Annotated in this window: 54 protein-coding genes (1 of these 54 running past the window's edge); 39 read left to right on the plus strand and 15 right to left on the minus strand. The window is 69.1% G+C overall.

What is annotated here, in order from left to right:
- Window positions 1-83: 83 nt before the first annotated feature.
- The 5 genes from AC2YHJ_RS22395 to AC2YHJ_RS22415 all read right to left on the minus strand — a co-directional run bounded on the left by AC2YHJ_RS22395 (window position 84) and on the right by AC2YHJ_RS22415 (window position 5772).
- Window positions 84-995 (minus strand): glycosyltransferase family 2 protein, encoded by a 912-nt coding sequence (locus AC2YHJ_RS22395; protein ID WP_487398399.1) that lies wholly within the window; start codon window positions 993-995, stop codon window positions 84-86.
- Complete coding sequence (locus tag AC2YHJ_RS22400; protein ID WP_487398400.1) at window positions 992-2602, minus strand: glycosyltransferase; 1611 nt, start codon at window positions 2600-2602, stop codon at window positions 992-994. Before AC2YHJ_RS22400 ends, AC2YHJ_RS22395 begins: the two co-directional genes overlap by 4 nt.
- An 83-nt stretch (window positions 2603-2685) precedes the next feature.
- Window positions 2686-3660: a GDP-L-fucose synthase family protein gene (locus AC2YHJ_RS22405; RefSeq protein WP_487398401.1), complete on the minus strand. Its 975-nt coding sequence runs from the start codon at window positions 3658-3660 to the stop codon at window positions 2686-2688.
- Window positions 3653-4708, minus strand: coding sequence for a GDP-mannose 4,6-dehydratase (gene gmd, locus AC2YHJ_RS22410; RefSeq protein WP_487398402.1), 1056 nt, complete (start codon window positions 4706-4708; stop codon window positions 3653-3655). Before gmd ends, AC2YHJ_RS22405 begins: the two co-directional genes overlap by 8 nt.
- Before the next feature lie 143 nt (window positions 4709-4851).
- Window positions 4852-5772: a glycosyltransferase family 2 protein gene (locus AC2YHJ_RS22415; RefSeq protein WP_487398403.1), complete on the minus strand. Its 921-nt coding sequence runs from the start codon at window positions 5770-5772 to the stop codon at window positions 4852-4854.
- Between the two features lie 294 nt (window positions 5773-6066).
- On the opposite strand from AC2YHJ_RS22415, the gene AC2YHJ_RS22420 reads away from it, so the two are divergent.
- Both AC2YHJ_RS22420 and AC2YHJ_RS22425 read left to right on the plus strand, forming a co-directional pair.
- Window positions 6067-8427: a glycosyltransferase family 4 protein gene (locus tag AC2YHJ_RS22420; RefSeq protein WP_487398404.1), complete on the plus strand. Its 2361-nt coding sequence runs from the start codon at window positions 6067-6069 to the stop codon at window positions 8425-8427.
- 68 nt (window positions 8428-8495) lie between these two features.
- Window positions 8496-9590, plus strand: coding sequence for a glycosyltransferase family 4 protein (locus AC2YHJ_RS22425; RefSeq protein WP_487398405.1), 1095 nt, complete (start codon window positions 8496-8498; stop codon window positions 9588-9590).
- A gap of 100 nt (window positions 9591-9690) precedes the next feature.
- Here AC2YHJ_RS22425 and AC2YHJ_RS22430 read toward each other — a convergent pair whose 3' ends face one another.
- Genes AC2YHJ_RS22430 through AC2YHJ_RS22440 form a run of 3 tightly spaced genes read right to left on the minus strand, consistent with a single transcriptional unit; the run spans window position 9691 to window position 11889 of the window.
- Window positions 9691-10428 carry an ABC transporter ATP-binding protein gene (locus tag AC2YHJ_RS22430; protein ID WP_487398406.1) on the minus strand — a complete coding sequence of 246 codons (738 nt, stop codon included), beginning with the start codon at window positions 10426-10428 and terminating at the stop codon, window positions 9691-9693.
- 4 nt (window positions 10429-10432) lie between these two features.
- Window positions 10433-11266: an ABC transporter permease gene (locus tag AC2YHJ_RS22435; protein ID WP_487398407.1), complete on the minus strand. Its 834-nt coding sequence runs from the start codon at window positions 11264-11266 to the stop codon at window positions 10433-10435.
- A gap of 47 nt (window positions 11267-11313) precedes the next feature.
- Window positions 11314-11889, minus strand: a complete 576-nt coding sequence (locus tag AC2YHJ_RS22440) for a glycine zipper 2TM domain-containing protein (protein WP_487398408.1) — start codon at window positions 11887-11889, stop codon at window positions 11314-11316.
- 296 nt (window positions 11890-12185) lie between these two features.
- Here AC2YHJ_RS22440 and AC2YHJ_RS22445 point away from each other — a divergent pair, with 296 nt between their 5' ends.
- The 9 genes from AC2YHJ_RS22445 to AC2YHJ_RS22485 all read left to right on the plus strand — a co-directional run bounded on the left by AC2YHJ_RS22445 (window position 12186) and on the right by AC2YHJ_RS22485 (window position 22075).
- A complete protein-coding gene (locus tag AC2YHJ_RS22445) occupies window positions 12186-13529 on the plus strand; it encodes a transglycosylase SLT domain-containing protein (RefSeq protein WP_487398409.1) in 1344 nt (447 codons plus the stop codon).
- Between the two features lie 328 nt (window positions 13530-13857).
- Window positions 13858-15930, plus strand: a complete 2073-nt coding sequence (locus AC2YHJ_RS22450; RefSeq protein WP_487398410.1) for an acetate--CoA ligase family protein — start codon at window positions 13858-13860, stop codon at window positions 15928-15930.
- Window positions 15930-16799, plus strand: a complete 870-nt coding sequence (locus tag AC2YHJ_RS22455; RefSeq protein WP_487398411.1) for a MaoC family dehydratase — start codon at window positions 15930-15932, stop codon at window positions 16797-16799. The genes AC2YHJ_RS22450 and AC2YHJ_RS22455 overlap by 1 nt, the downstream gene beginning before the upstream one ends.
- Window positions 16796-17620 (plus strand): isocitrate lyase/PEP mutase family protein, encoded by an 825-nt coding sequence (locus AC2YHJ_RS22460; RefSeq protein ID WP_487398412.1) that lies wholly within the window; start codon window positions 16796-16798, stop codon window positions 17618-17620. The genes AC2YHJ_RS22455 and AC2YHJ_RS22460 overlap by 4 nt, the downstream gene beginning before the upstream one ends.
- Window positions 17621-17625: 5 nt before the next feature.
- Entirely contained in the window at window positions 17626-18306 is a 681-nt protein-coding gene (locus AC2YHJ_RS22465; protein WP_487398413.1) for a 3-oxoacid CoA-transferase subunit A, read from the plus strand.
- 23 nt (window positions 18307-18329) lie between these two features.
- On the plus strand, window positions 18330-18971 hold the full coding sequence (locus AC2YHJ_RS22470; RefSeq protein ID WP_487398414.1) for a 3-oxoacid CoA-transferase subunit B: 642 nt from the start codon (window positions 18330-18332) through the stop codon (window positions 18969-18971).
- A gap of 93 nt (window positions 18972-19064) precedes the next feature.
- Entirely contained in the window at window positions 19065-20135 is a 1071-nt protein-coding gene (locus AC2YHJ_RS22475) for an acyl-CoA dehydrogenase family protein (protein WP_487398415.1), read from the plus strand.
- A complete protein-coding gene (locus tag AC2YHJ_RS22480; protein WP_487398416.1) occupies window positions 20132-20899 on the plus strand; it encodes an enoyl-CoA hydratase/isomerase family protein in 768 nt (255 codons plus the stop codon). The genes AC2YHJ_RS22475 and AC2YHJ_RS22480 overlap by 4 nt, the downstream gene beginning before the upstream one ends.
- A 3-nt stretch (window positions 20900-20902) precedes the next feature.
- Window positions 20903-22075 carry an acyl-CoA dehydrogenase family protein gene (locus AC2YHJ_RS22485; RefSeq protein ID WP_487398417.1) on the plus strand — a complete coding sequence of 391 codons (1173 nt, stop codon included), beginning with the start codon at window positions 20903-20905 and terminating at the stop codon, window positions 22073-22075.
- 30 nt (window positions 22076-22105) lie between these two features.
- On the opposite strand, the gene AC2YHJ_RS22490 is transcribed toward AC2YHJ_RS22485, so the two are convergent.
- Entirely contained in the window at window positions 22106-22690 is a 585-nt protein-coding gene (locus AC2YHJ_RS22490; protein WP_487398418.1) for a putative adhesin, read from the minus strand.
- 244 nt (window positions 22691-22934) lie between these two features.
- Here AC2YHJ_RS22490 and AC2YHJ_RS22495 point away from each other — a divergent pair, with 244 nt between their 5' ends.
- From AC2YHJ_RS22495 to AC2YHJ_RS22505, 3 genes are all read left to right on the plus strand, one after another.
- A complete protein-coding gene (locus AC2YHJ_RS22495) occupies window positions 22935-24791 on the plus strand; it encodes an ABC transporter ATP-binding protein (RefSeq protein ID WP_487398419.1) in 1857 nt (618 codons plus the stop codon).
- A gap of 134 nt (window positions 24792-24925) precedes the next feature.
- Window positions 24926-25885 (plus strand): amidase, encoded by a 960-nt coding sequence (locus AC2YHJ_RS22500; RefSeq protein WP_487398420.1) that lies wholly within the window; start codon window positions 24926-24928, stop codon window positions 25883-25885.
- Window positions 25801-26319 carry an amidase gene (locus AC2YHJ_RS22505; protein ID WP_487398463.1) on the plus strand — a complete coding sequence of 173 codons (519 nt, stop codon included), beginning with the start codon at window positions 25801-25803 and terminating at the stop codon, window positions 26317-26319. The genes AC2YHJ_RS22500 and AC2YHJ_RS22505 overlap by 85 nt, the downstream gene beginning before the upstream one ends.
- Before the next feature lie 9 nt (window positions 26320-26328).
- Here AC2YHJ_RS22505 and AC2YHJ_RS22510 read toward each other — a convergent pair whose 3' ends face one another.
- On the minus strand, window positions 26329-27138 hold the full coding sequence (locus AC2YHJ_RS22510; protein ID WP_487398421.1) for a DUF805 domain-containing protein: 810 nt from the start codon (window positions 27136-27138) through the stop codon (window positions 26329-26331).
- A gap of 160 nt (window positions 27139-27298) precedes the next feature.
- On the opposite strand from AC2YHJ_RS22510, the gene AC2YHJ_RS22515 reads away from it, so the two are divergent.
- From AC2YHJ_RS22515 to AC2YHJ_RS22525, 3 genes are all read left to right on the plus strand, one after another.
- Window positions 27299-27694, plus strand: coding sequence for a hypothetical protein (locus AC2YHJ_RS22515; RefSeq protein WP_487398422.1), 396 nt, complete (start codon window positions 27299-27301; stop codon window positions 27692-27694).
- 93 nt (window positions 27695-27787) lie between these two features.
- A complete protein-coding gene (locus tag AC2YHJ_RS22520) occupies window positions 27788-28261 on the plus strand; it encodes an L-2-amino-thiazoline-4-carboxylic acid hydrolase (RefSeq protein WP_487398423.1) in 474 nt (157 codons plus the stop codon).
- 123 nt (window positions 28262-28384) lie between these two features.
- Complete coding sequence (locus AC2YHJ_RS22525) at window positions 28385-29365, plus strand: Bug family tripartite tricarboxylate transporter substrate binding protein (protein WP_487398424.1); 981 nt, start codon at window positions 28385-28387, stop codon at window positions 29363-29365.
- A 29-nt stretch (window positions 29366-29394) separates the two neighbouring features.
- Here AC2YHJ_RS22525 and AC2YHJ_RS22530 read toward each other — a convergent pair whose 3' ends face one another.
- Window positions 29395-29997 carry a MarR family winged helix-turn-helix transcriptional regulator gene (locus AC2YHJ_RS22530; RefSeq protein ID WP_487398425.1) on the minus strand — a complete coding sequence of 201 codons (603 nt, stop codon included), beginning with the start codon at window positions 29995-29997 and terminating at the stop codon, window positions 29395-29397.
- Between AC2YHJ_RS22530 and AC2YHJ_RS22535 the strand changes: the two genes are divergently transcribed.
- The 12 genes from AC2YHJ_RS22535 (at window position 29966) to pqqE (ending at window position 40310) form a co-directional block, all read left to right on the plus strand.
- Window positions 29966-31735, plus strand: a complete 1770-nt coding sequence (locus tag AC2YHJ_RS22535) for a thiamine pyrophosphate-requiring protein (RefSeq protein ID WP_487398426.1) — start codon at window positions 29966-29968, stop codon at window positions 31733-31735. The two genes, AC2YHJ_RS22530 and AC2YHJ_RS22535, sit on opposite strands and share 32 nt — an antisense overlap.
- Before the next feature lie 21 nt (window positions 31736-31756).
- Window positions 31757-32713 (plus strand): Bug family tripartite tricarboxylate transporter substrate binding protein, encoded by a 957-nt coding sequence (locus AC2YHJ_RS22540; RefSeq protein WP_487398427.1) that lies wholly within the window; start codon window positions 31757-31759, stop codon window positions 32711-32713.
- A 16-nt stretch (window positions 32714-32729) separates the two neighbouring features.
- A complete protein-coding gene (locus tag AC2YHJ_RS22545; protein WP_487398428.1) occupies window positions 32730-33932 on the plus strand; it encodes an amino acid ABC transporter substrate-binding protein in 1203 nt (400 codons plus the stop codon).
- A gap of 3 nt (window positions 33933-33935) precedes the next feature.
- Complete coding sequence (locus AC2YHJ_RS22550; RefSeq protein ID WP_487398429.1) at window positions 33936-34811, plus strand: branched-chain amino acid ABC transporter permease; 876 nt, start codon at window positions 33936-33938, stop codon at window positions 34809-34811.
- The gene (locus tag AC2YHJ_RS22555) at window positions 34808-35707 is read left to right on the plus strand and encodes a branched-chain amino acid ABC transporter permease (RefSeq protein ID WP_487398430.1); all 900 of its coding nucleotides are present in this window, start codon (window positions 34808-34810) and stop codon (window positions 35705-35707) included. Before AC2YHJ_RS22550 ends, AC2YHJ_RS22555 begins: the two co-directional genes overlap by 4 nt.
- Window positions 35704-36435 carry an ABC transporter ATP-binding protein gene (locus AC2YHJ_RS22560; RefSeq protein ID WP_487398431.1) on the plus strand — a complete coding sequence of 244 codons (732 nt, stop codon included), beginning with the start codon at window positions 35704-35706 and terminating at the stop codon, window positions 36433-36435. The genes AC2YHJ_RS22555 and AC2YHJ_RS22560 overlap by 4 nt, the downstream gene beginning before the upstream one ends.
- Entirely contained in the window at window positions 36428-37147 is a 720-nt protein-coding gene (locus tag AC2YHJ_RS22565; protein ID WP_487398432.1) for an ABC transporter ATP-binding protein, read from the plus strand. Before AC2YHJ_RS22560 ends, AC2YHJ_RS22565 begins: the two co-directional genes overlap by 8 nt.
- Window positions 37148-37258: 111 nt before the next feature.
- Entirely contained in the window at window positions 37259-37339 is an 81-nt protein-coding gene (gene pqqA / locus AC2YHJ_RS22570; protein ID WP_487398464.1) for a pyrroloquinoline quinone precursor peptide PqqA, read from the plus strand.
- 28 nt (window positions 37340-37367) lie between these two features.
- Window positions 37368-38273 (plus strand): pyrroloquinoline quinone biosynthesis protein PqqB, encoded by a 906-nt coding sequence (pqqB, locus tag AC2YHJ_RS22575; protein WP_487398433.1) that lies wholly within the window; start codon window positions 37368-37370, stop codon window positions 38271-38273.
- Window positions 38270-38992, plus strand: a complete 723-nt coding sequence (gene pqqC / locus AC2YHJ_RS22580) for a pyrroloquinoline-quinone synthase PqqC (protein ID WP_487398434.1) — start codon at window positions 38270-38272, stop codon at window positions 38990-38992. The genes pqqB and pqqC overlap by 4 nt, the downstream gene beginning before the upstream one ends.
- Window positions 38989-39246: a pyrroloquinoline quinone biosynthesis peptide chaperone PqqD gene (pqqD, locus tag AC2YHJ_RS22585; protein ID WP_487398435.1), complete on the plus strand. Its 258-nt coding sequence runs from the start codon at window positions 38989-38991 to the stop codon at window positions 39244-39246. The genes pqqC and pqqD overlap by 4 nt, the downstream gene beginning before the upstream one ends.
- A complete protein-coding gene (gene pqqE, locus AC2YHJ_RS22590; RefSeq protein ID WP_487398436.1) occupies window positions 39243-40310 on the plus strand; it encodes a pyrroloquinoline quinone biosynthesis protein PqqE in 1068 nt (355 codons plus the stop codon). The genes pqqD and pqqE overlap by 4 nt, the downstream gene beginning before the upstream one ends.
- A gap of 7 nt (window positions 40311-40317) precedes the next feature.
- On the opposite strand, the gene AC2YHJ_RS22595 is transcribed toward pqqE, so the two are convergent.
- Together AC2YHJ_RS22595 and AC2YHJ_RS22600 are read right to left on the minus strand one after the other, a co-directional pair.
- Complete coding sequence (locus AC2YHJ_RS22595) at window positions 40318-40875, minus strand: c-type cytochrome (RefSeq protein WP_487398437.1); 558 nt, start codon at window positions 40873-40875, stop codon at window positions 40318-40320.
- 29 nt (window positions 40876-40904) lie between these two features.
- Window positions 40905-42119, minus strand: a complete 1215-nt coding sequence (locus tag AC2YHJ_RS22600) for a PQQ-dependent sugar dehydrogenase (RefSeq protein WP_487398438.1) — start codon at window positions 42117-42119, stop codon at window positions 40905-40907.
- 285 nt (window positions 42120-42404) lie between these two features.
- On the opposite strand from AC2YHJ_RS22600, the gene AC2YHJ_RS22605 reads away from it, so the two are divergent.
- The 7 genes from AC2YHJ_RS22605 to AC2YHJ_RS22635 all read left to right on the plus strand — a co-directional run bounded on the left by AC2YHJ_RS22605 (window position 42405) and on the right by AC2YHJ_RS22635 (window position 51170).
- Entirely contained in the window at window positions 42405-43388 is a 984-nt protein-coding gene (locus AC2YHJ_RS22605) for a Bug family tripartite tricarboxylate transporter substrate binding protein (RefSeq protein ID WP_487398439.1), read from the plus strand.
- Between the two features lie 68 nt (window positions 43389-43456).
- Window positions 43457-45031 carry an ABC transporter substrate-binding protein gene (locus tag AC2YHJ_RS22610; protein ID WP_487398440.1) on the plus strand — a complete coding sequence of 525 codons (1575 nt, stop codon included), beginning with the start codon at window positions 43457-43459 and terminating at the stop codon, window positions 45029-45031.
- Window positions 45032-46444: an amidohydrolase family protein gene (locus tag AC2YHJ_RS22615; protein WP_487398441.1), complete on the plus strand. Its 1413-nt coding sequence runs from the start codon at window positions 45032-45034 to the stop codon at window positions 46442-46444.
- A 50-nt stretch (window positions 46445-46494) separates the two neighbouring features.
- On the plus strand, window positions 46495-47472 hold the full coding sequence (locus tag AC2YHJ_RS22620) for a Bug family tripartite tricarboxylate transporter substrate binding protein (RefSeq protein WP_487398442.1): 978 nt from the start codon (window positions 46495-46497) through the stop codon (window positions 47470-47472).
- 1 nt (window position 47473) lies between these two features.
- Window positions 47474-48625: a mandelate racemase/muconate lactonizing enzyme family protein gene (locus AC2YHJ_RS22625; protein WP_487398443.1), complete on the plus strand. Its 1152-nt coding sequence runs from the start codon at window positions 47474-47476 to the stop codon at window positions 48623-48625.
- Window positions 48625-49530 carry an EamA family transporter gene (locus AC2YHJ_RS22630; protein ID WP_487398444.1) on the plus strand — a complete coding sequence of 302 codons (906 nt, stop codon included), beginning with the start codon at window positions 48625-48627 and terminating at the stop codon, window positions 49528-49530. The genes AC2YHJ_RS22625 and AC2YHJ_RS22630 overlap by 1 nt, the downstream gene beginning before the upstream one ends.
- A 74-nt stretch (window positions 49531-49604) precedes the next feature.
- Window positions 49605-51170, plus strand: coding sequence for a rhodanese-like domain-containing protein (locus tag AC2YHJ_RS22635; protein WP_487398445.1), 1566 nt, complete (start codon window positions 49605-49607; stop codon window positions 51168-51170).
- A 6-nt stretch (window positions 51171-51176) separates the two neighbouring features.
- On the opposite strand, the gene AC2YHJ_RS22640 is transcribed toward AC2YHJ_RS22635, so the two are convergent.
- Entirely contained in the window at window positions 51177-51503 is a 327-nt protein-coding gene (locus AC2YHJ_RS22640) for an NIPSNAP family protein (protein WP_487398446.1), read from the minus strand.
- 208 nt (window positions 51504-51711) lie between these two features.
- Window positions 51712-53331, minus strand: coding sequence for an ABC transporter substrate-binding protein (locus tag AC2YHJ_RS22645; protein ID WP_487398447.1), 1620 nt, complete (start codon window positions 53329-53331; stop codon window positions 51712-51714).
- A gap of 209 nt (window positions 53332-53540) precedes the next feature.
- On the opposite strand from AC2YHJ_RS22645, the gene phnC reads away from it, so the two are divergent.
- The 3 genes in view from phnC to phnE are tightly spaced (at most 22 nt apart) and all read left to right on the plus strand, a layout consistent with a single transcriptional unit that may run on beyond the window.
- On the plus strand, window positions 53541-54338 hold the full coding sequence (gene phnC, locus AC2YHJ_RS22650) for a phosphonate ABC transporter ATP-binding protein (RefSeq protein ID WP_487398448.1): 798 nt from the start codon (window positions 53541-53543) through the stop codon (window positions 54336-54338).
- Between the two features lie 22 nt (window positions 54339-54360).
- Window positions 54361-55356 (plus strand): phosphate/phosphite/phosphonate ABC transporter substrate-binding protein, encoded by a 996-nt coding sequence (gene phnD, locus AC2YHJ_RS22655; RefSeq protein WP_487398449.1) that lies wholly within the window; start codon window positions 54361-54363, stop codon window positions 55354-55356.
- Window positions 55353-55388: the 5' end (the start) of a phosphonate ABC transporter, permease protein PhnE gene (phnE, locus tag AC2YHJ_RS22660; protein WP_487398450.1), read on the plus strand. The gene runs 867 nt beyond the window's last position; 36 of the gene's 903 nt are visible here — the first part of the coding sequence; it begins with the start codon at window positions 55353-55355; its stop codon lies beyond the right edge, outside the window. Before phnD ends, phnE begins: the two co-directional genes overlap by 4 nt.

Here is a 55388-nt window from a genome sequence, read left to right on the forward strand (position 1 = left end):
GATCAGGAGGGTCATGCTGGGTCGGATCCGCCCGTCGGGGACATCATTGTCATTGCGGATTTACGCAAGGAAAAGGGCAGCATCTAGACACTTCCTCGTCGGGCGGCGCGGCCGAGCCAATGCCCCGGCAGCAGGCCAAGGAAGCGCGCCGGCCACAGCGCATCGGCCGCGAAGCCGCCTCGCACCGTACCGAAAGCGGCGCCCAGCGCCCCCTGCCGGAGTTGTACCAGCACCCGATACCCGGTCGCCCAGCCATGCCAGCGGCGATAGGCAGCCCGCGCCGCCGAGCCCCGCGGCAGTTCCGCCAGGCGCGTTCGCGCAGTGTCGAGCAGGTGGCGCGACAGTTTGTCCCGCAGGTCGCCGGCCGCGAAGGTCAGCGACCCGGCATGGGATCGGTAGCGGATCACCGTCGCTTCGATCGTGGCGAGGCGAGGGGCCAGCAGCACCAGGCGCAGCCAGAAATCCTTGTCGGCCGACAGCGGGAAACGGTCATCGAAGGGGCCGAGCCGCTCGATCAGCGTGTGGCGGTAGAAGGCGGCGTTCATGGTGGTGATGCCGCCGATGACATTCGCCTCCGTCAGGCCGTTGGCCGCACCCGACAGGCGCTGCTGCACCACGTCCCGTCCGGCCGATTCGGCGAAGAACTCGGCGGCGCCGAGCACCATCTCGGTGGTGGGGGCAGCGAGCGCGGCCTCGGCCGCTGCGAAGGCACCGGGAGCATAGAGATCATCGCTGTTCAGCAAGCCGATCGCATCACCGCGCGCTGCCCGCAGCCCCTTGTTGATGGCGTCGTAGAGATTGCGGTCCTTCTCGCGGATCACGACCAGATGCGGGTAGCGCGCCAGCACTGCCGCGGTCCCGTCGGTCGATCCGCCATCGACGATGATGTGCTCGAAAGATGGATGACCCTGCGCCAGCACGCTGTCGATCGCAGCGCCGATCGTCGCAGCGCGGTTGAGGCAGGGCGTGACGATGGACAGGCGCGGCGTGGTCATCGCCGCATCAGCCCACGCAGGCGGCGCAGCGCGCTGCCGAGGATGAGGGCTTCCGCCGCTCGCCCCAATGCCGGGGAGAGGCGATCGCACAGCCCGATCAGCCGGATCGCCGCCCGCGCCGGGGCAGCGGCGCGGCCCGCGTCGTCGGCTGCCGCGGCCGCATCGCCCAGCGCCGACAGCACGCGCGCCGCGGCGGCGGCACCGGCTTCGGCGGCGACCAGGCGGCGCCAGGCGTCCCGCTGCACTGGCCCATCCTCGGGCAGGTTGCAGATGGCCAGGACGTCGTCCGCATCGTGTATCGCCATGCCGGCGACCCGGCTGCGCAGCAGCAAGGCAACCAGATCCTGCGCTGTCTGCGGCGGCGCGGTGTCGAGGTCGCGCAGCGTGCTGTCACGGATCAGCGTCGCTTCGGGCACGCCGAGCCCGCGAGGCCCCGCTGGCCCCACATCCCCGGCCAGGAGCCGCACCCAGGCGGCATCGAAGGCGCCGATGCGATGAAGCGTCTCGCCACCCCCGGCGTCGCGGGTGAGGTGGTGTCCGCGGATGAACTGCGCGTCCGGTGGTGCCTCGGCGATGGCGCGGCGCAGCGCGGCGGCATCGTGGCGGACGCCCGGTCCGCCAAGCAGCCGCCACCCCTCAGGTACTGGCGCCGCGACGGCGACGGCGGCACTGCGCGCGGCGATCGCTGCCTTGGGCGTGGCGATGAAGTCGAGCAGCGCGGGGATGCCGGCCTCCCAGCCGGCGCGACCGCGCAGCATGCTCTCCCGCGCCCGCGCGCCGATCTCCCGCGCATGGGTGAAGTCGAGCGGCGTCCGATGCCCCGGCGCGTGCAGCAGGCCGTTCGTGCCGTGGGAGATGTATTCGTTCATCGTCGGCGCATCGGGTGCTACGACGCACAACCCGCGCGCCATGGCTTCGAGGAAGGCCATGCCGATGCCCTCCAGCGGCCGCGGGGCGAAGAAGACATTGGCCGAGGCGATGGCGCCGGCGAAGGCCGACCCGTCGGCCGACCAGGCGGTGCGGACAAGGCGCGCGACATGGGCCGGCGCGGCGCCGGGAAACGGCGCCTCATGGCCCGGATCGGGCGCGTCGTGGATGGCGAATGAGGCGAAGGGCGTGCCGGCGGTCAGGGCGAAGGCGGCCTCGGGCGGGATGTCGCGGCGGCGATACCACAGGAAGCCGCGCAGCGTTTCGAAATCCGTCACCGGCGGCACCGCCGCCGGATCGGGGAAATACTGCACGCGGGCGTGGACCGGCGCCCGGCGCATCACCTCGGCGCGCAGCGCCCAGGAGAAGCAGAGGATCTTCGCCGCATTGAAGGACGGCTTCCAGGTGAAGGCGCCGCCGCGCCACATCGCGTCATGCATCGGCGCGAAGGTGACGCTGGGGTGGCGCCCCGACAGCAGCGCGAAGGCCTCGTGCAACTGCCAGATCACGATGGCGTCGTAGCGGTCCTCGTCGAAATCCGGGGCGGCGCGACGCACCGCCGCCACATCGGCCTCGGCGAAGAAGGCATCGACGCTGGCGTGGCGTTCCAGGAGGTCGAGCAGGAAGCGGCTGGACCCGGTCTTGGCGTGATAGCCAAGGCCGAAGAAGGCGATGCGCACCGCGTGCCCGTCAGCGGACGCTGCGGCATTCGCCGGGTGGCGAATGTCGCGATGTGGGCCGGTGTCGGGCTCTCAGCACGAACTCAGGTGCGCAGCGCGGACTGCTCGAGGAACCAGCGATAGGTCGCTTCGAGCCCCTCGCGGAAGCCGATGCGCGCCTGCCAGCCCAGCGCCCCGATGCGCGAGACATCCATCCGCTTCAGCATGGTGCCGTCGGGCTTCGAGGTGTCCCAGGCGATGCGTCCCTTGAAGCCGGTGACGCGGGCGACCTCGGAGGCCAGCTCGGCGATGGTGATGTCCGTGCCGGTGCCGATGTTGAGGTGGCCTTCGCCGGAATAGGTCCGCAGCAGGAAGGCGCAGGCTTCCGCCACATCGTCCACATGCATGAATTCGCGCCGCGGCGTGCCGCTGCCCCAGCAGGTGACGGTCGGCACGCCATTCTGCGCCGCGTCGTGGAAACGCTGCAGCAGGGCGGGGATGACGTGGCTGCGCGTGGGGTGGAAATAGTCCCCGGGGCCGTACAGGTTGCACGGCATGGCCGAGATGTAGTCGCGCCCGTATTGCCGGCGATAGGCCTGGCACAGCTTGATGCCGGTGATCTTGGCGATCGCGTACCACTCGTTGGTCTTCTCGAGCGGGCCGGTCAGCAGCGCGTCCTCGTTGATCGGGTTCGGCGCCTCGCGCGGGTAGATGCAGGAGGAACCGAGGAACAGCGCACGGTTCACATCGTTGCGGTGCGCCGCCTCGATGAGGTTCGCCTCGATCATCAGGTTGTCGTAGAGAAACTCAGCCGGGTAGGTGTCGTTGGCGAGGATGCCGCCGACCTTCGCCGCGGCGACCACCAGTGCGTCCGGCCTGGTCCTGGCCATGAAGGCCTCGACCTGGTCCTGGCGGCGCAGGTCCACCGTGGCGCGGTCGGAGGTGATGACCTCGGCACCCTGCGCCGCGAGGTGGCGGGCGCAGGCCGCGCCCACCATGCCGCGATGCCCCGCGACATAGACGCGCGCCCCCTTCAGCGGGAAGACCTCGCGTGCGGTCGCGGGCGCGCCGTCAGGCATTGGCCTTCAGCTCCGCGACATCGGCGGCGACCATCTCGGCGGCGAGTTCCGGCAGCTTCACCGTGTGCGACCAGCCAAGCACCCGCTTCGCCTTGGCGGGGTTGCCGATCAGCAGATCGACCTCGGTCGGGCGGAAATAGGTGGGATCGACGCGCACCACGGTGCGCCCGGTCGCCGTGTCGATGCCGACCTCATCCACCCCGCTGCCGCGCCATTCGAGCGTCATGCCCACCTCGGCGAAGGACAGGTCGCAGAAATGGCGGACAGTGTAGGTCTCACCGGTCGCCAGCACATAGTCATCCGGCGTGTCATGCTGGACGATCCGCCACATGCCCTCGACGTAATCGCGCGCATGGCCCCAGTCGCGCCGCGCATCGAGATTGCCGAGCCACAGCGTTTCCTGCTGGCCGAAATGGATCGCCGCGACCGCGCGGGTGATCTTGCGCGTGACGAAGGTCTCCCCGCGGCGCGGGCTTTCGTGGTTGAACAGCACGCCGTTCGAGGCATGCAGGCCATAGGCCTCGCGGTAGTTCACCACGATCCAGTAGCCGTACAGCTTGGCGGCGGCGTAGGGGCTGCGCGGGTAGAACGGCGTGTTTTCGTCCTGCGGCACGGCCTGGACCTTGCCGTACAGCTCCGAGGTCGAGGCCTGGTAGAAGCGCGCGGTCTTTTCCATGCCGAGGATGCGGATCGCTTCCAGCAGGCGCAGCGTGCCGAGCGCGTCGGAATTGGCGGTGTATTCCGGCGTCTCGAAGGACACGGCGACGTGGGACTGGGCGCCGAGGTTATAGATCTCGCCCGGCTGGACCTGCGACAGCACGCGGATCAGGTTGGTGGCATCCGTCAGGTCGCCATAGTGCAGCTTGAAGCTCGCGCCCGGCACATGGCGGTCATGGTATAGATGATCGACGCGGCCCGTGTTGAAGGAGGAGGAACGGCGCTTGATGCCGTGCACCTCATACCCCTTCGCGAGCAGCAGTTCCGCGAGGTAGGAGCCGTCCTGCCCGGTGATGCCGGTGATGAGGGCGACCTTGCGACGATCCGACATCCTGTTCCTTCCGAGGTAGGCCGGCCCGTCCGGCGCTGGCGGCGGGGCCCGAAGCGGGGCTGTCTAGCAGCCGGGGGCGCGCTTCGGAAGGCCCGGCCGTCCGGACCCGGCCGGCCGCGCCATACGGCGGCCGGCAGGGCCGCTCAGGCCCCGGACAGCCGGCGCTTCAGGCCGCGGATCGCCTGCACCAAGCGGGGCGGCACCACCGCCGCGACGCGGGACTTCCAGGACGCGGCGGGCGGGGCACCAACCGGTCCCGCAGCCTCGCGCAGGCTGGCCGCCTCCATCCGGGCACTCAGCCAGGCCTTCTGGAACATCTCGATCCGCCGGCGGTCCCATTCCGGGCTGCCATAGAGCGGGGAGGCGTTCTGGATCGCGAAGACCTCCGGCTGGCCCTTGGCGAGGTCCGAGGACGCGCCGCCGAGGGCGAAGCAGGCCACCGGGGTGCGGATCTGTCGGACCCGCAGCGCCGGGTCGGCCAGGACCTTGAGCCACCAGTCGTAATCGGCATGGCGCCGCCAGCGGAGGTCGAAGGGGCCGGTCCGCTCGAAGACGGCGCGGCGCGCCAGCGTCGCCTGGTGCGGCAGGCAACCGAGCACCATTTCCTCCGCCGCCTGGTCGGGTGGCGGCGGGACGTGGCGATGCTTCACTGGCCCCATCTGCACGTCGAGCGAGCCGTAATAGACGTCGCCATCCGGCTGGCGGGCGATCTCGCGCATCGCGTCCCGCAGCGCGTCAGGGCCGACGAAGGTGTCGTCGGCGTTGAGGAAGATGATGAAGTCGCCGCTGGCGCGCGCCACGCCCTTGTTCATCGCGTCGTAGAGGCCGCGGTCGGGTTCGGACACGACCACCGCCAGCCGGTCCCGGTGGCGATCGAGGATCGCGGCCGTGCCGTCGGTCGAGGCGCCATCGATGATGATGTGCTCGATGGGCGCGTAGCGCTGGCCGGCGACGCTCAGAAGGCAGGCCTCAAGCGTTGCGGCAGCGTTGCGACAGACCGTGATGACGCTGACGAGACCCTTGTTCGGCTCAGATCCTGCCGCCTCGTCCGGTTCCGCCGCCATCACGCCTCCACAGGGCCGACCCGATCCCCGGGGCGGCGCGGTGGGCTTCATAGACCCTCCTCCCGTCATTCCAAGTCCAAAAGAGGCGGCTGGATACCAGGGGGCGGTCATGCGAAGGGCTCGCAGTCACGGATCGGTGATGACCCGCCTTGAGGGCGTGGCCCCGGCTGCAGCGCACGCGTCGCGCTGCTTTTGCTTGACCTACCGCACTGCGTCATTTAGCGCGCCGTCCACGTGATGGTCAGGCGGCGCGTGCCATTCCCGCGCCCCGGCCACGCACCTCCGGAGTTCCTGATGACCGAAACCACGCCGGCGGCGCCCTCCAGCCTTGAACGCTGCGTCGCCCCGCACGCCGACGACCTGCCGGTGCACTTCTTCACCATCGTGCTGAACGGCGAACCCTTCATCCGCTACCACGAGACGATGCTCGCGAAGCTGCCCTTCCGCTGGCACTGGCATGTGGTCGAAGGCGTGGCGGCGCTGCGGCACGATACCGCCTGGAGCACCGCAACCGGCGGCCGCGTCAGCGACGACATCCACCGCGAGGGCCGCAGCAACGACGGCACGAGTGAGTACCTGGACGACCTCGCGCGCCGCTTCCCCGGCCAGGTCACCATCTACCGCAAGCCGCCCGGCGAGTTCTGGGATGGCAAGAAGGAGATGGTGAACGCGCCGCTGCCGAACATCCGGGAATCCTGCCTGCTGTGGCAGATGGATGCGGACGAGCTGTGGACGGTCGATCAGGTGGCGGACATGCGCCGGCTGTTCATTGCCGAGCCCGAGCGTGGCGCGGCCTATTACTGGTGCTGGTACTTCGTCGGCCCCGGCCAGGTGATCAGCACGCGCTTCAACTACGCGCAGAACCCGGGACAGGAATGGCTGCGCACCTGGCGCTTCCAGCCTGGGGATCATTGGGCGGCGCATGAACCGCCCACCCTGGTGCGCCAGGGTCCCGAAGGCGAGGAGCCGGTGAACATCGCCGACCTGTCGCCCTTCACGCATGACGAGACGGAAGCCCATGGCGCCGTCTTCCAGCACTTCGCCTACGTCGCCGCGCCGCAGCTCGGCTTCAAGGAATCCTACTACGGCTACGCCGGGGCGACGGCGCGATGGCGTGAATTGCTGGCGTGGAAGGGGCCGGGCTTCCTCGCCGACTACTTCCCCTGGGTCACCGACAAGACGATGTTCGACGATGCGGCCGCGCATCGCGTCGAACCGATCGCCCGGCCGGATGCCAGCGGCGGCTGGTCCTTCGCCGCGCCGACCGGCGTGAAGGACCGCGGGCCGATTCCCACGACGCCGCGTATCGTCGTCGATGGCGTCTACTGGCAATACCTGTCCTCCGGCATCGGCCGGGTCTGGCAGAGCATGCTCGAGGAGTGGGTGAAGGACGGGCTCGCCGACCATTTCATCGTGCTCGACCGCGCCGGCTCCGCACCCCGCATCCCGGGCGTGCACTACCGGACCATCGCCGCGCATGACTACGGGCGTTGCGGTGCGGATTGCCTCTATCTGGAGCGAATCTGCCGCGACCTCGGGGCGGATCTCTTCGTCTCGACCTACTATTCGACGCCGACCACGACGCCTTCCTTCTTCTTCGGCTACGACATGATCCCCGAGGTCACCGGCCTCGACCTGTCGGACGAGGGCTGGCAGGAAAAGGCGCGCTCCATCCGCCATGCGGCCGGGCATGCGATGATCTCGCGGTCGTCCGCGCGCGACCTCGCGCGGTTCTTCCCCGAGGTCGCCGAGGAAAGCATCGCGCTCACCTATTGCGGCCTCCCGCCAATCTTCACGCCCGCCACCGAGGCGGAGGTGGCGCAGATGCGCACCGGGCTTGGCCTGTCGCGCCCCTATCTCCTGATGGTCGGGGACCGCAGCGGGGCGGGCGGGTACAAGAATGGCATCCTCGCCTTCCGCGCCGCGGAGATCGCCGCGAAGCGCGGCCAGGTCTTCGAGATCGTGTGCATCGGTGGCCTGGCGGATATCGAGCCCGACTATCGCGCCGCCGCCCCCTCGGTGCCGATGCGCCGGATCAAGACGGATGATGCGACGCTGCGGCTGCTCTATGCCGGCGCGCATGCGCTGGTTTATCCGTCCCGCTACGAAGGCTTCGGCATGCCGGTGCTGGAGGCGATGGCCTGCGGTTGCCCTGTCGTGACCTGCGCCAATTCGTCGCTGATCGAGGTGGGCGGGGATGCGGCGATCTTCGTCGATCCCGATGATGCGCCCGGCGCGGCGACCGCGATCCTGTCGCTGACCGACCGGGCGATCCGTGCCGCGCGCGCGTCAGCCAGCATCGCCCAGGCGGCGACCTTCACCACCGCCGCGCAGGCGCGCGACGCGCTGGCCGCCTTCCGCGCCACCATCGACGATTTGGCTGCCGGGCGGCGACCGATGCCCGGGCATGGCTGGCGCGAGTTCCGCAGCTACCAGTCCGGCATCCAGGACTGGCTGCAGCGGCGGCCGGACCTCGCCGCCGAGGCCCTGTCGGGTGTCGGCACCACGGCCCGCGCCGCCGCGCCGGCGAAGCCGTCCGGCGCCTTGCTCCGTGCGCTGGCCGAGATCGACGCGATGAAGAAAAGCCCGTTCTGGCGGCTGCGCGGCCTTGTCATCCGGGCGCTGCGCGGCGCCGGGATGCGGCATCGCGACTGAGCCGGCCGATGCCGCCCCGCGACCGCGATCCGCGCCGCGGCCCACGCCGCCGGCGGGGCTGCTGAGCCATGCGGCTGCTGCTCTGGTACTGGGGCCGGCGAGGCGGTGGCGGGCAGCAGGCGCTGGCACTGGCGAGGGCGCTGGCGCGGCGCCAGGACGTCGCGGTGGCCCTGTCGCTATCCGCGCAATCCGACCTGATCGAGGAGATCCGCGCGACCGGCCTGCCGCTCGATGCGGTGTCGACCTATCGCAGCGCGGCGGGCTTCGCGACGGGCTTCCTGCGCGTGCCCTGGCTCGCCCGGCGGCTGCGGCGCCAGGCGCAGGATTTCCGCGCGGATGCCATCGTCTCGGTGATGACGCATCTGTGGACGCCGCTGATCACCCCGGGGCTGAAGCGGGCCGGGTTGCGTTACGTGCCGATGGTCCATGACGCCGATCCGCATCCCGGCGACCCGGGCCTGCTGTGGGAATGGCGCCTGACGCGGGAACTGGATGCGGCGGAATCGGCGATCGCCTTTTCCGACAGCGTGGCGGCGGGGATCCACCGGCGGCGGCCGGGGCTTCGGGTGCATCGCCTGGCGCTTGGCGCGTTGCTGACCGCCAAGCCGACCGCGCCACGCGCGCCGGGCGACGGGCCGCGCTTCGTCAATTTGGGGCGGCTGCGGGCCTATAAGGGGCTCGACCTGTTGCGCGACGCGTGGCGGCTGGTCCAGCCGCGCTACCCGACCGCGCGGCTGCTGGTGGCGGGGGAGGGCGATGCCGATGCCCTCGCGCCCGGCCTCGCGGCCCTGCCCGGCGTCGAGGTCCGGTCGGGTTGGCTGGCCGAGGACGACATGGCGCGGCTGGTCGCCGGGGCGGACGTCGTCGTGCTGCCCTATCGCGAGGCGAGCCAGAGCGGGCTCGCGCCCTTGGCCCATGGCCTCGGCGTCCCGGTGGTGGCAACGCCCGTGGGCGGGCTGTCCGAACAGGTGCGCGACGGGGTGGATGGCGTGCTGGCCCAGGCTGTGACCGCCGAAGCGCTGGCTGAGGCCATGGCCGCCCTGTGCGATCCTACCCGCCGCGCCGCGCTCGCGGATGGCGCACGGGAGACGGGACGACGGCTCAACGACTGGGATGAGATGGCGGGCGAGTTACTTGGCGCGCTGGCGCAGCCGCGACCCTAAAGCAGATCCCAATCAGGTGGATTCACCTGCTCGGGTGAAGCTGCTGGCGAAAACAAGAGGCTGGAGTCGCCACCGCGAGCCCGTGCGAACGGGAATGGTTCTACAGCCCCGCGGCCGCCAGGACGTCCTCGACCGGCCCATCGGCAGTGATCCGCCCCCCTTCAAGCCGGATCGCCCGGGTGCACCATTTGCGCACCACCGCCATGTCATGCGTCGCGATCATCAGGACGTCGGCGCCGGTGACGAGGGTCGCCAGGCGTTCCTCGGCGCGCGTCATGAACTCCGCGTCGCCGGCCAGGAACCATTCGTCCATCAGCAGGATGTCGGGCGTCATCGCGGTGGCCATGGCGAAGGCCAGGCGGACATTCATGCCGGCCGAGTAACCGCGGATCGGCACATCCAGGAAGTCGCCGAGGCCGGCGAAGCTCGCCACCTCGTCCGCCAGGGCGCGGCCCTCGGCTTCCGTCATGCCGCGGAACAGGGCGCGCAGCACGACGTTCTCGCGGCCCGTCAGCAGCGTGTCCATGCCGGCGGCGGGGTCGATCAGGGACCCGATTTCCCCTTCCACCCGCAGCGTTCCGGCGACCGGTTCATAGACGCCGGCGATGGTGCGCAGCAGTGTCGTCTTGCCCGCCCCGTTCGGGCCGACCAGCGCGACGCGGTCGCCCTTGCCGATCGAGAATGTCAGGTCGCGCAGCGCCGCGACCACCACGCGGTTGTCGGCATCCTGCTTCAGCCGCAGGCGGGACGACGCGAGGATGCGCTGCTTCAGCGACCGCGCGTTGTGGTGATAGAGCGGGAACTCGATGGCGAGCCCCGCCGCGTCGATGGCGGCCATCCGCTCAGACCCAGAAGGCGATGCGCCCGCGGAAGCGGACGAAGAAGGACCAGGCGGCGGCGACCAGGACCGCGGTCCAGGCGAAGGCGGCGATCCAGACCGTGATGCCGCCGGTGCTGCCCATCAGCGGCGCGCGCACCGCCTCCATCACCGCGAAGACCGGGTTCAGCGGCAGGAAGGGCTGCCAGTGGCCGACCATCTCCGGCTTCCAGATCACCGCCGATACGAAGAAGGCCACCTGCATGATCGAGCCGACGATCGGCGGGATGTCGCGAAAGCGCGCGCAGACCATGCCGAGGAATATCGACGCCGCGAAGCCGGCCACCGCCATCAGGGCGAAGGCCGGGATGGCGAGCAGCGCATACCAGGTCGGCGCAACACCGTAGATGGCGAAGACCACGGCGATCAGCGGCAGGTTGTGCGCCGCGATCAGCGCGTTGCGCATCACCACCCGCAGCGCATGCACCGTATAGGGCAACGGCATCTGCCGGATGACGCCTTCGGCGCCGGTCAGGCTGGTGGTCGCGTCGGTGACGACCTGGCTGAGCAGGTTCCACACGATCAGGCTGACCGTCAGCCAGGGCAGGTAGTCGGTCATGTCGATGCGGAACAGCTTCGCGTACAGGAAGCCGAGCGCGCCCAGCATCACCGCCGTGGACAGCGTCAGCCACATCGGCCCGAGGATCGAGCCGCGATAGCGATGCGTAATGTCCCCGCGCGCCAGCGCCCAGGCAAGCCGCCAGCGGGCCAGCCCGCCGGCGAGATCCTCAAGCGCGAGCTCACGCCGGCGTGGGTTCGCGGCATCGAAGGCGTGGACGGGGATGGCGGAACGGGACATGGGCGCGGGCTTCTACACCGTGCCAGCCCCGGCCGGAAGGGCGGGGCCTATTTGCCGCCGCGGGCGTCGACCGGCCCACCGCCATAACCGCCGCCATAGCCACCGCCGGACTGCGCGCCGCCATAGGGCGCGCCATAGGCCACCGGCCCACCAGCCCCGGCGCGCGACAGCCGCACCCGGTCGGTCTGGGTCATGATCACGCGCTCGCCCTCCGCGAGGTTCAGCTCATTGGTCTGGATCACCGAGCGCATCTGGCCGTTGTCGTCCCGGATGATGAATTCCATGGCATTGCCGCGGGTCGTCCCTTCCTCGATGAGGCCGCCGGCCACCCCGCCCGCCAGCGCGCCGACGACCCCCGCCACCGTGCGGGCGCGCCAGTCGCCGCCGATGGTGCTGCCGAGCACCCCGCCAGCCACCGCCCCGGCCCCGGCGCCAATGCCCGTCCGCGACCCCTGCACCGCCACCGGCCGCATGCCGACGATGGTCCCGGAGGAGACATAGCCCGAGGCGCCGAGCATGGAGCGGTCCACCGTCGAGTTACCGGCCGGGGCGCAGGCAGCGAGGCCGGTCCCGAGCGCCAGCACGACGGCGAGCGGGGCGAGGCGGCGGAGTTCGAACGTCATGCAACTCTCCAGGGTCTTGCGGTCGGCTTGGGCCGGATCATCACGCGAGTCGCCTCGTTATGGCCATAGTGTGATGGTGGCCTCCATCCGTAGGACAGACGGCCGGCCCGGGCACACCACATGCAGCGATGCGCCCGCAATGCTTGACCGGGTGGCCGGCCCTGGCCTACGCAACGTTTCAGCGTATTGCAGTCAACGCCCGCGAGCGGGCCTGCCCGGAAGGGCCGGAGGGGGATTTCCGGCCTTTCACCACAACGGGTTGGCTTGGCCACGCGGCGGCAAGGGGACCAGGGGGTATGACCGGACGCTTGAAGAACGGCGGGAGAGCCGTTCTGGTCGCCGCGGTGCTGTCGATGCTGGCAGCATGCGCGCAGACGACCCAGCGCAGCGCGGGCAACGGGCCCTACTACAACCGTCCTGACAGCACCTCGCCGCCCGGCCCGCCGGGCGATCCGTGGGGTCCCTGGATCCGTGACGCCTCCCGCCGGTTCGACGTGCCGGAGGGCTGGATTCGCGAGGTCATGCGCCAGGAAAGCGGCGGCCGCGCCAATGCCACCAGCCCGGTCGGCGCGATGGGCCTGATGCAGGTGATGCCCGGCACCTACCGGGAACTGCAGGCCCGCTACAACCTCGGTTCCGACCCGTACCATCCCTATGACAGCATCCAGGCCGGCGCGGCCTATCTGCGGGAGATGTACGAGCTCTACGGCAACCCCGCCTTCCTCGCTGCCTACAATGCCGGCCCCCGCCGTCTCGAGGATTACCTGTGGGGCGGCCGTGGCTTGCCGAACGAGACGCGCAACTACGTCGCCCGCATCGGACCGCGCATCGAAGGCATCCACCCGAACCGCCGCGCGCCGGCCGAGGTCTATGCCGCGGCTGATATCGGCACGCGCATCGCGCCGGGCCCGCGCCCGATGACCGGCGGCACCGCCTACGCCCTGCGTGAGCAGCGCCAGGCGCCGGCCCCGGTGCAGTACGCCGCCGCCCCGCCGCCTCCGCCGGCCGCTGCGCCGGTCCAGGTGGCGAGCCTCGCCCCCATGGCGCCGCCGCCGCCGGCCCCGCCCGGCGGCGCGCCGACCTACATGACCGGCGCCGAGAACCCGACCCTGACGGCCAGCGCCCGCGCCGCCCTGGCCGAGGCCGCCCGCCAGTCGGAGATCGAGCGCGGCCAGCAGCAGGCCGACGAGCCTGCCCCGGCACGCGCCCCGGCCATCGTGGCCTCCGCGCTGGCCGCGCCCGAGCGCCGCACCCCGGCCGCGTCCCCCTTCCGGGGCTTCGGCCTGGTTGGCTCCGCGCATGCCGGCACGCTGCCGTCGGCGCCGCTGCCCGCGCCGCCGGTCCACCAGGCCCTGGCTGCACCGGCCCCGGCGCCCGCGCCGGCCGCCGCCGCCGGCGGCAATGGCTGGTCGGTCCAGGTCGGCGCCTTCGCCTCCGAGAACCTGGCCCGCACCACGGCCAACCAGGCGCGCGACACGGTGGCCACGATGGGTACCCGGACCGCGGTCACGCCGGTGCGCCAGGGTGCCGCGACGCTGTACCGCGCGCGTGTGACTGGCCTGAACCGCAGTGCCGCCGAGCAGGCCTGTTCGCGTCTGCGCAGCCGTGGCGCCTGCACCGTGGTCGCGCCCGGCGCCTGACCTCGGTCGCATCCGAAATCGTGAAGGGCCGCGGCCGCAGGGTCGCGGCCCTTTTCATGTCCGCCGCTCGCGATACTGCATGAACATGGCGGCGTGATCGCTCCTGCATGGCGAAGCGACGCCCGACCGACCGATCGGTAGGGCCGACATATCCATTCCCTTCGCATCAGCCATGTCCGTGCATCGGAATGCGGGCCAAGCCCCCTTGTCGCCCGGCGATGCGGGCGCCACCCTGCGGCCCCGAACGAATGGAGGAATGTCCATGCCAGCCGAAGGCGGCCCAGCGCGACCAATGCGACCCGAAGCAGGGTTCTCGGCTCTTGATGCCATGGTTCGCCCGCGCTCCGTCGCCATCATCGGGGCTTCGGACGATGCGACACGGATCGGCGGTCGGCCGATCGCCTACATGAAGAATCAGGGCTTCGCCGGCGCCATCCTGCCGGTGAACCCGAATCGCGCGACGGTGCAGGGGCTGCCGGCCTTCGCCTCGGTCTCCGCCCTGACGCAGGTGCCTGACGTCGCTATCGTGGCGGTGCCGGGTGAAGGCGCGGTGCAGGCGGTGGCCGACCTGGGTGCGAAGGGCTGCCGCGCGGCGATCGTCTTCACCGCCGGTTTCGCCGAGGTGGATGAGGCCGGTGCCGCCATGCAGGACCGGCTGGTCGCGGCCGCGCGCCAGCATGGCATGCGCATCCTCGGGCCGAATTGCCTCGGCCTGTTCAATGCGGCGGTCGGTTTCTACCCGATGTTCTCGACATCCTTCGAGCAGGGCTGGCCGATCCGGGGCAATATCGGCATCGCCTCGCAGTCGGGAGCCTATGGCACGCATGTCTTCGCCGTCTCGCGTGCGCGCGGCCTTGGCACCACGGTCTGCGTGACCACGGGCAATGAGAGCGACGTCTCGCTCGGCGAAGTGATCGGCTGGATGGCGCAGGCGCCGGAGGTCGAGGTGATCTGCGCCTATGCCGAGGGGATCCGCGAGAGCGAGCGCTTCATCGCGGCACTCGATCTCGCGCGGCGCAACCGCAAGCCGGTGGTGATGATGAAGGTGGGCCGCTCGGAACTCGGCGGTCATGCGGCGAAGTCGCATACCGCGTCGATCGCAGGCGACGATGCGGTGACCGAAGCGGTGCTGCGCGAATTCGGCGTGGTGCGCGCCAGCACGACGGAACAGATGCTCGACATCGCCTATGCGGCGTCGCGGCGGATCTATCCGGCGCGCAACAGCCTGGGCGTCATCACGGTCAGCGGCGGGGCGGGGGTGCTGATCTCCGATGCGGCGGAAGCGATGGGTGTGCCGATGCCGGAAATGCCGGCGGAGGCGCAGGCCCATCTGAAGTCGCTGATCTCCTTCTCCGCGCCGCGCAATCCGGTGGATTGCACCGCCCAGGCGGTGAACCAGACCGAGATGTTCGAGCATTTCCTCGAATACACCGCGGATGCCGGCGGCTATGCCTCGATGCTGGTGTTCCTGACCCAGACCGGCGGGTCCACCACCATGGCGCCGAAGCTGCGGCCCTATCTGAAGCAGGCGCGGGACAAGTTCGCCGACCGGCTCTGGGCGCTGTCCGTCATCGCATCCCCCGACAAGGTGAAGGGGTATGAGGAGGACGGGTTCCTGGTGTTCGAGGACCCGACGCGCGCGGTCGCGGCCATCGAGGCTATGGGCCGCTTCGGCGCTGCCTTCGCCACGCCGCCGGCGGAGGAGGTCGTCGTCCCGTCCGTGCGGTTGCCCGCGACCACCCCGACCGAGGCGGAAGGCAAGCGCATCCTCGCCGCCGCGGGCGTGCCCGCGGTGCCAGAGAAGGCCTGCGTATCCGTCGCCGATGCGGTCGCCGCCGCCGAATCCTTCGGCTATCCGGTGGTGGCCAAGATCCTGTCACCCGACATCCTGCACAAGAGTGAGATCGGCGGCGTCATCCTGGACCTCGCCGATGCCGATGCGGTGCGGGAGGCGCATGCGACCTTGCTCACCCGCGCCGCTGAACGCGCGCCCGGCGCGCGCATCGAAGGCGTGTTGATCGCCAAGCAGATCATGGGTGCGGTCGAGATGGCGCTTGGCGTCGCGCGCGACCCCGTATTCGGGCCGGTGGCGATGGTCGGCCTCGGTGGCGTCTTCATCGAGATCCTGAAGGACGTGTCCTTCCGCCGCTGCCCATTTGGCAACGCGGAGGCCGAGGCGATGATCCGATCGCTGAAGGGCTTCCCGCTGCTGGATGGCGCGCGCGGGCGACCGAAGGCGGATGTGAAGGCGCTGGCCTCCGCCCTGTCGGCACTGTCGCGCTTCGCCGCCGGTGCCGGCGACCGGCTGGCATCGGTCGACGTGAACCCGCTGCTGGTGCTGCCGGAGGGCCAGGGCGCCTTCGCGGCCGACGCCGTGATCGAGATCGAGGACACGCATTGATGGCCATCAACCACGACCACCTGCTGAACTACCCGATCCCGGAGATCCGCCAGACGATCCGCTGGCAGGATACGGCGCTGTACAATTTCTCCATCGGGCTCGGGCAGGCCCCGATGGACCAGAAGCAGCTCGACTTCCTGTATGAGCCGCGGCTGCGGGCGATGCCGTCCATGGCGGTGGTGCTCGGCTATCCCGGTTTCTGGATCCGCAACCCCGATACCGGCGTCGATTGGACGCAGGTGCTGCATGGCGAACAGTCGATCATCCTGCACAAGCCGCTGCCGGCGGAAGGCGAGATCATCGGGAAATCGCGCATCACCTCCATCGTCGATCGCGGACCCGGCAAGGGCGCGATGCTCTACAATGAACGCGTCGTGACGGATGCGAAGACGGGCGAGAAGCTCGCGACACTTGAAGGCACCACCTTCGCGCGCGGCGATGGCGGCTTTGGTGGACCGAGCGGGCCGATCAAGAAGCCGCATGCCGAACCGGACCGCGCGCCCGACCTGACGGTCGATCTCGCGACACGGCCGGAACAGGCGATCGTCTATCGCCTCAATGGCGATCACAACCCGCTGCACATCGATCCCGAGGTTGCGGCCAGGGCGGGCTTCAAGCAGCCGATCCTGCATGGGCTGTGCACCTTCGGCGTGGTCTGCCACGCGCTGATGAAGGCGCTGTGCGGATACGACCCGGCGCGCTTCGGACGGATGGATCTGCGCTTCTCCTCCCCGGTGTTCCCGGGCGAGACGATCCGCACCGAGATCTGGCACGAGGAGGGCGGTGCGGCCTTCCGTGCCCGCGTGGTCGAACGCGACAAGGTGGTGGTCAGCAACGGGCTGTTCCGCCATCCGGGTGCGGCGGCATGAACGCCGCCGAGCGTGCCGCGCGCTTCGCGGCCCTGCACGAGTCCGGTTGCTTCGCGCTGCCGAACGCCTGGGATGCCGGCAGCGCGCGCGTCATGGCGCATGCCGGCGCGGTCGCCATCGCGACGACCTCCGCCGGCATCGCCTGGCAGCTCGGCCGGCGCGACTATGCGGTGAGCCTGGCGGAATCGCTTGAGAATGCGCGGGTGCTGATCACGGCGACGGAGCTGCCGGTCTCGGCGGATCTGGAGGACGGGTTCGGCCCATCGCCGGAGGATTGCGCTCGGACGGTGCGCGCGGCGGGCGAGGTCGGTCTCGCCGGCTGCACCATCGAGGATACGACACGCAACCCGGCCTCCCCGATCCACGATTTCGACCATGCCGTGGCGCGTGTTCGCGCGGCGGTGGAGGCGGCACGTGCGATCGGCCGGCCCTTCGTGCTGACGGCGCGCGCGGAGAATTTCCTCAACGGGCGGCCGGACCTCGACGACACCATCCGCAGGCTGGTGGCCTTTGCCGAGGTGGGGGCGGATTGCCTCTACGCGCCGTTCCTGCCGGACATGGACGCGATCGCGAAGGCGGTGGCGGCCGTGGCGCCGAAGCCTGTCAACGTGCTGGCCGGCCCGCGGTCGGGCTTCGTGCCGATGGACGCGCTGGCCAAGGCCGGGGTTCGCCGGGTCAGCGCCGGTGGGCTGCTGGCGCGCGCGGCCTATGCGCACACGATCGAGATGACGCGGGCGATGCTGGCGGGCGACCTGCCGCGGCTGGCGAGCATCCCACCCGGGGCTGAACTGAATGCCGCCATGCGCGGTGAGGGAGACTGATTCAGGTGATCAACAAGATCGTTCAATCCATGGCCGACGCCATGGCCGGCATCAAGGACGGATCGACCGTGCTGATCGGCGGCTTCGGCGCGGTCGGACAGCCCGACGAACTGATCGAGGCGCTGATCGAACAGGGTGCCACGGACCTCACCTGCGTCTGCAACAACGCGGGCACGGGCCGCGTCGGCCTCGCACGGCTGATGGAACTCGGGCGCGTGCGGAAGATCATCTGTTCCTTCCCGCGTTCCGCCGGCTCCGTGGTGTTCGAGGAACTGTACCGCGCCGGCAAGATCGAGCTGGAGATCGTGCCCCAGGGCACCATGGCTGAGCGCATGCGCGCCGCGGGTGCCGGCGTGCCGGCGTTCTTCACCGCGACCTCGGTCGGCACGATCCTGGCCCATGGCAAGGAGGAGCGGGAGTTCAACGGCCGCCGCTATGTCATGGAGCACGCGCTGAAGGGCGATGTCGCGCTGGTCGAGGCCTGGGAAGGCGATCGCTGGGGCAACCTGACCTATCGCGCGTCGGGTCGGAACTTCAACCCGGTGATGGCGATGGCGGCGGACCTGACGATCGCGCAGGTGTCGCATCTCCGCGAATTGGGTGAGCTGGTGCCAGAGAATGTGCACACGCCGGGCATCTTCGTGCAGCGCGTGATCCATGTGGATCGCGGGCCGGACTGGGCTTAAGCGTCGGGACAGGAGGACGAGACATGCAAGGCTTCGACCGCAAGGCCATGGCCGCGCGCCTGGCGCAGGACATTCCCGAGGGCTGGTACGTCAATCTCGGCATCGGCATCCCGACCATGGTCGGTGACTACGTGCCGATGGACCGCGAGGTGATCCTGCATTCCGAGAACGGCATCCTCGGCATGGGCCCGGCGCCGGCGAAGGATGCGATCGACCCATGGCTGGTGAATGCCGGCAAGCAGCCGGTGACGCTGCGGCCCGGCGGGTCCTACTGCCATCATGCCGACAGCTTCGCGATGATCCGCGGCGGGCATATCGACCTGTGCGTGCTCGGGGCCTTCGAGGTCGCAGCGAATGGCGACATCGCGAATTGGGCGACGAGCGAGAACGACACCGCGCCGGCCGTGGGTGGTGCGATGGACCTCGGCGCCGGGGCGAAGCGGCTGTGGGTGATCATGGAGCACACCACCAAGGACGGTCGCCCGAAGCTGGTGGAGACATGCGCCTATCCGCTGACGACGCCAAAGGCCGTGAAGCGCGTCTACACAAATCTCGGCGTCTTCGAGATCGTGCCCGAGAAGGGCTTCGTGGTGGTGGACCTCGCCCCCGGCGTGACGCTGGAACAGGCGCAGGCGGCTTCGGGCGCGACGCTGCACACGCAGTGACGCTTTGCGCCTCGCCACCGGCGAGGCGCCCAGACAGAAAAAGGGTGGGGGTTCGGGGGAGGTTCTCCTCCCCCGACCTTCCTTGAGGAAGCGATGAGCCAAGCACTCGACGACCGATCCGAATCCATACGCATGATCCGCGACAGCGCGGGTGCCGTTGCGCCGCGCGGCGGTGACACCAAGCGCGTGCGCGCCCTGCGCTTCGCCAATCCCGGCTTCGACCGCGCCGTGTTCGCCGAGATGGGCGCGCTTGGCTGGATCGGCCTCGGCGTGGCTGAGAATGATGGCGGCGCCGGCCTTGGCTTGTCGGAAGCCGTTGCGCTGACCGAGGAGATCGGCGCCGGCCTCGCGCCGGAGCCGCTGGTCCCGGCGATGCTCTCGGCGCGCCTGCTGGCGGCATCCGATGACAAGGCGCTGCTCGCCCCGCTGCTGGAAGGTGCGAAGGTGGTGCTGACCGCCTGGCAGGAGAAGGCGGACAGCATCGCCGTGCCCGGCACCGGCGATGCGCCGCGGGTATTCGTCCCGATGGCGGCCGGTGCCGACGCCTTCCTGCTGCCGGTGCGCGAGGGCAACCGCATCGCGCTGGTCAGCCTGCCGGCGGCCGGTGCGGATGTGGTTCTCGAGAAGACCATGGATGGCGGCAATGTCGGCACGCTGCGCGCCGACCTGTCCCGAGCGAGCCGCATCGCCGACGATATCGGCGCGGTGGTGGAGCAGGCGCTGGACGAGGCCGCGCTGGCGACCGCCGGGCATATGCTCGGGCTGATGGAGAAGGCGTTCGAGCTGACGCTCGGCTACCTGAAGACCCGTCAGCAATTCGGCCGCATCATCGGCACGTTCCAGTCGCTGCAGCATCGCGCCGCGGATCTGAGGATCCATATCGCGCTGACGCGGGCGGCGGTGGAAACGGCGGCCGCGGTGCTCGATTCCGGCGCGACCGGCGCGGTGCGGCAGGCGGCGGTGTCCAAGGCGAAGCATCGCGCGGCGGAGAGCGGGTTGCTCGTGCTGCGGCAATGCATCCAGCTGCATGGCGGCATCGGATACACGGACGAATACGATGTCGGGCTGTATCTGCGGCGCGGCATGGTGATCGCGAACCAGTATGGATCGGCGAGCCTGCATCGCCGGCGATTCATGGCCCTGGCGCCGGAGGATGTGGAATGAGCGAGGCCGCACGCGTTGATGAGGCGATGGACGGCAACGTCCTGGTCCTCACCATCAACTACCCGCAGCGGAAGAACGCGATCGCGCTCCCCGTGCGCCAGGCGCTGGAGGATGCGATCGAGCGTGCCCATACCGACAAGGCGGTACGCGCGATCGTTGTGACCGGCGCGGGCGGGACCTTCTGCGCCGGTGGCGACATCTCGGCGATGGATGTCGGCGGCGCGCTGGACGGGCGCGAGCGCATGCGGCGCACGCACCGGCTGGTGCGGCTGATGGCGCGTGGCGCGAAGCCCATCGTCGCGGCCGTGGAAGGCTGGGCGGCGGGCGCCGGCATGGCCGTGGCCTGCGCCTGCGACACCGTCGTCGCCGCCGAGGATGCGCGCTTCGTCGCCGGCTTCCACAAGATCGGGCTGATGGCCGATATGGGGCTGCCGTGGTTCCTGCCGCGCCGCGTCGGCATGGGGCGGGCGCGGCGCATCCTGTTCTACCACGAGGTGGTGAACGCACCGGAAGGCGAGCGGATCGGTCTGGTGGATTACCTCGCAGCCCCGGGCAAGGCGCTGGAGGTGGCTTTGGAGAAGGCGCGCTTCCTCGCCGCCGAAGCTTCGGCGCCGATCGAGTTGACCAAGAAGATCCTGTCGGAAGGCCTCGACGAGGCGCTGGCCGATGAGCAGACCTTCCAGGGCCTGCTGTTCACCACACCCGACTTCCAGGAAGGCCGCGCGGCGTTCCTCGAGAAGCGCAAGCCCAAGTTCGGAGGCTGAGCCATGGCCATCAGCATCGCACCGAAGGAAACCGCCGACCTCAACGCCATGGAGGACGAGGCCTTCCGCGCCCATGTCCGGTCCTGGATCGAGGCGAACTACCCGCCCGACCTGCGCAATCCGCCCAAGCGCCTGCATTGGGAGGAGAACAAGCCCTGGTATTTCATGCTGGCCGAGAAGGGCTGGCTGTGCCCGGGCTGGCCGCGCCAGTTCGGTGGGCTCGGCCTCGCGCCTGCCAAGCAGATCATCTTCACGGATGAGGTCGAGCGCCACGGCTGCGCGCGCACCAATGACCACGGCATCATCATGGTCGGCCCGCTGCTCATCAACCACGGGACGGATGAGCAGCAGGCGCATTTCCTGCCGAAGATCCTGAACGGCGAGCACATCTGGTGCCAGGGCTATTCCGAACCCAATGCGGGATCGGACCTCGCTGCGCTGCGCACGGAAGCCGTGCTGGATGGCGACCACTACGTCGTGAACGGCCAGAAGATCTGGACGACGCTGGCGTCCGACGCGAACTGGTGCTTCCTGCTGGTGCGCACGGACAAGAACGCGAAGAAGCAGGAGGGCATCTCCTTCCTGCTGGTGGATATGGCGACGCCGGGCATCACGGTGAAGCCGATCATCAACCTCGAGTACCACGACGAGTTCTGCGAGGTCTTCTTCGACAATGTCCGCGTGCCGGCGAAGAACCTGGTGGGCACGCCGAACCGCGGCTGGGACATGGCGAAGGCGCTGCTGTCCTTCGAGCGGATCTATCTCGGGTCCCCGCGCCTGTCGGCCTATGCCTTCACGCGGCTGCGCCAACTCGCCGAACGCATGGGCGTGTGGGAGGATCTGGCCTTCCAGGACACCTATGGCCGGCTGCGGCTGGATCTCGAGGACCTGAAGTCGCTCTACGGCACCTTCGTGGACAAGCTGCGGCGCGGGGAAACGCTGGGCGCCGACGTGTCGATGTTGAAGGTGTTCCAGACGGAACTGTTCCAGCGCATCACCGACACGATGCTGGAGATCGCGGGCGAGAATGCCGGGCTGCTGGAGCCGATGGAAGGCAACCGCAACCTGAACCCGACGGGGCTCTACATCCAGGCGCGGCCCGCCACGATCTATGGCGGGTCGAACGAGATCCAGCGGAACATCCTGTCGAAGAACGTGCTGGGGCTGCCTGGCTGAAGGAGGCGGGGCGCGGGTGGATACGGTGCTTCAGTAGCGCTGCGCCGTATCCTGCCCGCCCGAGCTGAGCATGTTATTGCGGCAGAACGAGCAATGAAAGGTCGTGAGCGTTGGCATGACCTTGCGGACGTCGTGGATGACGTCCTTGAGTGTAACGCCGCATAAATTGTCCCAGCGGTTCCTGATCGTCAGGAGAGAAGCAACATTGTCGAAGGTGTGGCCGAAGAACTCCTTCTGCCATTTTTTATCGGTTCGTTCGAGGAACGCCTTCGCGCGCTCATAGGTAATGCGGAATTCCTCGTCGGCTTCTTTGTCGAATGTGTGGGTGCCCCACGCTTTCTGTAACAAATAATCGTGGCAGTCCTGGCCGCCCGTGATTTCCTCGACAGGCTTGAAGGTATTCGTTGCCAATTTGAGTCCCTGTAGCCCCTCATCCATCAAGTGATTTCCGTGTGACGCGTAGAATTTCAGTGTCACGCCGTCTGGGACCTTGAAGGATCGATTCTCGAAATAGTATCCGCCATGGGCGTCGATGGCGCAGGTCGTGCTGTCGGTCTGGGATCGGAAAAGATAGAGATAGCGACCGATTTTCTCGGCACCGTCAGGCACGCTCATGGGAAAGCCTCACACTGTTTTGTGAAGAGCGAGCGTATCCAGCTTGACTTCAGAAGGCACGGCCATTTTCAGGAGCTGTGCCAACCGGAGCGCCTTGGCGCGCCGCCGCCGGGGCCCCCCATGCATCGAAGCCGCGCGAGGCTCGAGGGCTCTCAGTAGCAGCGCCGCAAGCAAGAACGGCAAGGGTGGCGTTCCATCCCCGCAGCGCGATTGACACAACCTTCCGGCAAGCGTGGATGGGCGCATGGTTTTGCCCTTCGAATCCACGGTTGATCCGGTTGCGCCGCCGGGTGCCCCCGCCAGCCGGCTGTTCGGCATTCCCGTCCCAGGCAGCCCGCCACCCGCCGGACTGATCGCCTTCTACTGGTACTTCATCCGCCAGGCGAAGGCGCTGTTCGTGCTGCTGTTCCTGCTGGGCATGACGGTCGCCGTGCTGGATGCGCTGATTCCCATCTTCATCGGCACCGTCATCAGCCTGCTGAACACCCACGGGCCCGACCGCATCCTGGCGGAAGCCTGGCCGCAACTCCTCGGCATGGCGGCGGTGCTGCTGGTCGGACGGCCGCTCGCCATCACCGCGCAGAACCTGGTCGCGCAGCAGGGGATCGGCGCCAATGTCACCAGCCTGATCCGCTGGCAGAGCCACTTCCACGTCGTCCGCCAGGGCTGGACCTTTTTCCAGGAGGATTTCGCCGGGCGCATCGCCAACCGCGTGATGCAGGCAGGTCCGGCGCTGCGCGAGTCCGTGGTCCAGGGCGTGAACGCGGTCTGGTACATCCTTGTCTATGGCAGCACGGCGCTGATCTGGCTGACCCAGGCGGATTGGCGTCTCGCCTTGCCGGTGATGGCCTGGTTCCTCGCCTATCTCGCATTGCTGCGATTCATCGTGCCGCGCATGCGGGACCGGTCGAAGGCGGCGTCGGAGGCGCGATCGCTGCTGACCGGCCGCATTGTCGACAGCTACACCAACATCCTGACCGTGAAGCTGTTCGCGCGCGCCGAGGAGGAAGATTCCTTCGTGCGCGACGGCATCGCGCGCCTGACCGAGGCATTCCGCCGCCAGATGCGCATGGTCACGCTGAACGGGCTGCTGCTGTCCAGCCTGAATGCGATGCTGCTGACGGCGCTCGGCGCAGTGTCGATCTGGCTGTGGCAACGCGGCGAGATCGGCATCGGCGTCATCGCCACCGCGCTGCCGATGGGTTGGCAGATCGCCAATATCTCAGGCTGGGTCGCCTTCAACGTCACCGGCATCTTCGAGAATGTCGGCGTGGTGCAGGAAGCCTCCGGCAGCATCGCGGTGCCGCCCACGGCACCCGACCCGGTCGGTGCGAAGCCTTTGGTCGTCACGCGCGGCGAGATCCGCTTTGAGGACGTGCATTTCGGCTACGGCCAGGAACGTGGCGTGCTGAACGGCTTCGACCTCGTCATCGCATCCGGGGAACGTGTCGGCCTGGTCGGCCATTCCGGTGCGGGCAAGACGACCGCGATGAACCTGCTTTTGCGGTTCTTCAGCCCGGAGGCCGGGCGCATCGTCATCGACGGGCAGGACATCGCCACCGTCACGCAGGAATCGCTGCGGGGTGCCGTCGGCGTCGTCACGCAGGATACGGCGCTGCTGCACCGTTCGATCCGCGACAACATTCGCTATGGACGGCCTTCGGCGAGCGAGGCCGAGATCATCGCCGCGGCCGGTCGCGCTGCTGCGCATGAGTTCATCGCGCAGCTCGCCGATTGGCGCGGCCGAACCGGCTATGACGCGCATGTGGGTGAACGTGGCGTGAAGCTCTCGGGCGGCCAGCGCCAGCGCATCGCGATCGCCCGCGTGCTGCTGAAGGATGCGCCCGTCCTGGTGCTGGACGAGGCGACCTCCGCGCTCGATTCCGAAGTCGAGGCCGCCATCCAGGAACAACTCGCGGGGTTGATGGAGGGCAAGACGGTCATCGCCATCGCGCACCGCCTGTCGACGCTGGCAAAGATGGACCGCCTTGTTGTGTTGGAACACGGCCGTGTCGTGGAACAAGGCAGCCACGCCGAGCTGTTGGCCCGCGACGGCACCTACGCCGCCCTGTGGAAGCGCCAATCCGGCGGCTTCCTGTAAGTTCCCGCGGGTCCAGGGAGGCCGCTGCCTCCCTGGCGGGGGAGTACGAGGGGGCGGCGCCCCCTCGCTGCGCGTTGACCTTCCGCGCCACGCGCGGAAGCATGTCGACCACCCACCAGCGGATCCACTCCTCCATGACCGACCTTTGGCGCCTTTCGGCCACCGAGCTTGCCGCGCGCATTCGTGCGAAGGCGCTTTCTGCGACCGAGGTCGCCCGCGATGCGCTGGCGCGCCTCGATGCCGCGAACCCGAAGATCAATGCCGTGGTCGATCATCGCCCCGAGGTGGTGCTGGCCGAGGCGGCGGCCGTCGATGCCGCACTCGCGCGCGGCGAGGACCCTGGCCCGCTCGCCGGCGTGCCGGTGACGATCAAGGTGAATGCCGACCAGAAGGGCTTCGCGACAACGAATGGCCTGCGCCTGCAGAAGGACCTGGTCGCGGCGCAGGACAGCCCGGTGGTGAGCAATCTGCGTAAGGCGGGCGCGGTGCTGCTTGGGCGGACGAACACGCCGGCCTTCTCGCTGCGCTGGTTCACGCGCAATGCGCTGCATGGGCACACGAGGAACCCACGCGATGCGTCCATCACGCCGGGCGGGTCCTCGGGCGGGGCGGCGGCGGCGGTCACGGCGGGGATCGGGGCGATCGCCCATGGCACGGATATCGGCGGGTCGATCCGTTACCCGGCCTATGCCTGCGGCGTGCATGGGCTGCGCCCGACGCTCGGGCGCATCCCGGCGTGGAATGCCTCGGGCGCCGAACGGCATATCGGCGGGCAGCTCATGGCTGTGTCGGGGCCGATCGCGCGGACCATCGCGGATCTGCGGCTGGGCTTCGCGGCCATGGCGGCGCGCGACATCCGCGATCCCTGGTGGGCCGATGTGCCGCTGGAGGGCCCGCCGGTGGCGAAGCGCGCCGCGCTATGCCTGAACCCCGATGGCATGGCGGTGCAGCCTGCCGTGACCGCCCGCTGCGCGACGCCGCGAAGCGCCTGGAGGCCGCCGGCTGGACCATCGAGGAAGCCGAGACCCCGCCGCTGCGCGAACCGGCTGCGCTGCAGGCCATGCTGTGGCTGGCGGAATCGCGCCGCGGCCTGAACGCCGCGCTGCGGCAGGAAGCCGACCCGGATGCCGTCTTCGTCTTCGCGCAGATGGAGGCGCTGTGTCCCCAGCCCGATCTCAACGCCTTCATGGACGGGCTTCAGAAGCGCGCGACCTTCGTGCGGCAGTGGATGGAATTCTTCGAGCGCTTCCCACTCGCCATCACGCCGGTCTCCGGCGAGCTGCCCTTCCGTGACCAGGAGGATGTCGAAAGCCCCGAGGCCTTCGGCCGCATCATGGAAGCACAGTTGACCCAGGTCGGCCTGCCGCTGATGGGCCTGCCGGGGCTCGCGGTGACGACCGGGATGGTCGGCAGCGTGCCGGTTGGCGTGCAACTGCTCGCCGGACGCTACCGGGAGGACGTGCTGCTGCAGGCCGGCGCGGTGATCGAGGCGGCCGGCGTGCCGGCCTCCCCGGTGGATCCGGCGTAGCAGTCCGCGTCAGTCCCGCCGTACGGGCGGCACGCTGCCGCCCGGTCCGGGGCCACCCCATTGCCCCGGCTGCTGCGGCGGCTGGCCATGACCCGGCGGCGGCTGCCCGTAGCCCGGTGGAGGCGCCTGACCGTAACCCGCCGGCGGTGCGCCGGGGCTCTGCGCGGGTGGATAGCCCTGCGGCGGCGGCTGCCAGCCCTGCGGCTGCGGCGGTTGCCATTGCGGCTGCTGGGGCTGCTGCCACTGGCCAGGTTGCTGCCATTGCTGAGGCTGAGCCTGCTGCTGCGGCCAGCCGGGTTGCGGCGGCATGCCTTGCTGCCATTGCGGCGCGCCATAGGCACCGCCCAGCGGGTCGGGCCCAAAGCGGTTCGGCCCCGGCGTGCCGCGCAGGAAGCCGGTTTCCACCAGAAGCCAGATGGCATAAGCGAAAACGACCAGCCCCCCGACGGCCATCGGCACCAGCACCGCGCCGGCATTCTGCGGGTTGGTTGCGACCATCACGCCCATCACCACGCCGAAGATGGCGCCGATCAGGTAGAGCCCGCCGATCCACCATCCCGACCGGTCCCGGTCGTGCAGCCGCTTGATGCTCCCGGCCAGGGACGGCCAGATCGACAGCAGCGAGACCACCGTGCTGACCGGCGTGAACTGCGGCGCGTCGGCGGGCATCGCGTCCATGCCCATCGGGCCGGTGAAGCCCATCGCGGCATCGAGGATCGCCGCGACGATCGCGGCCACGAAGAGGATGAGCACGTAGCCGAGCCAGAAGGTCTTGCGCCCGATCCGTCCCCGGAAACTCAACCACTGCCCGATTGTCATACCCGTGACCCTTCCCGACGAATCGCTTCACAGCACCACGGCGCCGCGACGCCGCGCAAGCCCGCGCCATCTTGCCCGCGTAACTTCCGTTGCATACCGTCACCTTATCGATAACGGGCGGGCCAACGCTGCGCGCCGTCAACCGGGAGAGTGTTCCGACATGCTTCGTCGCCTGCTGCCTGCCGCCATCGCCCTGATGGGCGCCGCCGCCGTTTCGGCCTGCGCGCCGCAGACGGTCTATGTGCCCACGCCCGTCGGCGTCGCGCCGGGGCCGGTGCAGGCTGCCTGCGACACGCGCTTCCAGGTCGTGAACAATTCCTCCCGCACGGTGCTGACGCTGCAATACAGCCATTCCAGCCTGGCGAACTGGGGCGTCGACCAGCTCGGCCAGAACGTCCTGCCGCCGGGCCGCGTGTGGAACGCGCGGGCCAACAACGCCGGCAACTATGATTTCCGCATCACCTGGGCCGGCGGCGGCGCCGCCGAGCTGCGTCAGGTCAACATCTGCGCCGCGAGCCAGATCGTGGTGACGAATTCGGGCCTCTTCGCCCGCTGATCCGCGCGACGGGACCGCGCCGCCCGGCGCATTCCCTTCCATCTCGCTGCCGCGCTAGCCTCCCCGGTGTCATCGACACCGGGGAGTTTTCATATGTCCGAGGATCGTCTGGGCATTCTTGAGCAGCGTCGCATCGAGGCCGCCTTCGCCAAGGGCATCTACGAGGAGATGAAGGCCGAGCTTGGCGACGTGCAGGCGAAGGCCATCCTGTCCCGCGCCGTGGTGAAGCTGGCGAAGTCCACCGCCGCCGAGATGGCGAAGGAAGGCCCCGGCGGGCGACCCAGCCTTGAACATTTCATCGCGCTGCAACCGTTGTGGACCAAGGGCGATGCATTGCGCATCGAGACGCTGCGCAAGGACGCGACGCATTACGACTTCAACGTCACCCGCTGCCGCTATGCCGAAATGTACCGGCAGATGGGCCTTGCCGAGCTTGGCGCCGTGCTGTCCTGCAACCGGGATGGTGCCTTCTGCGAGGGCTACGATCCGAAGCTGAAGCTCGAACGCACCCAGACCATCATGGGCGGCGCGACCCATTGCGACTTCCGCTACCGCATGGAGGAGTGAAGCGCTGGCGGCCTGCGTGCGTGGCGCCGGCTGCCTGGGCGCGCGGCGTGTCGGCTGTCGCCGCGGAACGTGACCCCGCGGCGGCGACGCGCGATAAGCCTGGGACGAAACGGAGGAAGCACCATGACCCGCATCACGCGTCGCGCCGCGCTGGCCCTGCCAGTGGCTCTCCCCGCAGCCGCCCGCGCCCAGGATTGGCGCCCGGGGCAGCAGTCCCGAATCGTCGTGCCGGCCGCACCGGGCGGCACCACCGACATCATGGCGCGCCTGCTCGCCCAGCACCTCCAGGCGAAGTGGACCACGCCGGTGGTGGTCGAGAACCGCTCAGGCGCCGGCGGCACCATCGGCACGGTCGAAGTGGTGCGCAGTGCCCCCGATGGGCGCCACATGCTGATGGGCAATATCGGACCGCAGGCGATCGGCTATTCGCTGTTCCGCAACCTGCAATACCGGCCGGAGAGCCTGACGCCAGTCGCCAATGTCATCCGCGGCCCGAACGTGCTGGTGCTGCACCCTTCCGTGCCTGCCCGCACGGTGCCGGAATTCATCGCCTGGCTGAAGCGGGAGGGCAGCCGCGCCTCCTATGGCACCTCGGGGATGGGGCAGTCGCCGCATCTGTCGGGGGTGTGGTTCAACCAGCTTGCCGGCACGCAGGCGGAAGCGGTGCATTTCCGTGGTGCCGGGCCGCTGCTGATCGACCTCGTCGCCGGCAATGTGCAGTTCGCCTTCGATAACCTCACCAGCTCGATGGAGCATATTCGCGCCGGGCGGCTGCGGGCCCTTGGCGTGACCACCGCGGATCGCAGCCCGGAACTGCCGGACCTGCCCGCGATCCGGGAGACGGCGCCGGAACTCGCCCCCTATGACGTCGCCACCTGGTTCGGGCTGTTCATGCCGGCGAATGTGCCGGCGGAGATCGTGCGCAGCGTGAATGCGGAAGTGCAGACGATGCTCACCGCGCCCGACACGCGCGTGCGCTTCGCCCAGATGGGCGGCGTGCCGGCGCCGGGTACGCCGGACGATTTCGCCGGCTTCGTCGCGGCCGAGATCGCCAAGTGGGGCCAGGTGATCCGGCGTGAGGGTCTGCAGATGGACGCGACCTGACGGAATGGCGGCGCGACGCTGCCGCGCCTTCAATCCAGGCCGCTGATGATGCGGCGCAACAGGCCGAGCAACGCGACCTTGCCCGAAGGGCCGACGAGGTCGTCGAGTTTCCGGTCATGCGCCCGCGCATGCGCCATCAGCCGTGTCAGCACCTGGCGGCCCCGCGGCGTGAGGTCCAGGGCGTAGCGGCGGCGGTCCAGGGCTGATCTTTCGCGCAGCACCAGCCCCCGCGATACCAGATCGTCGAGCGCCGTCGTCAGGCTTGAGGTATCGCGGCCGGAGGCCTGCGACAAAGCAGCCTGCGTGATGCCGGGATTCTGCGCGATCAGGACCATCATGGCGAAGCGGCTCGGCCGCAGGCGCGGGTCGCGCACGCGTTGTGCGAAGGCACGGAAGGACGCTTCCTGCGCCAGGCGCAGGTGGAAGCCGATGAAATCCTCCAGCGGGCCGAGGCGGACTGCCTCACCCGATGCCCCTTCCTTCGACCGTCGTGTCGTCCTTGCCGGCATCCCGCCGTCCCTGTCCATCGATTCAACTTGACGCAGAAGATTGGACATCCAACTGTTGGAAGCAAGATCAGTTCCCCGGGGAGGAACGGGCATGGATGCCGCCGGCATGCGTGCGTCGGGCACGTCGCCCACCAGCGCGGGACACACCGCATCGGCTGCCTTTCTCGAGGCGCTGCGCGATGCGGGCGTCGAGTACATCTTCGCCAATTTCGGTTCCGACCATCCCGGCCTGGTCGAGGCGATCGCCGAGGCGCGTGCCGATGGCCGCCCGATCCCCAAGGTCATCACCTGCCCCAACGAGATGGTCGCGCTGACCGCTGCGCAGGGTCATGCGCAGGTTTCGGGTCGCGCGCAGGCCGTGGTGGTCCATGTCGAATGCGGCACTCAGGCCCTGGCGGGCGCGGTGCACAATGTCGACAAGGGCCGCGTCCCGGTGCTGATCTTCGCCGGCGCAAGCCCCTTCACGCAGTTCGGCGAGATGAAGGGCAGCCGCAACGAGTTCATCCAGTGGATCCAGGACGTGCATGACCAGCGCGGCATCGTGCGCGGCTACATGCGCTACGACGCCGAGATCCGCAGCGGCCGCAACATCCGACAGATGGTTTTCCGCGCGCTGCAATTCGCGCAATCCGACCCCAAGGGCCCGGTCTATCTGATGGGCGCGCGGGAGGTGATGGAGGAGGTGGTGCCGCGAGCCACCACCGATCCCGCCGACCACGCACCGGTCGGCCCCGCCGCATTGCCGGCGGAGGCCGTCGATGCGCTGCTGGCCGATCTGCGGGCCGCGCGGCGGCCGCTGGTGGTGACCTCCTATCTCGGCCGCAACATCCGAGCTGTGGAGGAGCTGCGTCGCTTCGTGGGCGTGCTGGGCATCGGCGCGCTGGACAGCGTGCCGAATGCCGTGAACCTTCCGCATGACGACCCGATGCACCAGGGTTGCCAGTGGAACGAGCCGCGGCAGAACGCAGCCCTGGCCGAGGCTGACCTCGTCATCGTGATCGACAGCGATGTGCCTTGGATTCCAACTGTCTCGAAGCCGCGGGATGGGGTGCGCATCTGGCATCTCGACGTCGATCCGCTGAAGCAGCAGATGCCGCTGTGGTCCATTCCGGCGCGTCGCGTTTTCCGCGCGCATGCCGAGACGGCGCTCGCGCAACTCAACGCGGCGCTGGTCCGTGCCACGCCCGATACTGCGGCCGTATCCGAGCGCCGCGCCTTCTGGTCGGCCCGTCACGCCGAGCGCCGCACAGCGCTCGCGGCGCTCGAAGTGCCTGGCACGGATGACGCGATCACGCCCGAATACCTCACGGCGCAGGTCCGCGCGCTGATGGATGAGCGCACGCTGATCCTGAACGAGGGCATCACCAACTACCCCATCATCTGCAACCACATCGCGCCGACGCGCGCCGGGCAGATGCTGAATTCGGGTGGCGGCAATCTGGGTTGGGCCGGCGGTGCGGCGATCGGCGCGAAGCTCGCCGATCCGTCGCTGACGGTGATCTCCTTGCTTGGCGATGGCTGCTACATGTTCAGCCAGCCCTCGACGGTGCACTGGATGGCGCGACGTTACGGCACGCCGTTCCTGCAGGTCGTGTTCAACAATCGCGGATGGAAGGCGCCGCGCTTCTCGACGCTGGCCGTGCATGGCCAGGGTTACGCGGCGGCCGCGGCGGATATCGATGTGTCCTTCGACCCGCCGCCCGACCATTCGGCGATCGCGGCGGCGGCGGGCGGCGCCTTCGCCCGCAAGGTCGAACGCGCAAGCGACCTGCCTGCCGCGCTGGCTGAGGCCATGCACGCCGTGAAGAACGAGAAACGCGCCGCAGTGTTGGACGTCTGGTTGCCCCACCTGATGGCGTGACAGTCGCGAGGGAGGACGACGATGAACATCATCACGCGCCGGAACGCTCTGCTCGGCACGATGCTGCTCACCACGCCCGCGCTTGCGCAGGCGCGGCCGGTGCGGATCGTCGTTGCCTTCCCGCCCGGCGGCGCGGCCGACATTGTGGCACGACTGCTGGCCGAACGTCTGCGCACCGCCTGGGATGCGCCGGTCGTGGTGGAGAACCGCGCCGGCGCCGGCGGCAACATCGCCGGCGCCGAGGTGGCGCGCGCGGAGCCGGACGGCCACACGCTGCTGATCACCTCGCAATCCATCGCGGTGAACCGCTTCCTCTATGCGCGCATGCCTTTCGATGCGATGGCCGATGTCGCCCCGGTCGCGATGGCGATCCAGGTGCCGAATGTGATGGTCGTCCCGGCGACCTCGCCCGATCACAGCGTGGCGGATTTCATCGCCCGCGCGCGCGCCAATCCGGGCAGGCTGAACTACGGCTCGGCCGGCGTCGGGACTTCGATCCATCTGGCCGGTGAGCTCTTCGCCCATCTGGCCGGCGTGCGGATGACGCATGTGCCTTATCGCGGCGCAGGGCCGGCGATGCAGGACCTGCTCGCCGGGCGGCTCGACGTGATGTTCGACACGCTGACCGTCTCCGCTGGCCCGATCCGGCAGGGTGGCATCCGCGCGCTCGGCGTGACGACCTCCACGCGCGCGCCGACACTACCGGAGGTTCCACCCATCGCCGACACCGTGCCCGGCTATGCGCTGAGCTCCTGGTTCGCCTTCTTCGCCCCCGCGCGCACCCCAGCCGCGACGATCCTGCGCCAGTCGCGCGACATCGCCGCCGCGCTGCGCGATCCGACGGTCGCGTCACGCCTCGCCGAGCTCGGCGCGACGCCCATCGGCTCCTCGCCCGAAGCGCTGGCAGACGCCATGCGCGCCGAGGCCACGCTGTGGGAACCGATCATCCGCGCGGCCAACATCAGCATCACGGAATGACGAAGGGAGGACACATATGACGCGCATCACCCGCCGCGCCGCCTTCGGTGGCCTCGCCGCCGCCGCGATTGTCACCAGGGCCAGCGCCCAGGCCGGCCCCGTGCGCATCGGCTGGTCCATCAGCAAGACCGGGCCGAATGCCGGGGGTGCGAGCGTCACCACCCTGCCGAACTACCAGCTCTGGGTGCGCACGGTGAATGAGGCGGGCGGCCTGCGCCTGCCAGGCGGTGCGCGACGCATGATCGAGGTTGTGGAGTACGATGATCGCTCGCTGTCCGAGGAAGCCATCCGCAACCTGGACCGGCTGATCAACCAGGATCGTGTGGACCTGGTGTTGCCGCCCTGGGGCACGGGGCTGAACCTCGCGGTGGGGGCGGTGCTGAACCGTGGCGGGCATCCGCATCTCGCTGTCACCTCAGTGACGGAGCGCATCCCGGAGCTCGTGCAGCGCTGGCCGAACGCCTTCTTCTTCCTCGGCCGCTCCTCGGCGGCGTCGGAGGCGCTGGTCACGACACTGCAGGGACTTCAGCGCAGCAATGGGCTTGGCAACACCGTGGCGCTGGTCTCGGTGCAGGACCAGTTCGGGATCGAGCTGCTGAACGCCGGCCGCGCCGCGCTCAACCGCGCCGGCTTCCGGCTGGTGATCGACCGGCAGTATCCGCTCGGCCAGCAGGACCTGGCACCGCTGATCGCCGAGGCCGCGCGCGCCAATCCGGAGATCTTCATCGCCTTCTCCTACCCACCGGATACGCTGGCGATCACCGAGCAGGCACGCATCGCCGGTTTCAACCCAAAGGTCTTCTACACCGCGGTCGGCACGGCCTTCCCGCTGTTTCGCCAGCGCTTCGGCACGAATGCCGAGGGCGTGCTCGGTATCGGTGGCGTCGATGCCGCCAGTCCGAAGATCCGCGACTATGTGGCGCGCCACACCCAGGTGGTCGGGCGCCCGCCGGATGGCTGGGCCTCGCCGGTCACCTACGCCTCGCTCGAGGTGCTGGAACAGGCCATCGCGCAGGTCGGCATCGACCGCCCGGCACTGATCCGCGCCATCGGCGGCGGCACCTTCGAGACCATCGTCGGCAGCGTCAGGATGGAGAACAACCAGCGCATCCCGCAGCCCTGGGTCGGCCAATGGCAGGGCGAGAATTTCGTCGCGGTCGGCGGTGCGGGGCCGTTGCAGCCGGTGCAATTCCCGAAACCGGCCTGGCGCCCGGCCTGATCCGTGTTCCTGCTGGACGTCCTGCTGTCGGGGCTGGTGCTGGGCGGCATCTACGCGCTGATCGCCATCGGCCTCACGCTGCAGTACGGCGTCGCACGGATCATGAACCTCGCCTATGGCGAGTTCACGGTGGCGGCCTGCTTTGTCGCCTATGTGCTGTTCACGGCGGCGGGGGTGAATCCCCTGCTCGCGCTCGTCATCGCGATGCCGGCGTCCTTCGCGTTGCACTGGGTCATCTATGTTGTGCTGATGGCGCCGCTGGTGCGTCGCGCGCCCGATGCGGGCGCGCTGGAGGTGGACAACATCCTTGCAACCTTCGGGCTGCTGTTCATCGTCCAGGGGGTGCTGTTGGCGGCCTTCGGCGGTACCTACTTCTCCTATTCCTACCTGGCTGTGCCGGTGCAGGTGTTGGGGTCCGCGGTTGCGCTGAACCGCTTGCTGGCGGCGGGGGTGGCGCTGGCGATCTCACTCGCGCTCTACCTGGTGCTGATGCGCACGCGCATGGGCACGGCGGTGCGAGCGGTAGCGGTGAGTCCGGCCTCCGCGCAACTCGTCGGCATCGACACACGCACCTTCGCGGCCTTCGTCTTCGCGCTGGGCGGTGCGCTGGTGGCCGGGGCCGGGGTGCTCGTCTCCATGTTCCTGACCTTCAACGCTGCGATGGGCGTCGTCTTCACCATGAAGGCGCTGATCATCGTCATCATGGGCGGTGTCGGCAACGTGCTGGGCGCGCTGGTGGCGGGGCTGATCCTCGGCCTCGCCGAGGCGCTCGCGGCGGGCTTCCTCGATTCCGGCCTGACCATGGCTGTGAACTTCGCGCTCTTCCTCACCATCCTGCTGCTGCGTCCGGCGGGGCTGTTCGGCCGGCCCGCACGGTGAAGGACGCGCGCTTTCCCATCGGGGTCGCCGCGGTGGCTGGCGTGCTGATCTTGGCGCAACCGCATCTCGGTTCGTTCTGGCAGTCGCTGCTGATCAACATCCTGATGTACACCGCACTCGCGACGGCCTGGGGGCTCTTCTCGGGGCCGACGCGCTACGTCTCCCTTGCCACCGCGGCCTTCTTCGGCATCGGCGCCTACAGCATGGCCTTCCTGGGCGACGCCCTGCCGCTGCCGGCGGTCTATCTGGCAGCTGGCTGCATCGGCGCCGCGGTGGCTTTCGTCGTCGGCTTCTCCACCCTGCGTCTTTCCGGCGCCCATTTCGTCATCTTCACCTTTGGCCTGGCGGAGCTGATCCGTCAGCTCGTCACCTGGGCCGAGGCGAAATTCGGCGGCACGGTCGGCCGCTTCGTGTTCGTCCCGGTGTCGCCGGCCGATATCTACATGTCGCTGGTCGCGGCTTGCACCGCCGTTCTGCTGATGGGTTGGTGGCTCGGCCGCTCGCGTTTCGGCTGGGCGCTGCGCGCGATCGGGGAGGACGAGACCGTCGCGCGCCATGCCGGCATCGACGTCACGTGGACCAAGGTACTGGTCTTCACCGTCTCGGCGGCCGTGATGGCAGTCGTGGGCTGCATCATGGCGCCGCGATGGACCTATATCGACGCGACCATCGCCTTCAATCCGGCCATTTCCTTCCAGGTGCTGATCATGGCGCTGCTCGGCGGCGCGGGGCGGTTGTACGGGCCGGTGCTCGGCGTGGTGCCGCTCGCGATCCTGTTCGAATTGCTGCAGGCGAATTTCCCCAATCACTTCTCCATCCTGCTCGGCGCTGTATTCCTCGCGGTGGTCTATGTGATTCCACGTGGCGTCGCCGGGCTGCTGGAACGCCGGGCGTGACCGCAGGGCTGCTCGAACTCGACCGCCTGTCGCGCAGCTTCGGGGGCCTGCGCGCGGTGGACGGGCTGTCGGCGCAGATCGCGCAGGGCGAGGTGATCGGACTGGTCGGCCCGAACGGATCCGGCAAGACCACGGCGCTGAACCTCATCACCGGGAATCTCCGCGCGGATGACGGGCGGATCGTATTCCGCGGCACCGATGTCGCGCGCCTGCCGCCGCATGCCATCACGCGCCTGGGTATCGCGCGGACATTCCAGCTGGTCCGCGTGATGCCAGGCATGACCATCGCGGAGAACGTCGCCCTCGGCGCCATCTTCGGCGCCGCGCCCTGCTCACCGGGTGAGGCGATGCGGCGCGCGCCTGCGCTCCTCGAACGCGTCGGCCTTGCCGGCCGCGGCGACCGATCCGCCGCGGCGCTGACCTATGTCGGCCAGAAGCGGCTTGAACTGGCCAGGGCCCTGGCTGCCCGCCCGCTTCTCCTGCTGCTCGACGAATGGCTCGCCGGGCTGAACCCCACGGAACTGGACGATGGCGTCGCACTGATCCGCAGCCTGGCGCGCGAGGGCACGACCATCGTCATGGTCGAGCATGTGATGAGCGCCATCCGCGCGTTGTGCAGCCGCATCGTCGTGATGAATGCCGGCCGCGTGATTGCCGCAGGCACGCCGGATGCGGCGCTCTCGGACCCGGCGGTGATCGCCGCTTATCTTGGCGACGACGATGCTTGAGGTGACCGGGCTTTGCGCCGGCTATGGCGCACATCGCGCGGTCGAGCGGATCGACATGCACGTCGCCAAGGCCGAGACGGTGGCGATCCTTGGGGCCAATGGCGCGGGCAAGACCACGCTGTTGAAGGCACTTGGCGGCATGATCGCTGCGAAAGGCGAGGTGCGCTTCGCGGGGGAGCGCATCAGCGGCTGCCCCGCCCATGACCTGGTCGAGCGCGGCATCGCCCTGGTGCCGGAGGGGCGCGGCGTGTTCGGCGACCTCACGGTGCGGGAAAATCTCGCCCTCGGCGCCTTCCCGCGGCGCGCGCGCCAGCAGGAAGCGCAGGCTTTGCACGACGTGCTTGCGCTGTTTCCGCGACTGCGGGAGCGCCTGTCCCAACCCGTTCGCACCATGTCGGGCGGCGAGCAGCAGATGGTCGCGATCGGCCGCGCCCTCATGTCGCAGCCCGAACTGCTGATGCTGGACGAACCTTCGCTCGGCCTCTCACCGCTGATCACCGCCGAACTGTTCCGCGCCCTGGCTCTGGTGAAGGGGCGCGGCACGGCGATCCTGATCGTTGAGCAGAATGCGCGACGCTGCCTGAAACTCGCGGATCGCGCCTATCTTCTCGCGAATGGCCGCATCGTCGGGCAGGGAGACGCGGCCGTGCTTGCCGCCGACCCGGCCGTGGCCGCCGCCTATCTGGGCGGTGTGACGATCACGCGACCGTGACGCACCCTTGTTCATCAATCGGGGTGGCGCGAGTAGGTGCTTGATGTGGCGTGGCGGACTCGCCATCCTCATTGTGCCGGCGCGCGGCCGGTTCCACCGGAGGATACGACAATGGCCTGGAAGGCCCCCAAGATCGTCGAGATCTCGCTCGCGTTGGAAATCAACAGCTACGCCTGCGCCGAGATCGGCTGAGGCCAGCGCCTGCCCGGAGCCATTTTTCATGCTCCGGGTAATCGTGCTCGGTGCCGGTGCCGGCGGCGGGTTCCCGCAATGGAACTCCGCCGGGACCGGGTGTTTGCGCGCACGCGCGGGCGATGCCGCCGCGCCGCCGCGCAGCCAGGCCAGCATTGCTGTCTCCGCCGATGGCGAGAACTGGTTGCTGGTGAATGCCAGCCCCGACCTTCGCCAGCAGATCGCCGCGACGCCGGCCCTGCATCCGCGGCCCGGGACGCTGCGCAATTCACCCATCGCGGCCGTGTTGCTGACGGGCGCCGAGGTGGACACCATCGCCGGCCTGCTGCACCTGCGCGAACGCCATGCCTTCACGCTGCTGGCCGCACCCCCGACCTTCGCAGTCCTGGATGCGAACCCGATCTTCCGCGCGCTGAACCCGGACTTCGTCACGCGCCGCGACATTCGGCCCGGCGATGTCTTGGAGGTCCTGGACATCTCCGTCACCGCCTATGTGGTGCCGGGCAAGGTGCCGCTGTTCGCAGAGACGATGGATGGCGACCCCGGCGTGGCCGAGGATGGGGAGGCGCTTGGCCTCGCGCTGTCCGCCGGCGGCGGCACGCTGCACTACATCCCCGGCTGCGCGATGATGACGCCAGCGTTGCGCACGCGCCTCGATGATGCGGCCTGCGTGATGTTCGACGGCACGCTGTTCACGGACGATGAGATGATCCGGCTCGGCGCCGGCCCGAAATCCGGGCGCCGCATGGGCCACATGCCCATGACGGGCGAGGGCTCGACGCTTGAAGCCTTCGCATCCATCCCCGTCGCACGCCGCATCTTCGTGCACATCAACAACACGAACCCCACCCTGCTGGCCGACAGCCCGGAGCGCGCAATGCTTCGCGCGCAAGGCTGGGAAGTCGCCGAGGACGGGATGGAGATCCGCCTGTGAGTCTGTTGTCACCCGAAGCGCTCGAAGCCGCGCTGCGCGCCATTGGGGAGGAGCGCTACCACATCCACCACCCCTTCCATCACCTGCTGCATGGCGGGAAGCTCACCAAGGGCCAGGTGCAGGCCTGGGCGCTGAATCGCTATTACTACCAGGCTTCCATTCCCGCGAAGGATGCGTCGTTGGTCGCGAGGCTGCCCACGCCCGAGCTGCGTCGCGAATGGCGGCGGCGCCTGTTGGACCATGATGGGGACGGCGTGCATCCGGGTGGTGTGGAACGTTGGCTCGCATTGACCGATGGGCTTGGGCTCGACCGCGACTATGTCGTCTCGCTCAAGGGTCTGCTGCCGGCCACGCGCTTCGCAGTGGATGCCTATGTGCGCTTCGTACGGGAGAAATCGCTTCTCGAAGCGGTCGCTTCCTCGCTCACCGAGATGTTCTCGCCCAACATCATCTCCCAGCGCGTGTCGGGGATGATGCGCAACTATGATTTCGTGACGGCGGAGACGCTCGCTTACTTCACGCCACGCCTGACGCAGGCGCCGCAGGACGTCGCCTTCGCGCTCTCCTATGTGAGGCAGCACGCCGATACCGTGGAGAAGCAGGAACAGGTCCTCGCGGCGCTGCGCTTCAAATGCGACCTGCTATGGGCGCAGCTCGACGCGCTGCACCTGGCCTATGTGGAGCCCGCGCTGCCGCCGCCGGGCGCCTTCCGGCCATGACGCCGCGCTTCGCCCCCGGCGTCCGCCTGCACCACGATACGGCGCGCGATCGCTGGGTGGTCATGGCGCCGGAGCGCATGTTCGTGCCGGACGACACGGCGCTGGAAGTCCTTCGTCTCATCGACGGCGTGCGCGACATCGATGCGGTCGTGGATGCCCTCGCCGCGAAGTTCGATACGCCGCGGGAGGTCATCGCCGCCGACATCGGCACCATGCTGGACGATTTGATCGCGCGGGGCGCGCTCGTCACATGAATGCGCCGCTCGCGCTTCTCGCCGAGCTGACACATCGCTGCCCCCTGCGCTGCCCCTACTGTTCAAACCCGCTCGCGCTGACGCGTGGCTCGGCCGAACTGACGACGGAGGAATGGGCGCGCGTCTTCGCGGAGGCGGCGGCGCTCGGCTGCCTGCAGGTGCATCTTTCGGGCGGCGAGCCAACCGCGCGACGCGATATCGCCGAGATCACCGCCGCGGCGCACGAAGCCGGCCTCTACACCAATCTGATCACGGCCGGCGTGTTGCTCGATGTGGCGCTGATGACGCGACTGAAGGACGCCGGCCTCGACCACGTGCAGCTTTCGGTGCAGGACGCCGAGCCAGCGGGGGCTGAACGCATTGGCGGCATGAAGGGTGCCCATGCCCGCAAGGAATCCGCGGCGCGGCTGGTGCGCGAGGCCGGGTTGCCGTTGACACTGAATGCGGTCGTCCACCGACAGAACCTGCACAACCTCGCAGCGCTGATCGAGATTGCGTTGTCTTGGGGCGCCGCGCGGCTCGAGGTCGCGCATGTGCAGTACTACGGCTGGGCGTTGGTGAACCGCGACGCCTTGCTGCCGACGCGCGACCAGCTCGACGAGGCGACGCGGATCGTCGAGGCGGCACGGCAGGCTCATCGCGGCCGCCTCGTCATCGACTACGTCGTGCCCGACTACCATGCCGAGCGCCCCAAGGCCTGCATGGGCGGCTGGGGCAGCCGCTTCCTCGGCATCTCGCCTGCCGGGCGCGTGCTGCCCTGCCACGCGGCGGAATCCATCACCGGCATGGTGTTTCCTTCGGTGCGCGAGACCTCGCTTCGTGACGCCTGGGAGAACAGCGAGGCCTTCAACCGCTTCCGCGGCACCGATTGGATGCCCGCGCCCTGTCGTGGTTGCGAACGCGCCGAGCGCGACTGGGGCGGCTGCCGCTGCCAGGCCTTCGCGCTGACCGGCGATGCCGCGGCTACGGATCCGGCGTGCTCACTCTCGCCCCATCACGGGCTGCTCGCCGCAGCCCTGGCCGAGGCGCGTACGCCGGAGTTCCGCTATCGCGAATTCGGCTGACCCGAGGTCAGTCCCGTTGCGCGAGGTAGTGCGCCAGCGCCCGGATATCGGCATCCGACAATCCGAAGACGGCGCCGTTCATTTGCGTGTCGGCACCGACGCGCTGGCCATCCCGGTACTCGATCAGCGTGCGAGCGAGGAAATCCTCGCGCTGCCCGGCGATGCGGGGGATCTGCTCGCGTCCCGCGAGCGTCGGCAGGTGGCAGACGGTGCAGTTGCGCGGTCCGATCAGCGCCTGGCCGGCGGCGAACAGCGCGGCGTCTCGCGGCGCGCGATCCTCCGGCGGCCCCGGCGGCAGGCTGGCGAAGAAAGCGGCCAGGTCCTCGATATCCTTGTCCGGCATGTTCTCGGCAAAGGCGAGCATCGCCGGCACCTGGCGGATGCCCTCCCGGAACAGGATCATCTGCAGCGTGATGAAGCCCGCCGGCTGGCCAGCGAGGGAAGGGACGTCCGGCGTCTGGCTGCGGCCATCCACACCATGGCACGCGGTGCAGCGGCCCTCGGCGAGCTCGGCGCCGCGGCGTGCATCCTGCGCCGCGGCGATGTCGGGCAGTGCGGCGGCCATGATGGCCGCCGCCAGCAGGTGCCGCAGTCTCACTGGCGATAGGTGATGCGGTAGATCGCACCCATCTGCTCACCAGAGACGAGCAGCGACCCGTCGCGCAGCACCTGCACGTCCACGGGCCGGTCGAGGAAACGCTGATTGGCGTCGTCCCGCAGGCCGGTCATGAATTCCTCGATCCCCGTCACATTGCCCTGCGCGTCGAGGCGGGCGACGACCACGTCGTAGCCGGTCAGGCGCTCACGGTTCCAGGATCCGCGGCGGGCAATGAAGATCTGGTTCCGGTACTGCTCGGGGAACATGGTGCCGGTATAGAAGCGCATGCCGAGTGCTGCGACATGCGGACCGAGCAGCGCGGCGGGCTGTACGAATTCGGAGCAGTTGCGACCGGCATTGTACTGCGGGTCGGCGCTGCCGCTGGAGCAATAGGGGAAGCCGTGATCCTCGCCGCTGCGACGCACGCGGTGCAGCGTGTCGTTCGGCCAGTCATTGCCGGCCCAGTCGCGGCCATTGTTGGTGGCCCACAATTCGCGCGTCAGCGGATGATGCGCCATGCCGACGCTGTTGCGCACGCCGCGGGCCTCGATGCGCCGGTCGCTGCCATCCGGGTTGAAGGAGACGAGCAGCGCGAACTTGTCGCGGTCGGTCTCGCAGATGTTGCAGTTGACGCCGACGTTCGTATAGATCCGGCCATCGGGACCAAGGCTCGCGAATTTCCAGTGATGGTTGCCGCCGTGATCCTGCTCGGTCGGCAGCGCGAAGGCGGCGGTCAGGTCAACCGGCGCCGGCACGTTGTCGAGATTTGCCTCGATGTTGTCGTAGCGCAGCACGCGATTGACGGCGAGCACATAGAGATTGTTGCCGACCATCACGAGCCCGTTGGGCTGCGACAGGCCCTGCGCGATGGTGCGCGTCCGTGTGGTGCCATCGGGGTTACGGCTGATGGCATAGACGCGCCCGATCACGCGGGTGCCGGCGAAGACCGTTCCATTCGGGCCTTCGGCCATCATGCGCGCACCGGGGATTCCATGGGCGAAGACCTCGGCCTGGAAGCCGGGTGGCAACCGCAATGCACCGACCGGTAGCTCGCCCGGCGGCGTCACCGTCAGGCGTGGCGCGTGGGGCGCAAGGGTGGAGCCTTCAGGCCGGCCGATGGCCCAGCCAGGAACCGGAGCGGGCTGCTGCGCTACGGCCGGCACGGCCGCGAGCGCCGCGACCAGGCCGAACACAAGGCGTCTGGTGGTCATGGCTATTTCTCCCTGCTGCCCGCTTCGGGGCGTTACCGCCGAATGGAAGAATGAAAGCGTAGGTTCTGCAAGGGAAAGACGAGACCGGCGGCAGACGGATGCCGCGTCCTGAAGAAGCGCCCGCGATCACGGCGGCGGGAGGCACTTGCGGCACGCAGGCGCAGCCTTCCTCCGGCTGGCGGATCGACAGCACCTGGCGTGGCTCGGCGGTTCCATCGGCCATGGCTTCCACGACGGGCTCCGGCGCGCCATGCTCACGGTAACGAGAAGCATCGGGAGGACATCATGGCTTCACTCACGCGCCGGGCCGCCTTGGCGGCACCGATTATCGCCATGCCCGGCCTTGCCCGAGCGCAAGCCTGGCGGCCGCCCGGACCGGTGCGCATCATCGTCCCGGCCGCGGCCGGCGGCACCACCGACATCATGGCGCGGCTTCTCGGGCAATTCCTGCAGCCGCGCTGGAACACGCCGGTGGTGGTCGAGAACCGCGCCGGCGGCGGGGGCACCATCGGCACGCTCGAAATGGTCCGCGCCCGGCCGGACGGCACCACGCTGATGCTCGGCAATATCGGGCCGCAGGCCATCGCATATTCGCTGTTCCGCAACCTGCCGTATCGGGCGGACCAGATCGCCAGCATCGCCGGCACCATCCGCGGGCCCAATGTGCTGGTGGTGAATCCGTCGGTGGAGGCGCGCTCCGTCGCCGAACTCGCGGCCCTGCTGCGGGCACGGCCGGGGCAGGTCCCCTACGCGTCCACGGGCGTCGGGCAATCGACGCATCTGTCGCCCGTGCTCATGCTGCAGATGCTGAACGCACAGGCGATCCATGTGCCGCATCGCGGATCGGCGCCGGCGCAACTCGACATTCTCGCCGGCAACGTCGCCTTCCTGATCGACAATCTCACCGGCATCATTGGCCATATCCAGGCCGGCCGTGTGCGCGCGCTGGCGGTCACCAGCGCCGAACGCCATCCGCTGCTGCCCGACGTGCCGGCGATGCGCGAGACGATGCCCGAACTGGCAAGCTACGAGGTCAATACCTGGTTCGGCCTGTTCGGCCCCGTCGGCTTGCCGGCGGAGGCGGTCAACGGCCTGAACGCCGAGACCATGGCGCTGCTCGCCCAGCCTGACACGCAGCGCCGCTTCACCGAGCTCGGCGGCGTCGGCATGCCAGGCAATCCCGACGCCTTCGCCGCTTTCGTGCGCAGCGAGATCGCGAAATGGGCGGAGGTGGTGCGCAAGGAAGGCCTGCAGATGGATGCCGGTTGAATCCAGGCGTTGACGGGCGCGCGGCCGCGGCATGAGCCTGTGGCCGCACCCATCCGGAGGATGAGACGATGCGCCTGATCCCCGCCGCCCTAGCGGCCCTGATGCTGACAGCGGCGCCGGCCGCCATGGCGCGGACCCTGTCCTGGTCCTTTTCCTCGGATATCCTGACGCTCGATCCGCATTCGTCGAACAACACCTTCACCAACGCCTTCCTCGACAACGTCTATGAGACACTGGTGCGGCACAACCAGCGCGTGGAACTGGAACCCGCGCTGGCGAGGTCGTGGGAGCGCGTGACGCCGACCGTCTGGCGTTTCACCCTGCGCGAGGGCGTACGCTTCCATAATGGCGAGACCTTTGGCGCCGAGGATGTCGCCTTCTCCTGGCAGCGGCTGAACACGCCGGGCGCGCTCGCCCGCGGCGCGCTGGCGGGCGTGATCAAGGAGGTCCGCGCCATCGGTCCGCTGACGGTCGAGATCGAGACGGAGCGCCCCTTCCCGATCCTGCTCAATGCCTTGACCCAGATGCATATCATGGATGCCGGGTGGGCCGCGGCGAACAACGCGACGGCAGCGACCAACCTGCAGGCACGGGAGGAGACGGGCGCCTCCCGCAGCGCGAACGGCACCGGCCCCTTCCGCGTCCGCAGTCGGCAGATCGACGGACCGACCGTGCTGGTGCCCTTCGAGGGTTGGTGGGACAGGCCGCAGCACAATCTCACCGAAGTCACCTTCCACCCCATCCGCAGTGCGCCGACGCGCACGGCGGCGCTGATCGGCGGGCAGGTGGATGCACTGGTCGAGTTGCCGCTGCAGGACATTCCGCGCATCGAGGCCAACCCGAACCTCCAGGTCGTGGAGGGGCCGGAACTGCGGACGATCTATCTCGGCTTCGACCACAATCGCGATGAGCTGGCGTATTCCGACGTGCGCGGCCGCAACCCGCTGCGCGACATCCGCGTACGCCAGGCGATCTACCAGGCGATCGACGTCGAGACGCTGCGCCGTTCGGTGATGCGCAACAACGCCTGGATCGCCGGGACCATGGCGAGCCCGTTCCTGTCCGGGGCACCGACCGACATCAACACTCGCACCTTCCCCTTCGACCCGGACGCTTCGAAGCGCCTGCTGACGGAGGCTGGCTATCCGGACGGCTTCTCGGTCGGTCTCGCCTGCCCGAACGATCGCTATGTCTATGATGAACGGCTGTGCATCGCGATCTCCGGCATGCTGCAGCGCGTGGGCATCCGCGTCATCCCGCAGTTCGAGACGCTGGCGCTGTGGTCGCGGCGGATCAATACGCTGGACGTGTCGATGTTCATGGTCGGCCATGCGGGGCTGCCGCTTGCCGATACCTACTCGACCCTGTCGGAGGTGCTGCGCACGCGCACCGCGACGGCGTCCGGACTCAATGTCGGACGCTGGTCGAATGCCGAGTTCGATGCTTTGGTGGACCGGATCGCCGAGGAAGGCGACGAGACGCGGCGCCGCGCCCTGATCCGCGAGGCGTTGCTGATCGAGAAGCGCGAGGTCGCCCACGTGCCACTGCATCAGCAGCCGGTGGTCTGGGCGACGCGGCGGAACATTGACCTGGCGCAGTCACCGGACAACCGGCTGCGCCTTCGCTATGTACGGGTGAACTGAATGGCTGATCTCATCGTCTCCGGCGGCACCGTCATCACCATGGATGGGGGCCGCCGGGTGATCCCGGATGGCGCTGTCGCGGTCAGCGGCGGCAGCATCGCCGCGGTCGGGCCGCGCGCCGAGGTCGAGGCCGCGCATGCGGCGCCGAAGCGGATCGACGCGCGCGGCAAGGCGATCCTGCCCGGGCTGATCGACGGCCATGCCCATGCCGGGCACGGCCTGGTCAAGACCATGGGCAGCGGGGATTCCGAGGCCTGGTCGGAGGCCTGCCGCGTCATCTACACCCTCGCCTCGCCGCCATCCTTCTGGCGGGCGGAAGCAGCACTTACGGGGCTGGAACTGCTGAAATTCGGCGTCACCACATCGGTGATGCTGCTGGGTGGCGGCGATTCCATTGGCCGCGTGGACGATCCGGCGCATGGCGATGCGCATGTCGCAGGGATCAACAGCATCGGCATCCGCCGCGTCATGGTGCTCGGCCCGACGCGGCCGCCGTTTCCACGCCCGTATCGTGGCGCGGATGGCAGTGTGCGCGACGTGTCCTTCGAGCAGCAGGCCGAGACCATCGCGACGCTGGTCGAACGCCATCACGACAAGGGCCGCATCACCTGCGCGACGCTGATGCCGGTCTATCGCGAGGACCACCACGACCCCGCCAAGGTGCGTGAGATCGAGGCCCAGGGCCGCGTCATGCGCGAGATCGGCCGCAAGGCCGGCGCGCCCTTCCACCAGGATGGCCACCGCAATGGCAGCATCGAGATGGCGGACAGAATGTTCGGCCTGCTCGGCCCCGATGCCTGGCTGTCGCACTGCACCGACCTGACCGAGGCGGATATCGACACGCTGGTCCGCACAGGCACATCGGTCGTGCACAATCCCTCGGCCATCGCCGCGGTGCGCGGCTTCTGCCCGGTGATCGCCATGCTCGACCGCGGCGTGACGGTGATGATCGGGTCGGACGGCACCGCGCCGGACCGGTCAACCGACATGTTCCGCCACATGTTCCAGGCCATGCGCTACCACCAGCGCGCTGCGCGGGACGAGAAGCTGCTGCCGCCCGGCAAGGCGCTGGAGATGGTGACGATCGACGCCGCGAAGGGCCTCGGCATGGCCGACCGCATCGGCAGCCTCGAGGTCGGCAAGCAGGCCGACATCATCACCGTCGATCTGTCCGCACCGCACATGCTGCCGGCCAACATGCCGGTGCATCGCGTGGTGTACTTCGCGGGCGGCGGCGACGTGCGCGACGTGGTGGTGGGCGGCGAGATCCTGATGCGCGACCGCGTGGTGCCCCATGTGGACGAAGCGGCCATCGCCGACGCCGCTCAGGCCGAGACGGCGCAGATGCTCGCACAATCCGGCATGGCAGACATGATCTTCGAGGACCCTGGTTGGGGCCGGTCGCGGCGTTGATACCTGGCCCGCTTCGGGCCACCCTGCACGGGTCCCGGGAGGACCCTTGCATGCTTCATCGCCGTTCCCTGGTCGCCGGCGCCGCGGCCATTGCCGCCGCCGCCGCGCCGGCCCTCGCCCAGCAATCCTGGCCATCGCGCGCCGTGCGCCTGATCCTGCCCGACACACCCGGCAGCGGGAACGACACCACCGCGCGGCTTTTCTCGCCTTTGCTGGAAGCAGCGCTCGGCCAGCCCTTCGTGGTGGACAACCGCGGCGGCGCTGGTGGGCGCATCGGCGTCGAGGCCGGCTTCCGCAGCGCGCCGGACGGCTATTCCTTCCTGCTCGGCAATGCCGGGTCGAACGGCATCAATGCGGCGATTTACCGCGACCTGCCCTATGACCTGACCAATGCCTTCGATCCCGTGTCGCTGCTCGTGGTCGGGCCGAATGCGCTGATCGTCAATCCGCGGGTTCTCGCGGTCGCCGATGTCGCCGCGCTGATCGCCCTGCTGCGGTCGCGGCCCGGGGCCTTCAACTATGCCTCCGCCGGCGTCGGTTCCTCGGCGCATATGAACATGGAGCTGTTCAAGAACCAGGCGGGGCTCGACATCGTCCACGTGCCCTATCGCGGCTCGCCGGCCCTGGTGCAGGCGGTGATCGCGGGGGAGGCACCGCTCGCCTTCGCCAACCTCGTCAACGTCATGCCGCAGGTCCGCAGCGGAGAGGTGAAGCTCCTCGCCGTCACCTCCATGACGCGGATGGCTGACCTGCCGGACACGCCCACGGTCCACGAAAGCGGCCTGCCCGGCTTCGAGACAGTGGCCTGGAACGGCCTGCTGGCGCCAAAGGGCACGCCCGCGCCGATCCGCGAGCGACTGCTCGCCGAACTGGTGAAGCTGCGTGGCAACGAGGCGCTGCGCGACCGCATCCGCCTGCTTGGCGGCGAACTTGTCGTCTCGACCCCCGACGCCTTCCAGCAACGGATCGAACATGACGTTGCGCAGTGGAAGCGCCTGGCCACCGCAGCCAACATCACGGCGCAGTAGCATGAAGATCACCGCCATCGACTTCCTCGGCGTCAATGTCACGCCTAAGACCAACTGGTCCTTCATCTTGGTACGCACGGAGGACGGTCGTGCCGGCCTCGGCGAATGCACCCTGTCGAACCAGGAGGCGCTGCTGGAAGCCGAGGCCGCGCGCCTCGCCGCCAATGTCGTTGGCCTCGATGCGCTGGCGCGCAATCGTGTCGCGCGGCTGATCCCGCATGCGCCGGGCGGCCTCGTTGCCCATGCCGTGCTCTCGGCCTTCGAACAGGCACTGTGGGACCTGGCGGGGCAGGAGGCCGGGCGGCCGATCCACGCCATGCTCGGTGGGGCGGTGCGGGAGGGCGTGCCGCTCTACGCCAACATCAATCGCGGCGCCAATCCACGCACACCGGAAGGCTTCGCGGCCGCGGCGCGGCGCGCCGTGGGGGATGGCTTTCGCGCCGTGAAGCTCGCGCCCTTCGAGCCCTTCGTGTGGGAGGACGCCGCCGATGCTTCGTTGCGTGGCGCCTATGACCAGGGCCTGGCGCGCATCGCCGCGGTGCGCGATGCGGTCGGGCGCGGCATCGACATCATGGTGGATGCGCATTGGCGATTCTCACCCGGCGGTGCGGCTCGTCTGGTACAGGATGTCGCGCCCTTCGGCCTGTTCTGGCTGGAATGCCCGGTCAGCGAGGCCAACCACCCCGAGATCCGTCGCCTGCGGTCCATGGCCAATGATCGCGGCATGCGCCTCGCCGGCGCGGAATCGCTCGCCGGCCTCGCCGCCTATCGCCCGCTGATCGAGACCGGCTGCTACGACGTGCTGATGCCCGACATCAAATACGCCGGCGGGCATGAGGAGATCCGCCGCATCGCCGCCCTGGCGCAGACGGCCGGCGTCGAGATCGCCCCGCACAACCCGACCGGCCCGGTATGCCATGCGCACTCCGTCCATCTCTGTGCGACGATCCCGAACCTGCTGCCGCTTGAGGTTCAGTTCGGCGAGACGGACCGCTTCTTCACGCTGGTTTCCGGCCATGACCTGCGTTTCGCGCGCGGGGCGGCGACGCTGTCTGCGGCGCCGGGCCTGGGCAATACGATCGACGAGGGCGGTGGGCGGCTGACGCCCTGGCAACCCATGCCGAAACCCTGGCTGGACCCGAGGCTCGGCTGATGCCCATCTGGGTCGGGGCGACGCTGCTCGCCGGGTTGTTCCAATGCTGGCGCACGGCGCTGCAGCAGAAATTGCGCGGGCAGCTTTCCGTCAATGCGGCGGCGGTCGTCCGCTACCTCTACGGCGTGCCCTTCGGTGTGCTGTTTGTCGTGCTCTACCTGTCGATCTTCGGTGGCAGCCTGTCATCACCGTCCTGGCTCTATCTGCTCTACTGCGTCCTGGGCGGCTTCGGGCAGATCATCGGCACCAACCTGCTGATCATGTCCTTTGGGCATCGCGGCTTTGCGGTCGGCACCGCCTATTCAAAGACCGAGGCGGTGCAGGCCGCCTTCATCGCGCTGATCTTCCTCGGCGAATCCTTTGCGCCGCTGGCTTGGCTCGGCATCGCGGTGTCGGTGGGCGGGACGCTGTATCTGTCCCTTGCCGGGCGCGTGAGCTCGCTGCGAGAGGTGCTGGCGGCGACGTTGCAACCATCCGCGATCTACGGCCTTGGTGCAGGGCTTGCCTTCGCGCTCTGCGCGCTCGCCATTCGCGCGGCGACGATGACGCTCGAGGGGCCGGATGCGACGCTGCGCGCGCTGGAGACGCTGGTCGTCATCAACATGCTGCAAACGCTGATGCAGGGCGGCTGGCTGCTGGCGACGGAACGCGCGTCGATTCCGGCGCTGTTCCGCACCTGGCGATCTTCGGTACAGGTCGGCGCGTTGTCGGCCAGCGGGTCGGCCTGCTGGTTCACCGGCTTCGCCTATGCGCCCGTGGCGCTGGTCCGCGCGGTCGGGCAGGTCGAGATCCTGTTCACCCTGTTGTTCAGCCGCTTCTTCCTGAACGAACGCATGAAGCGAACCGACATCATCGGTGCGCTGACCGTGGTCGCGGGGGTGGTACTGGTGCTGCTGGGCCGCTGATGCGACGGCCACATCGACTGCCCCTGCCATCACGGTCCATATGACCATCACACCGACGTTCCACTGAGGCTCCCATGCAGCGAATCACACCGGCGACCCTCAAGATCTGGCTGCACGATGGCGGCGAGGTCGCATTGCTCGATATGCGCGAACACGGCGAATACGGGCAGGCGCACCCCTTTCACGCCATTCCGCTTCCCTACTCGCGGCTGGAACTGGACATCGGCCGACTGGTGCCGCGTGCGGCGACGCGCATCGTACTGTTCGATGATGGCGCCTCGGGCGTTGCCGAACGTGCCGCGGCACGGCTGGCCGCACTCGGCTACACGGCGCTGCATCTGCTCGAGGGCGGCACGGCGGCCTGGCAGGCGGCCGGCAATGTCCTGTTCGCCGGCGTCAACGTCCCCAGCAAGACCTTCGGCGAGATGGTCGAGGAGACGTACCACACGCCGCATATCGGCGCGGCGGAACTGGCGGCACGGCAAGCACGCGGCGACAACCTCGTGGTGCTCGACGGCCGGCCGGTGGACGAATACCGCAAGATGACCATCCCCGGCAGCATCTGCTGCCCGAATGGTGAATTGGCACTCCGCATCGCGGCGATCGCGCCCGATCCGGCGACGACCATCGTGGTCAATTGCGCCGGGCGGACGCGCAGCATCATCGGCGCGCAGACGCTGCGCCATTTCGGCGTGCCCAACCCGGTGCTGGCGCTGGAGAACGGCACCCAGGGCTGGTACCTCGCCGACCTGCAACTCGACCACGGCGCCGACCGGCTCTATCCGCCGCCGCCCGCGGCGCTCGAACCGGCGCGCGCTCGCGCTGCACGTCATGCCGAACGGTGCGGCGTGACGAAGGTGTCCGCGAAGCAACTCACCACCTGGCTCGCTGATCCCACCCGCAGCACCTTCCTCTGCGATGTCCGCACGCCGGAGGAGTTCGCCGCCGGCTCGCTGCCCGGCGCGCAGAGCACGCCCGGCGGACAGTTGCTGCAGGCAACGGACCAGTATGTCGGCGTGCGCGGCGCCCGCATCATCGTCTTCGATGGGGAGGGCGTGCGCGCCCCGATGGTCGCCGCCTGGCTGCGCCAGATGGGATGGGAGGCGCATGTGCTGGCCGAAGGCCTTGCCGCCGACCTGCCGTCCGCTACGCCGCAGCCGGCGCCGGCACTACCGACGCTGCCTGCGATCGACGCCGCTGAACTCACGGCCCTGGGCTCTGCGACGCTGGTCGATCTGCGGCCGAGCATGACCTACCGCGCCGGCCATCTCCGCGGAGCGACCTGGGCGATCCGGCCTCGGCTCGATCGCGTCGTGGCGCCCGCGGGGCTGCCGGTCGTGCTGGTCGCGACGGAGGAAGGCATCGCGCGCCTCGCCGCGCTCGACCTCGCCGCGCGCGGCATCGTCGCGACGTATTGGCATGCTGGCACGCCAGCCGGCTGGCGCGCAGCGGGGCTGGAGGTGGAGGCGAGCCCGCAATCGCCCCCGGATGCCGACTGCATCGACTTCCTGTTCTTTGTGCACGACCGCCACGCCGGCAACCGGGAGGCGGCGCGGCAGTATCTCGCCTGGGAACTCGGGCTGGTTGCGCAGCTCGACCCGCAGGACCGCGCCGCCTGGCGCTTCCTGCCGCCGGGGTGAAGCGCCCTACCTCTTCATCGCGGCGAAGAACGGCGCTGGCTTCACGATGCGGTTCTCCATCTTGACCAGCATGCCGCGCTTCGCGACCTCGGCGAGGTAGTCCGCCCAGGCGGGGTCGGCGGCCATGGCGGCGCGGCGGCGTTCGCGATCCGCCTGGTCCTCATAGCCCCACATGTGCACGACAGTGTTCAGCGATCCCTCGATCGTCGTGTACCAGCCGACGCAGTTGCCCAGATGCTTCTGCTGCAGCGGCCAGCCCATCTTCTCGTACAACTCGACGAACTCGGCCACGCGATTGGGCAGGCAGGTGTAGATGCGCAGGTCGACGATCATGGTCGGCTTCTCCTTCACGACGTGCGCAGCATGTCCCGCCGCGCGTCATCGGGGAAGCGACCGCGATAGTTCGGCCCGAGGCGTATGCCTCGGGCCAGGAGCGCAAAGCGCGACCGCGCCCGGACCACCCGGCATGCCCAATGCGGCAGTGCAGGGCACGCAAGCCAAGCGTACGGATGTGCGCGCCGGCGCCCGCCGTTTGAGGTATCTACTGAAGATTCACGGGGACCAGATCCTGGAACCAGGACTGGACCGAGGTGAAGCCCGTCACCCGCCGGCTCATCGCCCGCGGATTCAGGTCGTGCACGATGAACAGCCAGGGCGGGTTGTCCACCACGCGGGCATGCGCCTCGGCATAGGCGGCGGTCGCCTCGGCCGGGGTGCGGGCCGATTCCAGCCGTGCGAAGGCGGCCTCGAACTGGTCATCCGAGAAGCCCGGCCAGTTGAAGCCGTTGGGCGGGGCGAAGGACCGCAGGAAGTAGCGCGCCATCACCGACGGGTCGGAGGATGGCGAGGACGGGTTCAGCGACTGCACATTGGCGACCACCGGCGCATTGGCCGCGCTGCGCGTCGCCACCAGCAGGTTCGACCAATCCGTCACCTCGAAATCCACCTGCACGCCGCAGGCCTCGCGCAGATTCTGCTGCAGATACTCGTTCATCGGCAGCGGCAGCATCTGGCCGGAGCCGGAGGTCGAGATCATCACCTTGAAGCGCAGCGGGCGCTGCGCGGTGAAGCCGGCCTCGGCCAGCATCGCCCGCCCGCGCGCCGCGTCGAAGCGGTAGCGGTTCTGCGGCGCACCGAAGGCGGGGTCGGATGGCTTCAGCCAGCCGACCGACGGTTCCGCCGTACCGTTCAGCAACTGCACCAGCCCATCGCGATCGATGCAGTAGTTCAGCGCCTGGCGCACCCGCACGTCGCGGAACGGCGTGTTCTCCCCATTCATCTGGAAGAACCACGGCCAGACATGCGGGTAGGACCCGGTCGTCACATTGAAGCCCGCTGCGCGCAGGGACGGGATGGCATCCGGCGGCGGCACCTCGATCCAATCCACCTGGCCCGACCGCAGCGCGGCGAGGCGGGTATTCGCCTCGGGCATCGGCAGCAGCAGGATGCGATCCAGCCGCGCGCGGCGATTGCTGTCCCAATATCCGTCATGGCGCGACAATTCCGCCGATTGCCGCGGCACGAAGCGGGACAGGCGGAACGGCCCGGTGCCGGCGGGCGGCAGTGCCGCGACGCGCGCCCAATCGCGGCCCGCCGTCTCGAAGGATTGCGGGGAGGTCATCAGGATATAGACGACCATGTAGGGGAAATAGGAGGCGACGCGCGTCGTCGTCATCTCCACCGTCATGTCGTCGATCTTGCGGTAGGAACCGAGGATGGTGACACGGGCGCGGGTGATGCCGCTGCCGCCCGGTTCGAATTGCGGTGCCTCGTTGCGGAAATATCGGTCGAGGTTCCAGATCACCGCATCGGCGTTGAACGGCGTGCCGTCATGGAAGGTCACGCCGGACCGCAGGCGGAAGCGCCAGATCTTCGGGTCGCTGGCATCCTGTTCCCAGGATTCGGCCAGGCCCGGACGCAGCCCCGCCGGGCGTGACGCGTCCGAGAGGTCCCACAGGGTCAGCGCCTCGAAGGTCGGGTAGCCGAGGAACCGCATGCCCTCGAACCCATTATTCGGCATGCCCGTCGTGGTCGGCACGTCCGAGGCGGTCATCGCGATGCGCAGCGTGCGCGGCTGCTGCGCAGCTGCACTTCCTGCACCGATCGCGAGCAGTGCCGCGGCGGTCACGGCGCCGCGCGCCAGGCGTGAAGTCATGGTCATCGCATTCTCCCGCGGCCCCGCCTGGGCGCGGCGGGGGTTCGCGGGATGGGCAAGCAAGGACCGGGCCGGTCTCCTCGCGCGGCTGTTTCGCGTTTGGCCGGGATACCGCATGGCCGCGGCGGGCGGTCCGCAACACGGCTGTCACACAGACGTCATCGCCGGGTCATGCACCGCTGCTACTGCGCCGCGGCATCAGGGGTGACCGAGGCATGCTGGAAATCGAAGGCCTGACGCGACGCTTTGGCGCCAAGACGGCGGTGGATGCCGTCAGCCTGCGCATTCCCGCGGGCCAGATGGTGGGCGTGATCGGCCGGTCCGGCGCAGGCAAGTCCACGCTGCTGCGCATGGTCAATCGCCTCACCGATCCATCAGAAGGACGCATCCGCTTCGACGGCACCGATGTCAGCGCGTTGCGCGGCCGCGCCCTGCGCGACTGGCGCATGCGCTGTGCCATGGTGTTCCAGCAGTTCAACCTGGTGCAGCGGCTTGATGTGCTGACCAATGTACTGGTCGGGCGGTTGAACCGGCGACCTGTCCTGACATCCCTGCTGCGGATGTTCTCGGCGGAGGAGCGCGCCATGGCACTGGCCGCGCTGGACCGCTTCGACCTGGCCGAGACGGCGTTGCAGCGCGCCGACACGCTGTCCGGCGGCCAACAGCAGCGTGTGGCAATCGCCCGCGCGCTGCTGCAGGAACCGCGCATCGTCCTGGCCGATGAGCCGATCGCGAGCCTCGATCCACGCAACTCCCGCATCGTCATGGATGCGCTGCGCGGGGTGAACCGGGACGGCATCACGGTCCTGGTGAACCTGCACGACCTGACGACCGCGCGCGACTATTGCGACCGCATCGTCGCGCTGAATGCGGGGCGCATCGTCTTCGACGGCACGCCCGAACAGCTCACCGCCACGCGCATCCGCGAGATCTACGGCGTGAGCGAAGCCGAATTCGCCGAGCAGGCCGCCGAAGCCGTTGGCGCCATGCCGCGCCACGTCGCCATCGCCTGACCCCCTCCACAGGAGAGCCACCATGATCACCCGCCGCACCCTTGCCGGCCTTGCCGCAGGCGCGCTGCTGACGCCCGGCCTCGCCGCGGCGCAGCCCGCCATGCGCCGCACGCTGGATGCCAACACCACGATGCCCGAGGCCGGGCGCCGCCCCTGGGCGGAACAGGTGCCACAGCTGCGCGTCGGTCTGCTCGGCGGCGAGAACGAGGCCGACCGCCTCGGCCGCTTCGGCGCCTATCGTGAATTGCTCGAACAGACCTTCGGCGTGCCGACGCGGCTGTTCCCGGCCTCGGATTACGCGGGTGTGCTGCAGGCCTTCTCGGCCGGGCAGATCGAGCTCGCGAGCATGGGTGCCTCGGGCTATGCGGGTGCGTGGCTCGACACCAATGGCGGCGTCGAGCCGCTGGTCACCGCCGAGGAGAATGACGGCTCCATCTCCTATGTCGCGGTCATGGTGGTGCGCGCCGATTCCGACATCACCAGCCTCGAGCAGATGCGCGGCAAGTCGCTCGCCTGGGCCGATCCGAACTCGACCTCCGGCTACCTGATCCCGCGCTTCGCGCTGCGGCGCGGCGGCATCGGCGTGGAGAACGGCCAGTACTTCTCCCGCACCGGCTTCGCCGGTGGGCATGAACAGGGCGTCGTCGCGGTGCTGCAGCGCCAGTATGACGGCGCGGTGACCTGGGCCTCCGGCCAGGGCGAGGTGTCGCAGGGCTACAGCCGTGGCAACCTGCGCGCGATGGTGGACAAGGGCATGCTCAACATGTCCGACCTGCGCATCATCTGGACGTCCGACCCCATCCCGAACGGCCCGCTGACCGCGCGCACCGCGCTGCCGGCGGCATTCAAGGAGGACATGAAGCGCTTCCACCTGGCGCTGCCGAAGACGCACCCGGCGATCTACCGGGACATCGAGCGCGGCGGCGGCACCGGTTATCGCGAAGTGCGCCACCAGGATTTCGAGATGATCGTCGAATTGCGGCGCGACGAAGCCGCCGCGCGCCGCCGGCGTTCGTGAGCGCAGCCTACGCAACCGGCCTCCCCGCGGTG

It is taken from the genome of Roseomonas sp. SRI_022, from assembly GCF_057586215.1.

Coding starts and splice junctions, on each gene's coding strand:
- AC2YHJ_RS22395 (WP_487398399.1), bottom strand. CDS start 995: ATGACCACGCCGCGCCTGTCCATCGTCACGCCCTGCCTCAACCGCGCT.
- AC2YHJ_RS22405 (WP_487398401.1), bottom strand. CDS start 3,660: ATGCCTGACGGCGCGCCCGCGACCGCACGCGAGGTCTTCCCGCTGAAG.
- gmd (WP_487398402.1), bottom strand. CDS start 4,708: ATGTCGGATCGTCGCAAGGTCGCCCTCATCACCGGCATCACCGGGCAG.
- AC2YHJ_RS22415 (WP_487398403.1), bottom strand. CDS start 5,772: ATGGCGGCGGAACCGGACGAGGCGGCAGGATCTGAGCCGAACAAGGGT.
- AC2YHJ_RS22420 (WP_487398404.1), top strand. CDS start 6,067: ATGACCGAAACCACGCCGGCGGCGCCCTCCAGCCTTGAACGCTGCGTC.
- AC2YHJ_RS22425 (WP_487398405.1), top strand. CDS start 8,496: ATGCGGCTGCTGCTCTGGTACTGGGGCCGGCGAGGCGGTGGCGGGCAG.
- AC2YHJ_RS22430 (WP_487398406.1), bottom strand. CDS start 10,428: ATGGCCGCCATCGACGCGGCGGGGCTCGCCATCGAGTTCCCGCTCTAT.
- AC2YHJ_RS22435 (WP_487398407.1), bottom strand. CDS start 11,266: ATGTCCCGTTCCGCCATCCCCGTCCACGCCTTCGATGCCGCGAACCCA.
- AC2YHJ_RS22440 (WP_487398408.1), bottom strand. CDS start 11,889: ATGACGTTCGAACTCCGCCGCCTCGCCCCGCTCGCCGTCGTGCTGGCG.
- AC2YHJ_RS22445 (WP_487398409.1), top strand. CDS start 12,186: ATGACCGGACGCTTGAAGAACGGCGGGAGAGCCGTTCTGGTCGCCGCG.
- AC2YHJ_RS22450 (WP_487398410.1), top strand. CDS start 13,858: ATGGTTCGCCCGCGCTCCGTCGCCATCATCGGGGCTTCGGACGATGCG.
- AC2YHJ_RS22455 (WP_487398411.1), top strand. CDS start 15,930: ATGGCCATCAACCACGACCACCTGCTGAACTACCCGATCCCGGAGATC.
- AC2YHJ_RS22460 (WP_487398412.1), top strand. CDS start 16,796: ATGAACGCCGCCGAGCGTGCCGCGCGCTTCGCGGCCCTGCACGAGTCC.
- AC2YHJ_RS22470 (WP_487398414.1), top strand. CDS start 18,330: ATGCAAGGCTTCGACCGCAAGGCCATGGCCGCGCGCCTGGCGCAGGAC.
- AC2YHJ_RS22475 (WP_487398415.1), top strand. CDS start 19,065: ATGAGCCAAGCACTCGACGACCGATCCGAATCCATACGCATGATCCGC.
- AC2YHJ_RS22480 (WP_487398416.1), top strand. CDS start 20,132: ATGAGCGAGGCCGCACGCGTTGATGAGGCGATGGACGGCAACGTCCTG.
- AC2YHJ_RS22485 (WP_487398417.1), top strand. CDS start 20,903: ATGGCCATCAGCATCGCACCGAAGGAAACCGCCGACCTCAACGCCATG.
- AC2YHJ_RS22490 (WP_487398418.1), bottom strand. CDS start 22,690: ATGAGCGTGCCTGACGGTGCCGAGAAAATCGGTCGCTATCTCTATCTT.
- AC2YHJ_RS22495 (WP_487398419.1), top strand. CDS start 22,935: ATGGTTTTGCCCTTCGAATCCACGGTTGATCCGGTTGCGCCGCCGGGT.
- AC2YHJ_RS22500 (WP_487398420.1), top strand. CDS start 24,926: ATGACCGACCTTTGGCGCCTTTCGGCCACCGAGCTTGCCGCGCGCATT.
- AC2YHJ_RS22510 (WP_487398421.1), bottom strand. CDS start 27,138: ATGACAATCGGGCAGTGGTTGAGTTTCCGGGGACGGATCGGGCGCAAG.
- AC2YHJ_RS22515 (WP_487398422.1), top strand. CDS start 27,299: ATGCTTCGTCGCCTGCTGCCTGCCGCCATCGCCCTGATGGGCGCCGCC.
- AC2YHJ_RS22520 (WP_487398423.1), top strand. CDS start 27,788: ATGTCCGAGGATCGTCTGGGCATTCTTGAGCAGCGTCGCATCGAGGCC.
- AC2YHJ_RS22525 (WP_487398424.1), top strand. CDS start 28,385: ATGACCCGCATCACGCGTCGCGCCGCGCTGGCCCTGCCAGTGGCTCTC.
- AC2YHJ_RS22535 (WP_487398426.1), top strand. CDS start 29,966: ATGGATGCCGCCGGCATGCGTGCGTCGGGCACGTCGCCCACCAGCGCG.
- AC2YHJ_RS22540 (WP_487398427.1), top strand. CDS start 31,757: ATGAACATCATCACGCGCCGGAACGCTCTGCTCGGCACGATGCTGCTC.
- AC2YHJ_RS22545 (WP_487398428.1), top strand. CDS start 32,730: ATGACGCGCATCACCCGCCGCGCCGCCTTCGGTGGCCTCGCCGCCGCC.
- AC2YHJ_RS22565 (WP_487398432.1), top strand. CDS start 36,428: ATGCTTGAGGTGACCGGGCTTTGCGCCGGCTATGGCGCACATCGCGCG.
- pqqA (WP_487398464.1), top strand. CDS start 37,259: ATGGCCTGGAAGGCCCCCAAGATCGTCGAGATCTCGCTCGCGTTGGAA.
- pqqB (WP_487398433.1), top strand. CDS start 37,368: ATGCTCCGGGTAATCGTGCTCGGTGCCGGTGCCGGCGGCGGGTTCCCG.
- pqqD (WP_487398435.1), top strand. CDS start 38,989: ATGACGCCGCGCTTCGCCCCCGGCGTCCGCCTGCACCACGATACGGCG.
- pqqE (WP_487398436.1), top strand. CDS start 39,243: ATGAATGCGCCGCTCGCGCTTCTCGCCGAGCTGACACATCGCTGCCCC.
- AC2YHJ_RS22595 (WP_487398437.1), bottom strand. CDS start 40,875: ATGGCCGCCGCACTGCCCGACATCGCCGCGGCGCAGGATGCACGCCGC.
- AC2YHJ_RS22600 (WP_487398438.1), bottom strand. CDS start 42,119: ATGACCACCAGACGCCTTGTGTTCGGCCTGGTCGCGGCGCTCGCGGCC.
- AC2YHJ_RS22605 (WP_487398439.1), top strand. CDS start 42,405: ATGGCTTCACTCACGCGCCGGGCCGCCTTGGCGGCACCGATTATCGCC.
- AC2YHJ_RS22610 (WP_487398440.1), top strand. CDS start 43,457: ATGCGCCTGATCCCCGCCGCCCTAGCGGCCCTGATGCTGACAGCGGCG.
- AC2YHJ_RS22615 (WP_487398441.1), top strand. CDS start 45,032: ATGGCTGATCTCATCGTCTCCGGCGGCACCGTCATCACCATGGATGGG.
- AC2YHJ_RS22620 (WP_487398442.1), top strand. CDS start 46,495: ATGCTTCATCGCCGTTCCCTGGTCGCCGGCGCCGCGGCCATTGCCGCC.
- AC2YHJ_RS22625 (WP_487398443.1), top strand. CDS start 47,474: ATGAAGATCACCGCCATCGACTTCCTCGGCGTCAATGTCACGCCTAAG.
- AC2YHJ_RS22630 (WP_487398444.1), top strand. CDS start 48,625: ATGCCCATCTGGGTCGGGGCGACGCTGCTCGCCGGGTTGTTCCAATGC.
- AC2YHJ_RS22635 (WP_487398445.1), top strand. CDS start 49,605: ATGCAGCGAATCACACCGGCGACCCTCAAGATCTGGCTGCACGATGGC.
- AC2YHJ_RS22640 (WP_487398446.1), bottom strand. CDS start 51,503: ATGATCGTCGACCTGCGCATCTACACCTGCCTGCCCAATCGCGTGGCC.
- AC2YHJ_RS22645 (WP_487398447.1), bottom strand. CDS start 53,331: ATGACCATGACTTCACGCCTGGCGCGCGGCGCCGTGACCGCCGCGGCA.
- phnC (WP_487398448.1), top strand. CDS start 53,541: ATGCTGGAAATCGAAGGCCTGACGCGACGCTTTGGCGCCAAGACGGCG.
- phnD (WP_487398449.1), top strand. CDS start 54,361: ATGATCACCCGCCGCACCCTTGCCGGCCTTGCCGCAGGCGCGCTGCTG.